The organism is Maritalea mediterranea (assembly GCF_021568695.1).
Lineage (GTDB): Bacteria > Pseudomonadota > Alphaproteobacteria > Rhizobiales > Devosiaceae > Maritalea > Maritalea mediterranea.
Genome location: NZ_JAKGTI010000005.1, coordinates 54322 through 110859 on the forward strand (window position 1 = coordinate 54322; position 56538 = coordinate 110859).

The following is a 56538-nucleotide window of genomic DNA, read 5'->3' on the forward strand; positions in this document are numbered from 1 at the left end:
ATCGATGCAAATTGCCCAAAATGATCAATGGCCCCGTTCTCGCCATATTGAAGCGCAACAAGCGGGCCAAACCACGCACCGCGCAGGTGCAGCAGGTTGGCGGGTGCCCAGCACCACGTCTGATCAGGATGAACAAGACAATTCTTCTAAAGGGCCTTGGGGATAGGTAAATATGTCAGCAAAAACCAACACCGCCGGATTGGCTGTTCGGCGGGCCGCGGCGCAGCGCCTGCAACTGGTGCTGACCGGCGCGCCCTTTATTCCGTTTGGCGCAGCAGATTTTGAAGACGGGCGCGAGCGGGCATTGGCCAATCGGCTGGTGACCACCGCACTGCGGCGGCACGGGCAGATCAATAAAGTGCTCGACAAGGTGTTGGAAAAAGGTACCCCCAAACGCGCAGGTCTGTTTGAGCCCGCCATTCGGCTCGGCATTGCACAGCTTTTGTTCTTGCCTGAACTGGGTGACCATGCGGCGTTGCATTTGGCGGTGGAAACCATCAAGCGCGACCGGCGCGCCTCGCGCTTTGCCAAGCTGGCCAACGCAGCCCTACGCAATGTGCAGCGGCAGGCGGAGAGCTGGCCGTTGCGGGCACAGGATCTGGTGCCGGACTGGATGTTTGCGCGCTGGACCAAGCGCTATGGCGAAACCCAGGCCTTGCGTATGGCAGAAATGGTGTTGGACCAGCCGCCCCTTGATCTGGTGTTCAAAAAAGGCGTGCTGCCTGAACAGGATGAGGCGGGATTTGCGCACATTGCGCCGCTATTGCCTCAAAGCTATCGTCTTGCAGAGCGCGAGGCGAGCGTGGCAGATTTGCCGGCCTATGAAGACGGGCAATGGTGGGTGCAAGATTTGAGTTCAACCTTGCCCGCGCGGCTGGCCGGACCATTGGAAGGCAAGAAGGTGCTTGACCTTTGCGCGGCGCCGGGCGGGAAAACCGCGCAGTTTTGCGATTTGGGCGGGCTTGTGACCGCAGTCGAAATTGAAAAAGATCGGCTGAAACGATTGCAGGAAAATCTGACGCGGCTGAATTTCCACGCCAAATTGTTGGAAGCCGATGTCACCCAGCTGGATGGCGCGGGTGAATTTGACGTTGTGTTGCTGGACGCGCCCTGCAGCGCCACAGGCACTTATCGGCGGCATCCTGAAGTGTTGTGGCACCGCAAAGAACGTGATTTTGCCCAGCGGGCCGGGCTGCAGGCGGAAATGCTTGACGCGGCGGCGAAAAGGGTGGCCAAAGACGGACAACTCATATATTGCACCTGTTCCTTGGAGCCCGAAGAGGGCGAGAATCAGATTGAACAGTTTTTGGATCGGCATCAAGAATTTGTACTGGCGCCCGTTCAGGCAGATGATTTGCATGGCTGGTCGGCACCGATTGATGTGAAGGGCTATGTGCGCGCTTTGCCTTGTCTTGAGTTGCCCAATGGGTGTACAGGCGGCACGGATGGCTTTTTCGCTGCCCGATTGCAACGTGTGGCATAATCAACTCGATCTATTCAAAAACTGTTTGAAACGCATTTTGGGGGTCCATAGCCAGGGTCGCAAATGCTATCCTGTTGGCTAGAAAGAGTTTGGGGTTTTGAATTTGGTCATTGCGGCGGGGCAAATTTGGAAACGTGCATATGCGGCGGTGATGGATTCCTTTGTCACCAGCCCCTTGTTCCGTTGGACATGGGCCAGCGGCCATATTGGCGTGGTGGCGTCCAAATTTGCCGAAGTTCGGGCGGCCGATCATTTCAGCATTAAAGACATGATGGCGGGGCGCTATGTGCTGGGCAACAAGCAGATCGATACCCAAGGCATCAGCCCGTTTGCGGTTGAACATGCGTCGCCAAAATGGCTTGAGGAATTGCACAGTTTTTCATGGCTCTACCATTTCACCGCGGCCCGGGACGAAGGGGAAAAACGCTTTGCGATGACCTTGGCGCTCGATTGGGTGGCCCGCTATGGACAATATGATCCAAAGGTTTGGGACAGGGCAACGACTGCGCAGCGCGTGATCAACTGGGTCAAGCATTTCGAGGTGCTCACCTATGGGGCCAACGAAAGTCAGCGCGAAGCCATTGTATCATCGCTGTTGCGGCAAATTCAGTCACTCGAGGTGCGGCGCAGCTTTGAAACCCAACCTCATATACAGGCGCTGATCGAGCTTGCTTTGTTGGGGGCCGCCATGTCCTTGGGGCGGGACACCAACGATATCATCCTGATGATTGATCATTTGAATGATACATTGGATGCGCAGCTGAGCGATTTCGGGTTGCATTTGTCGCGTTCGGGTGCGGTGCATTTCAATCTATTGTTGAATTTGGTCAGCGTGCGGCAAGAACTGGCCACGTTTTCGCCTGAAGGCGCAAAGCGGTTTTTGGCGATCACCCGAAAAATGTATGCCGCGCTGGGCGCGCTGACCCTGAGCAATGGCGATCTGGCCTATTTTAACACCACTGGCCAAATTGCCCATGAGGACAGTTTGGCCTTGGCCGCACGCAGCGCCACAAAATCCGTATTTGGCGAATCGCGCATGATGGGCGGTTTTGGCATCTTGCTCGGGGAAGAGGCGAAACTGATTGCAGACAGTGGCAAGCTGGCCTCCGCCGACATGGTGGGATTCATGATGGCCGGGGCAGGCAGTTTTGAATATTCCCACCGCAATGATTTGATTGTTGGCAATTGCGGTCCTGGCGATGCAGATATGGGGGATGACGCGCAATTGTTCAGCCTGCCCGCGGCCCATTCCGCATTGGAGTTGGATTATCACAACACCCCGCCATTTACCAACAAGAAGCTGATTTCTGACTTCATTGCCGCAAATGGCGATGGTCCTATGCAGCTGGATCGTGACGAAAACAGTTTGGTGTTCAAAAATGCCGGCTATGAAGCATTGACCGGGGTGACCCATAAGCGCGTGCTGACGGTGCTAGCACATCAGGGAGACGCGCTGGTGGGGCAGGATATGCTGACTTGCGACTTGGCTCACAAGAATGCGCCGGATCAGTTCTTGTTGCGCTTTCATCTGGGGCTGGGTGTTGTGGCCGAGTTTAACGATGCAGGCAATATGATTGAATTGACTTTACGGTCTGGTGCCAAATGGCTTTTTCTGTATGAGGGCGCGACGGCCATGATTGAAGGCAGTGCGCGGCAAAATCTGCGTACCGGCCTGGCTCCAATTCAGCAAATTGTGCTGCATGGCACCATCCAGCCGCACATTGATGTGGCCTGGTCCTTTGTGCCCGAGGGGCAATAAGCTGCCCGATTTGCCCGTATAGGGGCAAAAATGGCCAAAAGTGGTTTCAAAATTTGCTAGGGCGTGCTAGCGAGACGGCGAATTTTATGCGCTATGGCCCATTGTCATGGCGCAAATTCTGGCCAAGCGCACAAGATTGGGGGTCTAAACGTGACCATGAAACGCGCCTTACTCTCTGTATCCGATAAAACTGGTATTGCCGAATTCGCCCGGGGCCTTGTCGCCCAGGGGATCGAACTGGTCTCGACCGGTGGCACCCGCAAATTGCTGGAAGAAGAACAGATTTCGGTGATTGATATTGCCGAGCTGACCGGCTTTCCCGAAATGATGGATGGGCGGGTGAAAACCCTGCATCCGAAAGTGCATGGCGGGCTTCTGGGCGTGCGGGACAATGAAACGCACAAGAGCGCGATGCGCATTCACCAGATTTCGCCGATCGATCTTGTGGTGGTCAACCTTTACCCCTTTGCAGAAACCGTGAAAGCCGGTGCTGACTATGAGACGGTGATCGAAAATATCGATATTGGCGGTCCTGCCATGATCCGCTCTGCCGCCAAGAACCACAATGATGTGACCGTGGTGGTGGATCCAGCCGATTATGATGAGGTGCTGGCGCAGATTGCGTCGGAAGAGGGCATTAATCTGGCCACCCGCAAAAAGCTGGCGGCCAAGGCCTATGCGCGTACCGCAGCCTATGATTCTGCGATTTCCAACTGGTTTGCCAAAGTGCTCGAGCATGACGATATGCCTTATCGCAGTTTTGCCGGCAAGCTGGATCAGGTGATGCGCTATGGCGAAAACCCGCACCAATGGGCCGCCTTTTATAAAGATGGGTCTGACCGGTTTGGCGTGGCCAGCGCCGAGCAGGTGCAGGGCAAGGCACTCTCCTACAATAATATCAGCGATACAGATGCTGCGTTTGAGCTGGTCTCGGAGTTCGATCCCAAGGACCATGCGGCAGTGGCGATCATCAAGCACGCCAATCCATGTGGTGTGGGCCTGGGCGCAGACTTGTCCGAGGCCTATGATAAGGCACTGGCTTGTGATCCCGTTTCAGCCTTTGGGGGCATCGTGGCGCTGAACAAAGAGATTGACGAAGATGTGGCGCAAAAGATCATCGAGGTCTTTACCGAAGTGATCATTGCGCCCTCTGCAACGCCGCAGGCGCTGGCGATTTTTGAAAAGAAAAAGAATTTGCGACTTCTGCTCACCGGCGGCCTCGCCAATGTGAAAGAAGACGGGCTGATGGTGAAGTCGGTTTCTGGCGGCATGCTGGTGCAATCGCGCGACAATAAGAGCGTGCATGATTGTGAACTGAAAGTGGTAACCAAGCGCCAGCCAACCGAAGCGGAGATGGCCGACCTGAAAGTCGCGGCCATTGTGGCCAAGCATGTCAAATCCAATGCGATTATCTATGCAAAGGATGGGGCAACGGTTGGCATTGGCGCCGGGCAGATGAGCCGGGTCGATTCCGCCCGCATCGCCCACCGCAAGTCCAAAGACGCGGCGAAAGCCCAAAAGCTTAAAGGCGCACTGACCAAGGATTCAGTTGTGGCGTCAGACGCCTTCTTCCCCTTTGCTGATGGGTTGAAATCCGCTATTGAGGCCGGGGCCACTGCGGTGATCCAGCCGGGCGGTTCTATCCGCGATGATGAGGTGATTGCCGCGGCTGACGAAGCGGGCATCGCCATGGTCTTCACCGGCATGCGCCACTTCCGGCATTGATAATCTTGTGGCCGTCCCGGCCCTGAGCCGGGACCAACATTTTTGTGGTAAGGAAGTCGCGAGTAAGATCAGTGGGGCATTTTTTACTGCCCCGCTTTTTTAACGCTTGTGCGACGCAGGCTGGCTGGCGTCCATGGTGCCCCGGCTCCTATTTTTGCCGCCACCGGACATTGCGTGTCTGTCCCCGGCACCCCCGGCTTTATTGCGCGCCGCCACCGCTCGCTTCGCTCCCGTCCCCGGCAGCTCTTCCATTTAAGGCGCCGCCGTCGCTCACAGCGCTCGCTATCCCGGCACCCCCGCCATTTTTCACGCGCCGCCGTCGCTCACTGCGTTCGCTACCCCGGCACCCCCGCCAATGGGTGTCACGCTTTAATATTATGCAGGGTATCGCCACACCCCCTCACGTCATTACCGGACTTGATCCGGTAATCCATGTAGCGGTGCCGGTTAGGCGAATACACTTATGGTGAGTACCTTTGCCGATGCTGCTTGGACCCCTGATCAAGTCCGGGGTGACGGTGGTTCGTATAAATGCATCGAATAGCCGTGAGACAAATCAAACCATCAACCGCGCGCGAAACTATCCCCCATATTCAACCGGCTCGTTCGCGCAATCAAAGTCGAATGCCATTGCATCGGCAAGATCGCGGGCAATCTGGTTGGCGTTTTTGTATTTGCGGGCATCGACGCGGGCGATTTGGCAGGTATTGCCTTGATCAATCTTGGTCACCACAAGGGTTTGTCCTTCGGGGCCGCCCTCATTGTCGGTGTAGTAGCGCAGGATAGTGGCATAGGGCCGCCAATCGCCGGTGCGGTTGGTGAGACGCCACTCAATCTTTTGGCCAATCGTATTGAAGGGGCCAAGGGTTTGATAGGCGGCTTTTTCGTCCGCTGCATTGAGGCCGTAGCTCACGAAGAAACGCAAATCACCTTCGGCAATCATCACCGGCACACCGCGCCAGCCCGGGCAGGCAAAGGTGGCGCCAAAGTCATCGGCGTTGATGATGGTGCATTGGGTTAAGTCGGTGTCGGTATAGGCCACATCAATATCTGCTGCCAGCGCGGTTGTGCCCACCCCGATCATCAAAAGGCCCGACAAGGCCAGTCGTTTAAAAGCGTTTTGTGCCATTATCTCCTCCAAAATCAATCCAAAGCGCCGCTGAAAACTGATTATGGCTTGCAATCGCGGCGAGGGCTAGGCATTAGTGCTGGCAATTGTTCAATATGACCGATGGAGACCATAATGGATTTGAACGCAATTGGCGCCGGCAAAAACCCACCGGAAGAAATCAATGTGGTGATCGAAGTGCCGGTGGGCGGCGAGCCAATCAAATACGAATTTGACAAAGACAGCGGTGCGATCTTTGTGGACCGCTTTTTACACACCCCGATGCGTTATCCGGGCAATTATGGTTTTGTGCCCAACACGCTTTGCGGTGATGGCGACCCACTGGATGTGGTGGTGATGAATTCCCGCCCGATCATGCCCGGCGCGGTAATCAAATGCCGTCCGATTGGTGTGTTGATCATGGAAGATGATGGCGGCATGGACGAGAAATTGTTGGCCTTGCCGATTTCAAAGCTCACCAAATCTTATGAGAACATCAAAGATGTGACCGATCTGCCTGAGATTGAAGTGAGCAAGGTGGAGCACTTCTTCAAGCACTATAAGGATCTGGAACCCGGCAAATGGGCCAAGATCGAAGGCATCAAGGGCGTTGATGAAGCCCGCAAAGTGATCATGGATGCGGTAGCGCTGGCGCAAAAAGAAGGCTAACGCTTTTTCCTGGCGTTTAAGTTGTTGAGGCGGGCGTTGAGCCCGCCTTTTTTTGTGGCATTTTTTACGCGCCGCCGTCGCTCACTGCGCTCGCTACCCCGGCACCCCCGGCATTTATTGCGCGCCGCCATCGCTCACTACGTTCGCTACCCCGGCACCCCCGCCTCTTTTTTGCGCCGCCGTCGCTCACTACGTTCGCTACCCCGGCACCCCCGCCTATGGGTGCCCCGATTTGTTACTGTGCCAAGCTTCACCCCCCCCCTCACGTCATTACCGGACTTGATCCGGTAATCCATGTAGCGGTTATGTTGGACACGGCAGTTCGAATCTTGCGCCAACGCTGTTTGGACCTTGGATCAGGTCCGGGGTGATGTCGGTGGGTGGGGCGATGGCAGCGACAAGATCTGTAAGGAAAAAGAGTGGACGAGCGCAGCGAGGACCCCGGCCAACTTTTTGGCCGCGCCGTCGCAGGCCGATGCGCAGCATCGATTAGCCGCGAGACAAAACAAATTATTTCTTCGTCACAAACAACAATCCGACCGCCCCCAGCACAAACAGCGCGATGATTGGGGTGATGCCGATTTGTTGGGATTGGCTCCAGCTGGTGACCACGGCGATGCTTAAAGGGGCGATGAAGCTGGTGGCGCGGCCGGTGAGGGCGAACAGGCCGAAGGCTTCACCCACTTCGCTTTGGGGCACTTGCCGCACCAACAACGTGCGGGAGGCGGCTTGCAACGCCCCGCCCGCGCCGCCAATGATGGCGCCGGCAATATAAAAAATGATTAGCGGGATGTTGCTGTCTGGCTCAAGCTGAATGGTGAAAAGCGCATATTGCTGGGTGGTGGAGACGACGATCACACAGGCCAGAATCAGCAGATAGCAGCACGTTGAAACCACCGCTTTGGGGCCAAAATTCTTGTCGGCAAAGGCACCGATGGTGGCGCCAATGGCGCCGGACAGGGCGGCGATGATGCCGAACACGCCGATCTGAATAGTGCTTAGACCCAGCATGCCGACAGCGTAGATGCCGCCAAAAGCATAGAGACCATTGAGGCCATCGCGGTAAAACATGGAGGCGAGCAAATAGGCAAAATAGCTTTTGCGTTGCGGCAGGTTTTTGAGGGTGGTGCCCAGCTTGCGCAACCCCTTTTGGATCGCGTTTTTGGTGCGCTCGATTTTCGGCGCGTCGGGCGTGAACAGGAAAAGCGGGATAATGAAGATCAGATACCAGATGGCGGTGAGCAGGCCGGAGGCGCGGTCCCCTTCGTGCAGCATCGGATCAAGGCCGAAAATCGGGCTGAGGCCGACCAAGGTGGTGCCGGTTTCCGGCGAGGCGGCCATAAAAGCCAGAATGATGAGCAGCGTGAGGATGCCGCCGACATAGCCCAAAGCCCAGCCAAAGCCGGAGAGAAGGCCCAAGTCCTCATCCTTAATCAGGTTGGGCATCATGGCGTTGTTGAAAATGGTGGCAAATTCAAAGCCGATAATGGCGAGAAACACGCCGACCACGGCAAACAGGACGCCATTTTCCGTGCCCGGGGCGGCGAAAAACATCAAGCTGGCGCCGATGATGGCAAAGATTGAAAAGAACGCGATATAGGGTTTGCGCGGCCCGGTGGTGTCGGACATGGCGCCCAAAACGGGGGCCAGAATCGCGATCACGAAACCACCCAGGCCGATGGCATAGCCCCACATGGCCTGGCCATCCACGGCATTGGGGCTGAGATGGGCGGCAAAATAGGGCGCGAAGATAAAGGTGAGGATCAGCGTGTGAAAGGGCTGCGCCGCAAAGTCGAACAACATCCAGGAGAATTGCCCGACACGTGTGGGTGTCGGGCGGGGTTGCGACGCAAATTCGCTCATTTTTAGCCTTTCGCCAAATCAGACAGCAACCCTGCTGCCACCGAGAGCTTGGAGACACCCAGTGTGGTGTCGGTGATGTTTTCCACCATTTCGCGGGTACGGCTGATGTCGGCTGAGCGGGCATTGTTCCAGTCCGCAAAGGCTTTTTCGACATCATTGGCGTCAAAGGCCAGCACGTCCAATGTGATGTCGCGCTGGGCGCGGATCATATTGGCCATGGCCCGGTCAAGCGCCATGCGATCGTAATAATCATGCACTTCCACGGTGTTGACCTGCTCGGTGATGCGACCCAATTTGAAGTTCTCCAAAATGGTGAAATAGGCCTTTGCCGCATTTTCCACGCTGGTGTTGGCACGTTCTGCCACCAACACAATTTCGGTGGACAGGGTGAGCGCAGATAGTTGCGCCACCCGTTTGGCCAGCGATTGCGGTGCGCCGCCGTTCACGAAAGTCTCGGTCTGGCGTTCAACGCTTTGCTGAATGAATTCGGGCAGCAACTCGTCCAGCATGGCGCGGATTTTGTCGATGCCGGTGCTATATAGTTCCACCACTTTGGAAATGCCGTCATCCAGATTGACGTTGCGGATAAACCAGGCGCTTTGCTGCAACAGCAAGGTGCGCAATTCATCGTAAAGCGCCAATTGAGTCTGCCCCGACATTTTGTTGTCCAACTCGTCAATGGCCGCGTTCATGTCGGTGAGGCCAAAGCTGTCGCGCGCGGTGGCATAGGCGGCGGCCACTTGCGCCGGATCTGCCCCGGTCGCCGACGCAATGCGGTGCACAAAGTCTGGCCCGCCGCGGTTGATCATGGCGTTGGAAAGTACGGTAGCGATCACTTCACGCCGCAGGCGGTGATTGGTGATGGTATCCGGATAAGTGGCGGTGAGCTGCTCGGGGAAATAGCGGAACAGTTCCTTGCCCAGATAGGGATCATCGGGCACATCAGATTCCAGCAATTTGGCGTAGAGCGTATTTTTGGCATAGGCCAAAATCACGGCCAGTTCCGGGCGCGTCATGCCGCGATTGTGGGTTTCGCGTTCCATCAAATCGACATGTTTGGGCAGATATTCCACCTTGCGGTTCAACTCGCCTGCCGCTTCCAGCGATTTGATGAAATCGGCATGATAGGGCAAGTCAGCCACATTGCGCCGCTCGGCCAGCGAGATGGCGAGGGTTTGCAAATAGTTGTTGCGCAAGCACAGTTCGGCCACCTCGTCGGTCATCTCCGCAAGGAAGCTGTTGCGCTGGGGCATGTCTATCACGCCGTCACGCACCAGGCTGCCCAAGGCGATTTTGATGTTCACCTCCAAGTCAGACGAGTTCACGCCGGCGGAATTGTCGATGGCGTCGGTGTTGATGCGGCCGCCATGTTGGGCATATTCCACGCGGGCCAGCTGGGTGATGCCTAGATTGGCGCCTTCGCCGATCACTTTGGCGCCCACTTCACTGCCCGTGATGCGGATGGCGTCGTTGGCGCGGTCGCCCGCATCAGCATTGCTCTCGGTGCTGGCACGCACATAGGTGCCGATGCCGCCAAACCATAACAGGTCGGCTTTGGCTTTCAAAATGGCCTGCATCAGATCGTTGGGGCTGAGTTGATCCTCTTCAATGCCCAATGCGGCTTTTGCTTCGGCAGAGAGGGTGATGGATTTGGACGACCGCGGATAAATGCCGCCGCCGGTGGAGAGTTTGGACTGATCATAATCCTGCCAGGAGGAGCGGCCCATCTCAAACAGGCGTTTGCGCTCTGCAAAGGAAGTTGCCGGGTCCGGATCGGGATCGATAAAGATATCGCGGTGGTCAAAGGCAGCGATCAGCTTGGTCTGGTTCGACAAGAGCATGCCGTTGCCAAACACATCGCCGGACATGTCGCCCACGCCCACGGCCGTGAAGGGCACGGTTTGAATGTCATGGTCCATTTCACGGAAGTGGCGTTTCACTGCTTCCCAGCCGCCACGGGCGGTGATGCCCATCTTTTTGTGGTCATAGCCGACCGATCCGCCAGAAGCAAAGGCGTCACCCAGCCAGAAATTGCGCTCATCGGAAATGGCATTGGCGGTATCTGAGAAGGTCGCGGTGCCTTTATCGGCTGCGACCACCAGATAGGGATCGTCGCCATCCAGCCGGTTGACATTTTCGGGCGGGATCACCTCGTCCACGTCCAGATTGTCGGTTATGTCGAGCAGGGAGCCGATGAAGATTTTATAGCTGGCGATGCCCTCGGCCATAAATTCTTCCCGTGTGGGGTTGGTTGGCATCTGTTTGGGCACAAAGCCACCCTTGGCCCCCACCGGCACGATCACCGCATTTTTGACCATTTGGGCCTTCACCAGCCCAAGCACCTCGGTGCGGAAATCCTCCGGCCGGTCTGACCAGCGCAAGCCGCCGCGCGCGATCATGCCGCCGCGCAGATGCACGCCTTCCACCCGTGGGCTGTAGACAAAAATTTCCCGGAAAGGCCGCGGTTCGGGCAACCCAGCGACCTTTGAGGCATCAAATTTGATGGCAAGGGCCGGGCGTCGCTGCCCGTTGGGGCGTTGGTAGAAATTGGTGCGCAGGCTGGAATCTACCAAATTCACAAAACGGCGGAAGATGGTGTCGTCATCCAGACTGGTGATGTTGTCCAGCGTTTCGCGGATGGTCTCTCTCGCTTGCTGTTCCACCACTTGGGCGTCGCCATTGGAATTGGGATCGTGGCGGGCGTAGAACAGGTCGACAATCGCTTTCGCCGTCAGTGGATGTTTGGCCAGCGTGGTCCACATGTAACGTTGGGAATAGGTGATGTCGGCCTGTTTCAAATAGCGTGACAGGGCGCGGATGATGGCGATGTTGTCCCAGGGCATGGCCGCAAACAGCGCCAGCTGGTTATAGCCATCATTTTCGGCGGCCTGATACCAAACCGCTTTAATGGCCTCTTCGATCGTGTCGGCAATTTCGGTGAGATCGCCGTCAAAATCGGCCACCTTGAGGGTCATATCGTGCAGCACGCGCTCGGCCTCATCTTCGGGTGAGACGGTATAAGTGCGTTCATTGACAACGGTAAAACCGAAATTCTCCAGCAGCGGCACGCGGGCGCTGAGCGGGATGGCGGTGGAGCGATGGTAAAGTTTGAGCGAATAGGCGTTTTCACGGCGGGCATGTTTATCCAGCCTCACCTCGATGATTTCGTCATTATCCAGCCGCTCAAAATGCTCGATATCCACCAACGCTTCCGCATGGGGATATTTCTCCTGATAGGCATTGGTAAAGGCGTTCACATAGGGCGCGATGGTGCGCGGGTCATCCACCAGGGAGGCCAGCCAATCGCCGTAAGAACGGGTCAAATTGGTGATATGTTCTTCCAGCTCTTCCCGATCTGGCTCAGGGGTTTTGCCGCCATTGCGGCCCAGAATGAAATGCACGGATGCCAATTCGCCTTCAGGAAAGTTCGGATAAAAGGCAGACACGCGGGCATCATATTTTTCCGCCAGATATTCGCCCACCTGTTTGCGGATATGAGAGTTATATTTGTCCCGCGCCATGAACAGGAGGACCGAGACAAAATTGTCGAACGGATCGATGCGGGGCAAAACGCGCACGCGGGGCCGGTCGGCCAGTTCGGCTATGGTGGTGGCAAACTCATAGAGCAGCTTTTCATCGATCTGAAACAGCTCTTCGCGCGGGTAATTATCCAGCGCATTCATCAGCGCCTTGCCGGAGTGGGAGTTTGGGGAATGGCCAGAGCGTTGCATCACTTGCATCACCTTGCGGCGCAACAGGGGCACCGAGGTGTGCGGGGTGGCCAGCGACATGGAGGTGAACAGGCCCACAATGCGCAATTCGCCGCATAGATCGCCATTTTCGTCAAACAGCTTCACCCCGACATAATCCATATGGACGCGGCGGTGCACCACCGATTTGATGTTGGCTTTGGTCACCATCAGCGGGTCAGCCTTTTGCAAAAAGGCCACATGCTGATCGGTCATTTCCACATAATCGGGCCCGTGGCGCAGGAAAAACAGGTCCGGATCCTGCAAGATGCCCAATCCACTATCGCGCAAAGGTTCGAGATAGGGGGCGCCATCCTTATTTTTGAGCCGATATTCGCGCATGCCCAAAAAGGTAAAATTATGATCGGCCAACCACCCAAGAAAGCTCATGCTTTCGGCCAGTACAGCATCGTCAATTTTCGGCGGATTGTCGCGATAATGGCGCACGGTCTTGCCCAGTTTTTCCAGCATCGGACGCCAGCCATTGACGGCATGGCGCACCTGGGTCAGGGCATTGTCTAGCTCCTCCACCAGCACTTCCTGATTATTCGCGCTTAGGCCCGGACGATAATGAACATGCAAGAGGCTTTCTTTTTGCACGCCGTCCTCAAATTTGGCCAAAACCTCGACCCCATGCTCGGTCTTTTTGACCGGCAGGATGGGGTGGGCAAACAGGATGATGTCGGCCCCGGAGGCGCGGATGGCGGCCAACCCGCTATCCACGATAAAGGGCATGTCCTCGTTAAAGGCATCAACAATATGGTCCTTGTGCGCATCTTTGGGCGCCCAATTGGAGATATGGTGGCCGTTGGCATGGCGCTGGCCCAGATGGTCATAAGCGCGGATGCCGGCATCGAGCAGTTCCGACAGATCTTTGTTTTTGAGATCGCCATCGTCAATCGAGTTCACCAGATGGCTCAAAAAGTTCAAAAAGCTCTGGTCGGTGAGTTTTCGAGAGTGTGCAAGTTCGATGAGCTGAGACTTGTAAGCGCTCGTGGCCTGCGCCATTTGGGATCCCCTTTATGATTTTTAATTATGTCGAGTTTAAACAGGGTTAGACGACAATGTCAGTAGTCTTTTTGCGATCTCTTGTGCATAGTGATTACAAGTTGCACCGCCCGCTGGGCCGCTTCAGGTGGACGATTATCGCCTGATCGTGACTTGACCGCGCTTTGCGCTGGTTTTAGAACCGTTTTAATCAAGCAATCATTGAACGAAAGACCGTTTAAAATGGGCAATCCACGTACACTTTATGACAAGATTTGGGACGATCACCTGGTGGCCAATAATGAAGATGGCACTAGCCTTCTTTATATTGATCGTCACCTCGTGCATGAGGTGACGAGCCCGCAGGCTTTTGAAGGGCTACGCATGGCCGACCGCAAAGTGCGGGCGCCGCAGCGCACCTTGGCCGTGGTGGACCACAATGTGCCGACCACCGACCGGTCGCAGGGCATTGATGATCCGGACAGCAAAATCCAGGTGGATACGCTGGCGAAAAATGCGGCCGACTTCGGTGTTGAATATTTCAACGAGCTGGATAAGCGCCAGGGCGTTGTGCACATTGTGGGGCCAGAGCAGGGCTTCACCCTGCCGGGCATGACCATCGTTTGCGGCGACAGCCACACTTCCACCCATGGGGCCTTCGGCGCGCTGGCGCACGGTATTGGCACCTCGGAAGTGGAGCACGTGCTGGCCACCCAAACATTGATCCAATCCAAAGCCAAAAATATGCGCGTGACCGTCAATGGCAAATTGCCAAAAGGCGTCACCGCGAAAGATATCGTTTTGGCGATTATTGGTGAAATTGGCACCGCGGGTGGCACCGGACATGTGATTGAATATGCCGGTGAGGCGATTGAGGCACTTTCCATGGAAGGCCGGATGACCGTTTGTAACATGTCGATCGAAGCCGGCGCCCGTGCTGGCTTGATCGCGCCGGATGAAAAGACCTTCGAGTATATCGAAGGTCGTCCGCGCGCCCCGAAAGGCGAAGCCTTTGAAATGGCCAAAGCCTATTGGAAGACATTGCACACAGATGAAGGCGCCAAGTTCGACAAGGAAATCACCCTTGATGCGTCTGATTTGCCGCCGATCGTCACCTGGGGCTCAAGCCCTGAAGATGTGGTTTCCATCAATGGCGAAGTGCCGAACCCGGACGATATCGAAAATCAGAATAAGCGGGAGTCAAAATGGCGTGCGCTGGATTATATGGGCCTGAAGCCGGGCACTAAGATCACCGACATTACCATTGATCGCGTTTTTATCGGCTCGTGCACCAATGGCCGGATCGAAGATTTCCGCGCTGCTGCTGAAGTGCTGAAGGGCAAAAAAGTGGCCGAGGGCGTGAATGTGATGATCGTGCCGGGTTCTGGTTTGGTGAAAGCGCAGGCGGAAGAAGAGGGCCTCGACAAAATCTTTATCGAAGCGGGCTGCGAATGGCGCGAGCCGGGCTGCTCCATGTGTCTGGCAATGAATGCCGACAAGCTGAAGCCGGGCGAGCGCTGTGCCTCGACTTCGAACCGCAACTTTGAAGGACGTCAGGGCTTTAAGGGCCGCACGCACCTTGTGTCACCCGCCATGGCGGCCGCTGCGGCGGTGGCAGGTCGGTTCGTGGATGTGCGCGAGCTTTAAGCGCTGTCTCACCTTCATCCCTCCCCATTTGGGGGAGGGATCAGCTGCAAATTTGGTCCCCGCCATCTCACTCGTTTTGTCAAAATGACTGAACACCCTGCCGTGGCGCGGGGATGTTACTCGCTGATCAACGTCGCCAATTTATAGGCTTTGGCCTCTTCAGGCGTGAAGTAATATAGCCGTTGCGGCGGCGTTTCGAGGGCGTGCACCCATAGGGCACCATCCACGCCCATATCGGTCAGATGTTTGGTGATTTGTGCCGTGATGGATTGTGCGTCGGACATGGCTTGTGCTGTGTTGCGGGCGGCATTGGGGTCATTTGCGGGCAAATAAATCTGATGCACGCCGATATTGGCCTGTTGATGCAGATCGCGTTTTACGCCCGCTGCAAAAATGAGTGGACAGGAGGAGGCGCAATAACCTCCGGCCGGCACCCGCATATTTAACTCCAACGCGCGGATCAACTTCGCCAGCGCCAAGGCATCGTCGACCGATCCACCGGGCGAGTTGATTTCCACCCATTCCACATATTCGGCCATACGTTCGAGCTCTGGTTCGAGTCGGGCAAAGGCACCGACATCAATGGCCCCTTGCAGGGTAAGGATGTGACCTGCTTCCAAGGTCGCCTTGAGTGGTTGTTGCAAGGTTTCACGCGGCAGCTGTACCCGCTCTATGGGCGAAAATTTCGGGTCGTTGGGGTTGATCTCGGGTCGGTCCACCGCCGGTAAAACAGGCGTGTCGCCCTTTTGTGGGCTATAAGGCGCAGCGGATTGCTGATTATAGAGCTGGTCGAAATCGAGCCACAGGATCACCCCGCTGGCAAAAAGCAGCACAAAAAACACCGCCCGCATCAAGCGGCCATCGTCCAGCCAGAACCTTGTTTTGGTTTCCGTGCTCATCGCTTACTTTTTGTCTCTGAGGGGCGTGATATTGTCTTCGTGCGTCTCCTCACGCGCCTCCGGGCTGTTGGTGCGGTCCTCTTTTTCTTCGGCTTCGTCCTTTGGCTTTGCCGCTTGGTCATCCGGCAATTTTTCATTGGCGGCATGTTCGATGGCTTTTTGCACCTGCTCGGGCGGCAAATCGGCATTCATGTCGCGGAACAGGGCCACGGCGCGCATCATTTCGGCGGCGGTGATCTTGTCGGCTACATCCAGTGTGCGGGCTTCGCGCCGGGAGGCGGAATGCACCACCGAAAGGATCAGCACCAGCACCATGGGCAGCAAGTCGATGGAAATCGCCCCGGCCCAGGAGGGCAAGAAGTCGCGCGCATAGAGCAACACCGCTTCCGGGGTGGAGAGTGGCACAAAGCGTCGGGCGGGCACGCCGGGTTGGTTGAGAATATCCTGCGCCGCCGCCTGCAAGGCTTTGGATTGAGCGGCCACCGCGTCCATGATCGAGCGCATCACCCGGTCTTGTCGGTTGGCCAGATCCTGGGTGCCGCCGTCGGCAACGGGGGCAATAAAGCCCAAAGACAAATCTTCTGCTGCACGGCTTACCGAGGCGGCGATGGAGGTTTCCTGCAAGGAGGAAATTACGCCGGTCAGTGCCAGGGCTTCGGCAGCGAACTGGTCGGCGCGGGGCTGCACCTCGCCGTCACCAGAGACCAGTGCGCGCATTTTAGCCAAGTGCTGGGAGCCCTGCTCAAACTGGGTGGCCACCGTTTCACGGGAAGCCAGGATCGAGGCGCTCAATTCATCCAATTGTTGCGACATTTGGGTGAGCAATTGCACCACAGAGCCGGAGCCAGAGGTGCCGGTGAGGGCGCCGGACTGGCGTTCATCTTCGGCGAGGCGGGAAAAGCGCACCGAGGCGCGTTGCACATCGGGCAACAGGCTTTGGGCGGCCAAGGCCTTATCGTGAGCCTTGTCGAGATCGGCGACATAATCTTCAAGGGTGACCGCCAAATGTTGCTCCAGTGCGGCAGAGCCAGCGAGGGCCGCAGCGTTGAGCCAGGACGACATGGCAACAATCATCAGGCTGCCCAGCCCCATCACTGCGATTAAGGCGCCGCGCCGGGCGCTGTCGCGCATCAGGGGCAGAAAGCGCATCATATAGGTCCAAAAGGCATAAATGCCGACGGATACAGCAGCGGAATAAACAATCGCGGCGAAAAACACCAGATCGGCGGAACCATCAATCAGGCTGCGCACGCCCAGATAGGTATAAACGCCGCTGGCCAGCGCCAATGTGGCCAGCGCAAACCGCGTCATCAATTCAAGTGACTTCACGCCCTCTTTCAGGCGTGCCGCATTATTCTGATCAAGCATAGATGTGCCTTTGATTTCCCAGTTGACCCATTAAAACGGGAAAAACGCGGCCATAAAAGGGCAAAGCCCGTAAATGTTAAGACGCGGTTAATGGCGTGCAGCGTGCGCTTTGCGCGGCGTGATCAGGGTGATGATATAAAAAACCAGCCAGCCATAGACCAATGTTTCAAACAGGCGTTGGATCAATCCAACCCGCGGGTTGTCGGGCATCATATTGCCCAGCAGCACCAGCAAAATAACCGGCATGATTACACCCAGCGGGGTCAGCAGGCTTTTGCCCAGCCATTTGCGGGCGTGCAGCGACAGGATCGTCAAGCCGACAATGGCGGCGAGATAGGCGAGCAGGGCGCTGTTCATATGAATGATATGGCTTGTGGATGGGGTAGCCGGGCGGCACGCGGCGTCACAGGGGAAAAAGGAAGTGACCATCACCAGCAGCGGATAGAGCGCCAAAATCGCGAGCCCGATGGTGCCGGGCAGGCTCCGCGGTAGACTGGAAAAAATCAACGCCAATGCGCCAAGTAAGATTAGGGCGGCGAAAAAGAAAGATCCAAAATTGACAAGTGTAGGATGGGGCGCATCCACCGCGCCAAGTTCGCTCATAAATTGCGATATATGGCTATAGTCAGGATAATTTGCCCCGGCGATCGCCACAGTGACCATAATCCAGAGATAGCTCAAGATCGTCAGCACTAGCGCCAGCTTAGGCTTGTTCATTTTGTACTCCCGCCCAACATCTTATCCAAACAATGTAGGTCGGGAGGAGGAATTTGCAATGGCTAAGCGGAGGCCTAGAGCGTGGCCGCCAGGTCTAGCGACAGGGTGGCCATCTCTTCCAGCGAGCTCTGCCGAGCATCCGCATCAATCTCATCACCTGTGATCAGGCAATCGGTCATGGTGCAGATGGCGATGGCTTTGCGGTTGAATTTGGCGGCCAAGGTGTAAAGCGCCGCGGCTTCCATTTCCACGGCCAGAATATCGTGATCGAGCAACGGCTGGTAACCTTTGGCCCCCCCTTCAACATAAAACACATCTGAGGAGACAATGCCCCCGGCGTGAAATTTCATTTTACGCTCGTCGGCAAGGTCGGCGGCTTTGCGCAGCAGATCAAAATCGGCATGGGGGGCATAATGGTAGCGGCCAAAGGTGCCTGCATTCATGGCGCTGTCGGTGGAGGCGGCGACGCCCAACACCACATCGCGCACTTTGACCTTTTCGTTCAGCCCGCCGCAGGTGCCGATGCGGATAAAGTTTTTGGCGCCATAAAGATTGATCAGCTCATGCACATAGATGGCGAGGGAAGGTTGGCCCATGCCCGTGGCTTGCACCGAGACTTTTTGGCCTTTGTAGGTGCCGGTATAGCCTAGGCAATTGCGCACGGAATTGACCAGTTTCGCATCGTCCAGAAAGGTTTCAGCCACCCATTTGGCGCGCAAGGGATCGCCGGGCAGCAGCACGGTTTCGGCATAGGCATCTTTGGGGGCATGGTTATGTGGCGTCATGATTTTTCCTATTGGTCAAAATATCTGCGCGTATCTAGCCATTTTTTACGCCCAAATTCAACGATGGCGCGCGCGGGCGACTTGACGCGGTTTTGCCGCTGGTGCATTTGAAGGGTCTGGGCTTTAAAAGTGGTTCAAGCCCTGATGAAAGGATATTGCGACAGATGGATAAGTTCACAACATTGACCGGGGTTGCCGCCCCATTGCCGTTGATCAATATCGATACCGATATGATTATCCCGAAACAATATCTCAAAACCATCAAGCGCACTGGCTTGGGCGTGGCGGCCTTTGCCGAAATGCGCTACGAAGAAGATGGCAAAACCGAAAAGCCGGATTTTGTGCTGAACAAGCCCGCCTATCGCAATGCGTCCATTCTGGTCGCGGGCGACAATTTTGGCTGTGGCTCCAGCCGTGAGCATGCCCCATGGGCGCTGAAAGATTTCGGCATTCGCTGCATCATCTCCACCAGCTTTGCTGACATTTTCTACAATAACTGCTTTAAAAACGGCATTTTGCCGATTGTGGTGACTGAAGAGCAGTTGAAAGAACTGATGGATGACGCGTCACGCGGCTCCAACGCCACATTGACCGTGGACCTGGAAGCGCAAACCATTCAGGGCCCTGATGGCGGCACCGTTGAGTTCGACATTGACCCCTCGCGCAAAAATGCATTGCTGCAAGGTTTGGACGATGTGGGCCTGACCATGGAAAAAGGCGACGCCATTTCTTCGTTCGAAAATAAGGTTTCTGAAGAGCGGCCCTGGATCTAAATTATGGGCATCAAGCGCATCTCCACCGGCTCGCCTTTTGAGAAAAAGGCAGGCTATTCCCGCGCGATTGTGGATGGGGATATGGTCTATGTGGCCGGCACCACCGGCTATGATTATGACAATATGCAGATGCCGGATGATGTGAAAGCGCAGGCCAACAATTGCTTTTTGACCATCGAAAAGGCGTTGAAAGAGGCGGGCGCATCGCTCAAGGATGTGGTGCGCGCGCATTATTATATTACCGATGCCAATGATGCGGAAAAAGTATTCGAGATCACCGGCAAATATTTCGCTGAGGTCCGGCCCGCCGCCACCATGGTGGTGTGTGGATTGATCAAGCCTGAAATGAAGGTGGAAATTGAAGTCACCGCGCGCATTGGGGCAGGCGATCGCGCTTGACCTTTCTCCAAGTGGAAGCGGTTTGATGATCACGCCATAGTTTGGGGTGATCCTTTATGTTTTCCTTTTCAAAAGACGCGATCCTCTTCGGTGTCGCTGTCATGCTGGCCTTTCTGGTCGCATTGCACCTGATTTTTCCGCACTATCCGCTGCAAGTGGCGGCCGGGGCTTTGATGCTGATCGGGCTTGTCTATCCGATACTGCTGCTCAGCCATCAGCATAGTGCGCAGCAGCAGCGTGATGAAGTTCTGGCCGCGCTGGTGACCTATGGGTTGGCTGTGGTTGGGCTATTGGTCTGGCCCTGGGCGGTGCCCATCGGGTTGGGGGTGCATGCGGTTTGGGATTTTATCAAACATAATACAGGTCGCGGGGCGAAAGTGGTGAGCTGGTATCCGCCCATGTGCATTGTGGTGGATCTGTTGGCCGCCGCCTATGTGATTGCGCTGCTGCTCACCGGCTGGATTTAGCCTGCGGCAAAACAGGTACTGGTCACCTGCGTGTCGGTTGGGTACATTTCCATACGTTAGCGTATGGTGGAGAGAATTATGCTTTATATGTTGGCCGGGTTGGCCGATTTGAGTTTGGCCTTGTTGCATGTGCTGGTGATTGTGGTGGGCGGCGACGCCTATATCTTTTTGCGCGCTGGTAAAGTGATGGCCGCGGCGGATGTGGCCGGTGATATCTGGCCTGCGCTTTTGACCCTGGCAATTGCCATAGTATTTCTGATTTGGAGCCTGATTTGTTTTTGGGCGGCGTTCAAGGATCGGTTTGGCAAAATGGTGCGGGTGCTGGTGGGGCTGATCGGGGCGGTTTTTGTGCTGCGTGGATCGGCGCTGTTCTTTCAGTTTTTCGGGCTCACCTTGTTTTCCGACGGTGAAAGCCCGGTCTTTCGCGACTTTGCCTTTTCGTCTCTAGCGTTGGTGATTGGCGTCCTGCATCTTTATGCCGCCTATCGCAATCAGAGGCTGCGGCGTTGATCCATAAGCGCTGAGCAGAACGCATTCTGGCGGCAACGCCTTGCCATTTGCGCCGGAGAGCGCTAGCAAAGCGGCAGTTTCTAATTCAAATTCAGGATGTGACTATGGCACAAAATCATCTTTTGCTGTTGCCCGGCGATGGCATCGGCACGGAAATCATGGCTGAGGTGGAAAAGCTTATTGCGCACCTGAAGGAAAAAGGCCTTGCCGATTTTTCTTATGATACCGGCCTTGTGGGCGGCTCCGCCTATGATGCGCATGGGCAAGCGATTTCCGAAGAGGATATGGACAAGGCGCTCAAGGCCGATGCGGTGATTTTTGGTGCTGTGGGCGGCCCAAAATGGGATGATGTGCCTTATGAGGTGCGCCCTGAAGCTGGCCTTCTGCGTTTGCGCAAAGATTTGGGCTTGTTCGCCAATTTGCGCCCGGCCATTTGTTATAGTGCCCTGGCTGATGCCTCATCTTTGAAAAAAGAGTTGGTGGAAGGCCTCGATATTTTGATCGTGCGTGAGCTGACCGGCGGTGTGTATTTCGGTGAACCGAAAGAGATCATTGATCTGGGTGATGGGCAAAAGCGGGGCATCGACACTCAGGTTTACGACACCTATGAAATTGACCGCATTGCCCGCGTGGCCTTTGATCTGGCCCGCACCCGCGACAAGCGCGTGCATTCTTCTGAAAAACGCAATGTGATGAAATCCGGCGTGTTGTGGCACGAGGTGGTGACCGAGGTGCACAAGGATTATGCCGATGTGCAGCTTGATCATATTCTGGCGGACAATTGCGCCATGCAATTGGTGCGTAACCCCAAGCAATTTGATGTGATTGTCACCGACAATCTGTTCGGCGATATCCTGTCTGACGCGGCGGCGATGTTGACTGGTTCGCTGGGTATGTTGCCTTCAGCTTCTCTGGGCGCGCCAGACGCAAACACTGGCAAGCGCAAGGCGCTTTATGAGCCGGTGCACGGGTCCGCACCGGATATTGCGGGCCAGGGGCTGGCCAACCCGATTGCGATGCTGGCCAGCTTTGCGATGGCGCTGCGCTATTCTTTCGAAATGATCGAGTTGGCCGACAAGCTTGAAGGTGCGATTTCGTCTGTGCTGGAGGAAGGCTTGCGCACCGGCGACATTATGCAGGAAGGCTGCAAAAAGGTCTCGACTGCAGAAATGGGCGACGCAATTATCGCCAAAATATAGTTTCGGTTTCTTTTCGGAACAAATGGCCTCGCGCTGCGTTAATGGCGCGAGGTGAAGGGGCGAAATAATATTTCGGCAAGCTTTGTTGACTAATCTTCGCAATGCGATAAAACAACGGCGCTTGTTTAACTAACTCGGCTAACGCGACAATCATGATGCAGTTAATGCACACAACAATGATGACTGTGAAAACCATGTCTCTTTCAAGAGACGTGGCGCTTGGCGTTGGCAAGATGACCGAGACAAAAACCACCAAAACCCGCTAAGTTTCCCTGAGCGCCCCCGCCAGGGGGACGATCCGGCTAAACGTTACGTCAAGAGCGGGGGTGAGACAGGAAAAATCAAGATGGGTTATAAGGTTGCAGTTGTAGGCGCGACAGGGAATGTCGGCCAGGAAATGTTGGGCATTCTGGCGGAACGCGGTTTCCCCGCTGACGAGGTTTATGCCTTGGCGTCCTCACGCTCCATTGGTCGCGAAGTGTCCTTTGGTGACAAGACGCTGAAATGCAAAGATCTGGAAACATTCGACTTTAACGGCGTTGATTTTTGCCTGATGTCTGCCGGGTCAGACATTTCCAAGAAATGGGCCGAGAAAATCGGCGAGACCGGTTGTATCGTGATCGATAATTCCTCTTTCTGGCGTTATCACCAGGATGTGCCGCTGATCGTGCCGGAAGTGAACCCGCACCATCTTGAAGAATATATGGCGCAAAATGAGCGCATGAACATTATTGCCAACCCGAACTGCTCAACCGCGCAACTGGTGGTGGCCTTGAAGCCTTTGCATGATCACGCGAAAATCAAGCGGATCGTGGTCTCTACCTATCAGTCTGTGTCCGGCTCCGGCAAAGCGGCGATGGACGAGCTTTGGAATCAGACCAAGGGCATTTTTGTCACCGATATGCCAGAGCCTGAGGTCTACCCCAAGCAGATCGCTTTTAACGCCATTCCGCACATCGATGTGTTTATGGAAGATGGCTACACCAAGGAAGAGTGGAAAGTTCTGGCCGAGACCAAAAAGATGCTCGACCCGAAAATCAAAGTAACCTGCACAGCGGTGCGGGTGCCGGTGTTTATCAGCCACGCCGAAGCGGTGAATATCGAATTTGAAAATGAAATCACCCCGGATGAAGCGCGTGACATTTTGCGCGAAGCGCCTGGCATCATGGTGGTGGATAAGCGCGAAGATGGCGGCTATATCACCCAAGTGGAAGCGGCAGGGGAAGACGCCACCTTTATTTCCCGCATCCGCGAAGATGCCACCGTTGAAAACGGGCTGAATATGTGGGTCGTGGCAGATAATCTGCGCAAGGGCGCGGCTTTGAACACGGTGCAGATCGCTGAAGCAATTGTAAATCGCGGACTGTTGAAGAAATAAGCTTAAACCATCTGCAATATTTGTTATGATGTGCACCCGCTGGCCAATGGTCAGCGGGTGTTTGTTTGAGGCGTGGTGATGGTGCAGATTCGCAAAGCCAGTGAAAAAGATTTGCCCCGTCTGGTGGAGATTTTCCGCGTGTCACGGCAGGAGCTTTTGCCCTTTTTGCCCATTCTGCATACGCGTGAACAAGACTTTGCCCACCTTAAAGATTTATGGGGCCGGGGGGAAATATTTGTCGGCATTTTGGCCGACCAAATCGCCGGATTTCTCGTTCAGATCGATCACTGGATCGCGCATTTATACGTGCACCCCACCGCCATTGAGCGCGGCGTGGGCAAAGCGCTTCTGGACCATGCCAAGGGCCGCGCCGTCAAGCTCGAGCTCTGGTGTTTTGAAGACAATATGCGGGCCCGCGCCTTTTATGAGGCGCAGGGCTTTGAATGTGTGCGCAAAACTGATGGTGACAATGAAGAGGGTCTGCCCGACCGGCTCTATCGCTGGCACCGCGCGCGTTATTAGGCCTCGGCGCGGCTGAAATCGCCGGTTTCGCCGTTCATAACCCAAAGTTCAGCCGTAGAGATATCGAACCAGGCGCCATGCAAGTTCACGCTGCCGTCTTTTTCCATTTCGTTGATATATGGAAATTCGCGCAGATTTTGTACTGACCGGCGGATGGAAACCCGCTCCAAGGCATTTTGGCGCTCAGCCGGGGTCATCACCTTGTCGGTGGCTGCGACCTGCTCAGCCACGGGCTTGAGCATGCTCATCCATTTACCGATAAAATCGCCTTCGTCCAGTTTGGCCCCATCAGTGGACAAGGCTGCCTGAATGCCGCCGCAACGGCCATGGCCCATCACCACAATATCTTTGACCCCAAGGCCTTTCACCGCAAACTCAATGGCTGCCGAGGTGGAGTGATGCCCGCCATCGGGTGCATAGGGCGGCACCAGATTGGCCACATTGCGCACCACGAACAATTCGCCGGGACCGGCGGAAAAAATTGTTTCCGGCGCGGCGCGGCTGTCGCAACAGGCGATGATCAGCACGGAGGGCTTTTGGCCCTTTTCCGCCAGCTCTTTATATTTCTCGCGCTCCTTTGTCAGTGCAGAGGAGGTGAATTCCTTATAGCCGTCGATCAGACGTTTTGGAAAGTTTGCCATTATTCTCTTTCATCCCATTTCCCTAGACGCAATCTATTGATTGGGTTGGTCGGGGCAAGGTCAAATTTTTTCAAACAGTATGTTTTGTTCAGTGTAAATGTGATCAAGTGCAAAAATCCAACCGTAAATTAGTCGAAGGAACCAGTATGGATATTTATAGATTTCTGTCTGCGGACGATGATTCAAGTTTCTGCCACAAGGTGACCAAAGCGCTGAGCGAAGGCTGGCAACTTTATGGGGAGCCGAAATATTGCTTCGACCCTGCAGCAGGTAAAATGCGCTGCGGGCAGGCCGTGATCAAACAAGTGACGGACCAGGCTTATGATCCGGACAGGAAATTAACGGATTATGAGTAACTGATGCGGCAAAAGAACGCTTGATTTACGCTTTACCTATAGGTAAGCGTTGGTATCCGACTTAAGGTGGAGATGGTTTTCTTTGACGAAGTGACGGCCAAAGGGTAATCATTGACCACGTTTGAAAATGCCGATGACGCGGCAAGGGCAAATATAAAGGGGCATTAGACGCCATGGCTGAACCCAACCGACCCTTATCTCCACATATTCTCATCTATAAAGAAGAAATCACCATGGTGATGTCGATCATGCATCGGATCACTGGTGTCGGGCTTTATGCTGGCACCGCCCTTGTGGTGTGGTGGTTGGCCGCCGCTGCTATGGGCGATGGGGCTTTTGCCGTGGCTCAGGGCTTTTTCGGCCACTGGTTCGGCAAGCTGATCCTGATCGGTTACACATGGGCCTTATTCCACCACTTGCTGGGGGGCTTGCGCCACTTTGTATGGGACCTTGGCAAAGGCTACGGGCCTGAACGTTACACCATGGCGTGGGCAACCATTGGTGGTTCTGTTGTTCTCACGGGCATTGTCTGGTTGTTTTTGATTTAGCGCTTTGGGGGGCTAAAAATGAGTTTTCGTACACCTTTATCGCGGGTGACCGGGCTTGGGTCTGCCAAAAGCGGCACTGAGCATTTCTGGAATCAGCGCCTGACGGCCTTGGCCAACGTGCCGCTGATGCTGTTTTCGATTTGGCTGGTGATCACACTGGTTGGTGCGGATCGTGCTGAAATGGTGAGCACTTTCGCCAATCCTTTTATCACTGGCTTTGCCATTCTCACCATAATCTCGGCCTGCATCCATATGCGCTTGGGATTGCAGGTGGTGATTGAGGACTATGTGCATACAGAGAGCACCAAATGGTTGTTGTTGATGCTCAACAGCTTTTTCGCCTTTGGTGTGGCGATTGTCGCCATTGTGTCTCTATTGAAATTGAGTTTTGGAGGTTAGGCCCGCATGGCACTCAAAGGCGATTATAAAATTATCGACCACGAATTTGACGTGGTGGTTGTCGGCGCCGGTGGCGCGGGATTGCGCGCCACGCTGGGCATGGCCGAGCAGGGCTTGCGCACAGCGTGTGTAACCAAAGTATTCCCAACCCGCTCCCACACGGTGGCGGCGCAGGGCGGCATTGCGGCATCTTTGGGCAATATGGGCCCCGATAGCTGGCAGTGGCACATGTATGACACGGTAAAGGGCTCTGACTGGCTGGGCGACAATGATGCGATGGAATATCTCGCACGTGAAGCGCCAAAAGCGGTTTATGAGCTTGAGCATTATGGTGTGCCCTTCTCGCGGACTGAAGAAGGCAAGATCTATCAGCGCCCCTTTGGCGGCCATATGCAGAATTATGGTGAAGGCCCGCCAGTGCAGCGCACATGTGCGGCGGCGGACCGGACGGGTCACGCGATTTTGCACACGCTTTATGGCCAGTCTTTGCGCAACAATGCGCAGTTCTTCATTGAATATTTCGCTACCGATTTGCTGATGAGCGAAGATGGCGAGTGCCAGGGCGTGATTGCCTGGAAACTGGACGATGGCACCATTCACCGTTTCCGCGCCAAGCAAACCGTTTTGGCGACGGGCGGTTATGGCCGTGCTTATTTCTCTGCCACCTCTGCTCACACCTGCACAGGTGATGGCGGCGGCATGGTGGCCCGTGCGGGCTTGCCATTGCAGGACATGGAATTTGTGCAGTTCCACCCAACCGGCATTTATGGCGCAGGCGTGTTGATCACCGAAGGTGCGCGCGGTGAGGGCGGTTATCTGACCAACTCTGAAGGCGAGCGTTTTATGGAGCGTTATGCGCCGAACGCCAAGGATCTGGCGTCACGTGACGTGGTTTCACGTTGCATGACCATGGAAATTCGCGAAGGCCGCGGGGTTGGCCCGAACAAGGATCACATCTTCTTGCATCTTGATCACCTTGATCCTGATGTGTTGGCGGAGCGTTTGCCGGGCATTACCGAAAGCGCGAAAGTGTTTGCTGGTGTTGATTTGACCCGCGAGCCGATCCCTGTGATCCCAACCGTTCACTACAATATGGGCGGCGTGCCGACCAATTATTGGGGGGAAGTGTTGAACCCTACAGCCGATGATCCGGACGCGATTGTGCCGGGCCTGATGGCCGTGGGTGAAGCAGGTTGTGCCTCTGTGCACGGGGCGAACCGTTTGGGCTCCAACTCGCTGATTGACCTGGTGGTGTTTGGCCGGGCAGCGGCGATCCGCGCAGGCAAAGTGGTGGACAAGGAAGCCGCTGTGCCGGACGTGAATGAAGCCAGCTTTGAAAAATCCATGGAGCGTTTTGACCGGTTGCGCTATGCGGACGGGTCGATTTCCACCGCGCAATTGCGGGACAAGATGCAGCGCGCCATGCAAGAAGATGCGGCCGTATTCCGCACCGAAGAAACGCTGCAATCAGGCGTTAAACGCATGACCGAAATCTGGGGTGAAATGGCCGATGTGAAGGTGCATGACCGCTCCATGATCTGGAACACGGATCTGGTGGAAACGCTGGAGTTGGAAAACCTGATGGCCAATGCGATGACCACGGTTGTATCGGCTGAAGCGCGGAAAGAGAGCCGCGGGGCGCATGCGCGGGAAGATTATCCTGACCGTGATGATAAGAATTGGCGCCAACACTCCATTTCGCGTCTGTCTGAAGATGGCAGAGTGGAGCTTTCTTTGCGTGGCGTGCACGTGGACCCGATTTCTGAAGAGGTTGATTTGAAAAAAATCGCCCCGAAAGCCCGGGTCTATTAAGATGCAGCTTCGTTTTGGCCAACAAAAACCGGCTGATGCCGTTTCTGCGATCCGGGCGGGCAAAATGCGCGCCGATCGCAAAGATTATTAGGGAGCCTTGATATGGTTCAACTGACCCTGCCGAAAAACTCGCAACCCAAAAAGGGTAAAACCTGGCCAAAACCGTCAGGCGACAAAGTGCGGGAATTTCACATTTACCGCTATGATCCGGACAGCGGCGAGAATCCGCGTATCGATACTTATTTTGTCGATCTGGACGATTGTGGGCCGATGGTGCTGGATGCACTTTTGTACATCAAAGACAAGATTGACCCGACATTGACCTTGCGCCGCTCTTGCCGCGAGGGGATCTGTGGTTCCTGCGCCATGAATATTGGCGGGTTGAACACATTGGCCTGCACCAAGGGCATTGACGAGTTTAAGGGCGCGATCAATGTCTATCCGTTGCCGCATATGCCAGTGGTGAAAGATTTGGTGCCTGACCTGACCAATTTTTACGCTCAGCACCGCTCCATCAAGCCATGGTTGCAAACCAAAACACCTGAGCCGCGCACAGAATGGTTGCAGGCGCGGGAAGATCGGGAAAAGCTCGATGGGCTTTATGAATGCATTCTTTGCGCCTGTTGCTCCGCGTCTTGCCCGAGCTATTGGTGGAATGGCGACCGTTATTTGGGGCCAGCCGTGTTGCTGCAGGCCTATCGCTGGCTGATCGACAGCCGGGATGAGGCCACCGGCGAACGTCTGGACGATCTGGAAGATCCGTTCCGGCTCTATCGCTGCCACACCATTATGAACTGCGCCAATACCTGTCCGAAGGGGTTGAACCCGGCCAAGGCGATTGGCGAGATCAAGAAAATGATGGTTGAGCGGGCCGTTTAACTGTTAGACTGAAAGCCGCCTCCTTGAGGCGGTTTTCTTTTGAAAGGGCATGAGATGGGCCTGACCACCATTGCAAAAATTGATGATCTGGGCGAGGCGCGCTTGCTGATTTTGGCGCTTAAATCGCATGGATTTCATCCGATTGAGGGGGATGAGGTGGGTTTGGCCGGCTTTGCCGGGGCCATTGGCCCCTCTGGTGTGCCGATCATGGTGCCCGGCGGCGAGGCGGAAGATGCCAAATTGCTGCTGGACAGTCTGCGCGAAGACTTCAAAAAAGACAGCTCGGCCGATCCATCGGGCCAGTAGACGTAAACTCGCCACATTCCTGACTAGAACAAAGAATGGCCTATTGCGCCGAACAGCAGCGCGTTGATGGCGTTAGGGCTTGACAAATTTATGGTTGATAACGTTTTAACCTTTTTCAAGCAGGCTTAAGCACATTCGCACAAAGGAGACCCGTGCATGGCGAAAAATATTGTGAAACTTGTTCAACTGGGGTGCGTTGTCAGCATCATCGCGCTTGCCGGGTGTACAACCACACGCTCGCCATTTTCCTCGTCTTCTCGCAATGCCCCTCCACCGGAGCAATTGACGCCGGTGAATACGGGCACCGTCAATCAGTCTGAATTGCCGCCCGTCGATGGCAGCCAGCCGCAATCGCAAGATCCGCAATTGGCCGACAGCCAGGCGCAGAATGGTGAAGCGGAATCCTTGTTTGGCGAGCAGGACGGGTCGTTCGTGTCGCTGAATGATGTGAATGAAAACACCAATGTGGCCGGGCGCGATCTGACCGGGCCGCTGACCGTGTTGAAATTGTTGGGCGTCTGGACCGTGCAGGCGGGGGATGAGACCTGCCGCTTGAATCTGACCCAGTCGGCCAAAGGCTCAACCGGGCGCTATCGTGCCTCGGCGCCAAATTGTGCCGTGCCCTCTATTGCTGCCGTTAGCTCCTGGCAATTGGCGGGCAATCAGGTGCAACTGTTCAATGAGCAAGGCCAAATGATTGGCAATCTGTTGAAAAATGGCGAACGTTTTGTGGGCACCATGGCCGGTGGCCAAGGCGTTTCCATGGTCGGATAGTCCTTCCAGCCCAATAAAGGCTCTTTATGGCGCAGTCATTTTTCGCGCATTATCAAAAGCTGGTTGATGGTAAGGTGCTCAAGCCTGATCCGGCGCAGGCCGAAATTGTGCGTCAATTTGATGAATTGGCCCGGCAATTGCAGGCGCATCAGCAGGACAAGCCGAATTTCTTTCAGCGCCTGATGGGGCAAAGCCACGCGGATGACGCGCCAGATGGGCTTTATATCTGGGGCGATGTGGGCCGCGGCAAAACAATGCTGATGGATTTGTTTTTCAACCATATTGAAGTTGAAAAGAAACGCCGGGTGCATTTTCACGAATTTATGGCCGAGGTGCATGAGGCGATCGCCGAATTTCGCAAAAGCGAAAAAGGCAAGGATAATGGTCGCCGTGATCCCATTCCCCATGTGACCGCACCCATTATCGATGAAGTTAAACTTCTCTGCTTTGACGAGTTTCACGTCAATGACATTACCGATGCTATGTTGCTGTCGCGGTTGTTTGATCAATTGTTTGCGGCTGGGCTGGTGGTGGTCGCCACCTCCAATGTGCCCCCCGATCGGCTCTATAAGAACGGATTGAACCGTCAACTCTTTGTGCCTTTTATTGATTTGCTCAAGCAAAAAACCAAAGTGTTGCAGCTGGATGTGGATCATGATTATCGCCGCGAAAAGCTGGAAGAACAGCCGATCTATTTCTTTGGCCATGATGAGGCATCGCGCAAGGGGCTGGACCGGGTTTGGAACAATCTCACCGGCAGGCAGGCCGGTGAGCCGGAAGTGATCAATCTGCAAGGGCGCAGCTTTGAAGTGCCGCAGCAGGCGCTTGGGGTGATGCGAATCGGCTTTAAGCAATTATGCGAGGCGCCGCTTGGCTCGCGGGACTATTTGCGGCTGTCGCACCACTATCACACCTTCATTATTGACGAGATTCCCTATCTTGACCGGGCGCGCAGCGATGCGGCCAAGCGATTTATCCTTCTGGTGGATACCTTATATGATCGCGGCTGCAAGCTGGCGGCGTCTTTTGCCGCGCCTCTGGAAGAGTTAAGTGGCGATGATCAAACGGCTTTTGAATTTCAGCGGACCCTCTCCAGATTGATGGAAATGCGCTCGCTTGAATATTTGGGTGCGCCGCTCAATGATGTCGAAGACGCGGAGGAGCGTTCAGCATAGACGGAATAGCGCTGGAAACGCTGGATTTGTGAAGCAACTAATACGAAGGGTTCACTTGCACAACTAGTCACTTAGCGTTATTGAGGAACTGGAAACAACTTACTTTACCTATAGGGAAACTTGGGAAATGGCTCGTAAAAAAATCGCTCTGATTGGCGCCGGACAGATCGGTGGCACCTTGGCTCACCTGGCTGCAGCGAAAGAACTTGGTGATGTGACCTTGTTCGATATTGTTGACGGTGTGCCACAAGGCAAGGCACTGGACCTGGCACAATCTGGCCCGGTTGACGGTTTTGACAGCCGGATGAAAGGCACCTCTGAATATAAAGATATTGCTGGCGCGGATGTAGTGATCGTGACCGCCGGCGTGCCCCGCAAGCCCGGCATGAGCCGCGATGACTTGCTGGAAATCAATTTGAAGGTGATGGAGCAGGTTGGCGCAGGTATCGCGAAATATGCACCGGATGCTTTTGTGATCTGCATCACCAACCCGCTTGACGCCATGGTCTGGGCGCTGCAGCGCTTTTCCGGTTTGCCTGCCAATAAAGTTGTGGGCATGGCTGGCGTTTTGGATAGCTCGCGCTTCCGTCACTTTATCGCGGATGAATTTGACGTGTCTGTACAAGACGTAACCGCGTTCGTATTGGGCGGCCACGGCGACACGATGGTGCCATTGACACGCTATTCTACTGTTGCCGGCATTCCATTGACTGATTTGGTCAAAATGGGCTGGATCACCAAAGAGCGTTTGGAAGAAATCGTTCAGCGCACCCGCGATGGCGGTGCAGAGATTGTTGGTCTGTTGAAAACAGGGTCAGCTTTCTACGCCCCAGCAACATCTGCCATTGCGATGGCTGAAAGCTATTTGAAAGACAAGAAGCGCGTGCTGCCTTGTGCGGCCTACCTTAAAGGTGAGTTTGGCGTGAAAGGCATGTATGTGGGCGTGCCCACAGTGATCGGCGCAGACGGCGTTGAAAAGATTGTCGAGATTTCTCTGAGCAAATCCGAACAAACCATGTTCGATAAGTCTGTCGCATCCGTCGATGGTCTTGTTGAGGCGTGCAAGAAAATTGCACCGAAATTGGCGTAACGCGCGCTTTAAACTCAATCGCGAAACCAACGGAGTGATGCGATGAACATTCATGAATATCAGGCCAAGAAGCTCTTGGCCTCCTATGGCGCGCCAGTGGCCAAAGGTATTCCTATTTTTTCAAAAGAAGAGGCGCGCAAGGCGGCTGACGAATTGGGCGGCCCGCTTTGGGTGGTGAAAAGCCAAATTCATGCTGGTGGCCGCGGCAAGGGCAAATTCAAAGAATTGCCTGAAGATGCCAAAGGCGGCGTGCGTCTGGCGTTCACCAAGGACGAAGTTGATGCCCATGTGGAAGAAATGCTGGGCAACACATTGGTGACCAAGCAGACCGGTCCGGACGGCAAGCAGGTTAACCAGCTATATCTGGAAGATGGCGCGGATATTGACCGCGAACTTTATCTTTCATTGTTGGTGGATCGCGCTTCTGGCAAAGTGGCTTTTGTGGCCTCCACCGAAGGGGGCATGGACATTGAAGCAGTGGCGGAAGAAACCCCTGAGAAAATCCACAATCTGCCGATTGATCCGGACACAGGCGTCACCGAAGCTGATGCGTCAGCGCTGTGCGACGCGTTGAAGCTGGAGGGGGATGCCCGCGCGGACGGGATGAAATTGTTCCCGATCCTTTATAAGGCCTTCACCGAAAAAGATATGAGCCTTTTGGAAATCAACCCGCTGATCGTGATGGAAGACGGTCATTTGCGCGTGTTGGATGCCAAAGTGTCATTTGACGGCAATGCCCTGTTCCGTCACCCGGATGTGGTGGAACTGCGCGATTTGACCGAAGAAGACGAAAAAGAGATCGAAGCCAGCAAATATGATCTGGCCTATATCGCTTTGGACGGCACCATCGGCTGTATGGTGAACGGCGCTGGTCTGGCCATGTCGACCATGGACATCATCAAGCTTTATGGCGAAGAGCCGGCCAACTTCCTTGACGTGGGTGGCGGCGCGAATGCTGAAAAAGTAACGGCAGCCTTTAAAATCATCACGGCGGACCCGAATGTTAAAGGCATTTTGGTCAACATCTTTGGTGGCATTATGCGCTGCGACGTGATCGCGGAAGGCGTTTTGACCGCGGTGAAAGATGTGGGGCTCAATGTGCCTTTGGTGGTGCGGCTTGAAGGCACCAAGGTTGCGGAAGGCAAAAAGCTGATCGAAGAGAGTGGCTTGAACGTGATCCCAGCAGATGATCTTGACGATGCCGCGCAGAAAATTGTTGCTGCAGTGAAAGGGGCGTAACCAATGTCTATTTTGATCAATAAAGATACAAAAGTGTTGGTTCAGGGCCTGACCGGTAAAACAGGTACGTTCCACACTGAGCAAGCACTTGCTTATCACGGCACCAAAATGGTCGGCGGCATTCACCCGAAAAAGGGTGGCTCGACCTGGACAGGTAATGTGGGCGATGGCACACAGGATCTGCCCGTGTTTGCCAGCGTTGCAGAAGGCAAAAAAGAAACCGGCGCCAATGCGTCAGTTGTTTATGTGCCGCCTGCAGGTGCAGCCGCTGCGATCATGGAAGCAATTGAAGCTGAGATTGAGTTGATCGTTTGTATCACCGAAGGCGTGCCTGTGATGGACATGGTGAAGGTGAAAGCAGCGCTTGAGAAATCAAAGTCGCGTTTGATCGGGCCAAACTGCCCCGGCGTTTTGACACCGAACGAATGTAAGATCGGCATTATGCCCGGTAACATCTTCTCCAAAGGTTCTGTGGGCATTGTGTCTCGTTCCGGCACCTTGACCTATGAGGCTGTGTTCCAGACCACCAATGCAGGCCTTGGCCAATCCACAGCTGTGGGCATTGGCGGTGACCCGGTGAAGGGTACAGAGTTTATCGACATGCTCGATATGTTCCTGGACGATGATGAAACCGAAAGCATCATCATGATTGGTGAAATTGGCGGGACCGCGGAAGAAGAGGCTGCCGAATTCATCAAACAAGAAGCCAAAAAAGGCCGCTCCAAGCCAATGGCTGGCTTTATCGCTGGTCTAACAGCCCCTCCAGGCCGTACCATGGGTCATGCGGGTGCTGTGATTTCCGGCGGCAAAGGCGGCGCGGAAGACAAGATTGCCGCGATGGAAGATGCGGGCATTAAAGTGTCTCGCTCGCCCGCCAAAATCGGCGACACGCTCCTTGAGGTTCTCAAGGGCTAAAACATAAATTATTGCGCGGGGTTAGCGTTAATTGAAATCTAACACCCCCCGCGCAATACTCAAATGGCACGCAGCTCGTGACAGCTGCAAATCTTGAATAGGGGACGACGAGGCCACTCCTCGCCAGGCAAGTCAATGACACGACAAGAACAGAACTCAGCGTTTCTGCTCACTTCTTTTCTCTATGGCGGCAATGCCGATTATATTGAAGAGCTTTACGCCCAATACCAGGATAATCCCGCCAGTGTTGACGAGACATGGCGGTCTTTTTTTGCCGAATTGAAGGACAATGCGGACGATGTGAAGAAAAGCGCGTCCGGGCCTTCATGGGAACGTAGCGACTGGCCACGCGCCGAAGGCGGCGAACTGGTGGCGGCGCTGGATGGCGATTGGGGCCGGTTTGAAGCCAAAGCCGCCAAAGTGGCCAAGGATAATGCCAAGGCCAACGGCGTGGCGATTGATCCGAGCCAAGTGCAGCAAGCAACGCGAGATTCCATCCATGCGATCATGATGATCCGTGCTTATCGGATGCGTGGCCATTTGCATGCGGATCTTGACCCGCTGAATTTGACCGACCGGGCCCATGCGCCGGAGCTTGATCCGGCCAATTATGGCTTTAGCGAAAAAGATTATGACCGCAAAATCTTCATCGATTATTATCTGGGGCTGGAATATGCCACCATCCCGGAAATGCTGGAGATTTTGAAGCGGACCTATTGTTCGACCTTCGGCATTGAATTTATGCACATTTCCGATCCGGAAGCCAAAGGCTGGCTGCAGGAGCGGATCGAAGGGCCGGACAAAGAGATCGCCTTCACCAAGGAAGGCAAGATCGCGATTTTGAAAAAACTGGTCGAAGCGGAAGGTTTCGAGAAGTTTTTGGACGTGAAATATACCGGCACCAAGCGCTTTGGTTTGGATGGCGGCGAAAGCCTGATCCCGGCCCTGGAGCAGATCATCAAGCGCGGTGGTGCGCTGGGTGTTAAAGACATTGTGTTGGGCATGGCACACCGCGGGCGCCTCAATGTGTTGACCCAGGTTATGGGTAAAACCCACCGGGCTCTGTTCCACGAGTTTAAGGGCGGTGCGCCGCATCCGGACGATGTGGAAGGGTCAGGCGATGTTAAATATCACCTTGGCGCCTCATCTGACCGCGAGTTTGACGGCAATAATGTGCACTTGTCGCTCACGGCCAACCCGTCTCACCTGGAGATCGTGAACCCTGTGGTGTTGGGCAAAGCCCGCGCCAAGCAGGATCAGCACAATGCCGAAGATGGCATTTTTGTACCGCCAAAATCCACAGATCGATCATCCGTTCTGCCGCTGTTGCTGCATGGTGATGCGGCATTTGCCGGTCAGGGCGTTGTGGCCGAATGTTTCGGCCTGTCCGGCCTCAAAGGCCACCGTACAGGCGGCTCGATCCATTTTGTGATCAACAACCAGATCGGCTTTACCACCGCGCCGATGTATTCGCGCTCCTCGCCATATCCAACCGATGTGGCGAAAATGATTGAAGCGCCGGTGTTCCATGTGAATGGGGACGATCCGGAGGCGGTGACATTTGCGGCGAAGATCGCCATCGAATATCGCCAAAAGTTCAAAAAGCCGGTGGTGATCGATATGATCTGCTACCGTCGTTTCGGCCACAATGAGGGCGACGAGCCGTCCTTCACCCAGCCGCAAATGTATAAGGCGATCCGCTCACATCGCACCACCTTGCAGACTTATGCCGACAAATTGGTTAAAGAGGGCGTGGTCAGCGAGAAGGAAGTAGACAAGTTCATTTCAGACTGGCGCAGCCATCTTGAAGAAGAGTTTTCCGCTGGCGACGAATATAAGCCCAACAAGGCTGACTGGCTGGATGGGGCCTGGAAAAACATCAAACATGCGGAAGATGGTGCGCGGCGTGGCAATTCCGGTGTTGAAGTGGATCAGTTGCGCGAGATTGGCGAACGGATCACGGACATTCCAGAAAATTTTGAAGCGCATAAAACCATTAAGCGCTTTATGAAAAACCGCAAAAAGGTGATCGAAGCGGGTGAAGGCATTGACTGGGCGTTGAGTGAGGCCCTTGCCTTTGGCACGCTGGTGACCGAGGGGCATCCGGTGCGCTTGTCCGGTCAGGATTGTGAGCGGGGCACCTTCTCGCAACGCCACACCGTGTTGCACCATCAAGAAGATGGCAGCCTTTATACGCCGTTGAACAATATCAAAGAGGGCCAGGCCCGCTATGAAGTGATCAACTCCATGTTGTCCGAAGAGGCGGTGTTGGGCTTTGAATATGGCTATTCACTGGCCGAACCCAATGCGTTGACGATCTGGGAAGCTCAGTTTGGTGACTTTGTGAACGGCGCACAGGTGGTGATTGACCAGTTCATCTCCTCGGGCGAGCGCAAATGGCTGCGCATGTCCGGTTTGGTGATGATGCTGCCGCATGGCTATGAAGGCCAGGGGCCGGAACACTCTTCCGCCCGTCTGGAGCGTTTCTTGCAGCTTTGTGCTGAAGACAATATGCAGGTGGCGAACTGCACCACCCCGGCCAACTATTTCCACATTCTGCGCCGTCAGTTGAAGCGTGATTTCCGTAAGCCGCTGATTTTGATGACGCCAAAGAGCCTGCTGCGCCACAAGCGCTGCGTCTCTTCACTGGAGGAAATGGGGCCAAACTCCACTTTCCACCGTTTGTTGTGGGATGATGCGGAAACACCTGGCGGCAAGACCGACATCAAGCTGCAATCGGACGATAAAATCCGGCGCGTGGTGCTGTGTTCCGGCAAGGTTTATTACGACCTGTTGGAAGATCGTGAAAAGCGCGGCATTGACGATGTGTATCTGATGCGGTTGGAGCAGCTTTATCCGTTCCCGGCCAAAGCGCTGCATGATGAGTTGTCACGCTTCAAAAATGCTGAAATTGTGTGGTGTCAGGAAGAGCCGAAAAATATGGGCGCCTGGGCGTTTATTCAGCCTTATGTTGAATGGGTGCTTGAGCAAATGGATCGCGCGGGTGAGCGGCCACGCTATGTGGGTCGTGCGGCCTCTGCCTCTACGGCAACCGGCCTGATGCGCAACCATTTGGCCCAGTTGCAGGCCTTTTTGGATGAAGCTTTTGCCGACTAAAGCAGATTGGATTGGGAGAATATATGTCTAAAGACATTAAGGTGCCCACATTGGGCGAAAGCGTAACCGAGGCCACCATTGGCCAATGGTTCAAAAAAGTCGGCGATCCGGTAAAAGCGGATGAACCGATTGTGGAACTGGAAACAGACAAAGTGACCATCGAAGTGCCAGCGCCCAGCGATGGCACTTTGGAAGCGATCAGTGCGGAAGTGGGCGAAACCGTTGAGGTTGGTGCCCTGATCGGGGCGATCGGCGCGGGCGATGGGGCCGCGGCTGAAACGCAAAGCACTGATGACCAAGATAATGATGATAATGCCGAGACAAGCGAGGCTTCGATGGCTGACGAAAACAAATCTGGCGATGACGCCGAAATAATCGAACTTTTGGTGCCCAGCTCAGGCGAATCGGTGGTGGAAGCCGATGTGGGCGAGTGGTTCAAAAAGGTTGGCGACAGCGTAGAAGCTGACGAAGCCGTGGTGGAGCTGGAAACCGACAAGGCGGCCATGGACGTGCCCGCTCCGCAAGCCGGTAAAATCGTTGAGATCGTGGCGGAAACCGGCGAAACCGTTGAGGTGGGTGCTGTGTTGGCCCGCATCGCTGTTGGCGAAGGCGCAGCGTCTGCCCCGGCGCAAAGCAGCGCGCCGAAAGAAGAGAGCAAGAGCGAAGCCCCAAGCGACAGCGGTGATATGCCACCGGCTCCATCCGCTCAAAAGATGATGAAGGAAAAAGGCGTCGATGCCGGCGATGTTGAGGGCTCTGGTAAACGCGGGCAGATCCTGAAAGAGGATGTGATGTCGGCCGTGTCCAATATGGGCAGCGAGAAAAAAGACAGCGCACCGAAAAAATCTTCTGCGCCACGCGAAGCGGGTGAAGGTGAAGAGCGGGTGAAAATGACCCGGTTGCGCCAAACCATTGCGCGCCGCCTGAAGGATGCGCAAAACACCGCCGCCATGCTGACCACCTTTAATGAGGTGGATATGAAGCCGGTGATGGATCTGCGCAAATCCTACAAAGAGCTGTTCGAGAAAAAGCACGGCGTTAAGCTCGGCTTTATGGGCTTTTTCACCAAGGCGGTCTGCCATGCGTTGAAAGAAATCCCGGCGGTGAATGCCGAGATTGATGGCACCGACATCATCTACAAGAACTTTGCGCATATTGGCGTGGCCGTGGGCACCGACAAAGGTTTGGTTGTGCCGGTGGTGCGCGATGCGGATCAGATGAGCATTGCTGAAATTGAGCAGGAAATTGGCCGGTTGGGCGTTGCCGCCCGTGATGGCGAATTGTCCATGGCTGATATGCAGGGCGGCACCTTCACCATCTCCAATGGTGGTGTTTATGGCTCCTTGATGTCGACCCCAATTCTCAATGCGCCACAGTCCGGCATTTTGGGCATGCACAAAATTCAGGAACGTCCTGTGGTGGAAAATGGCGAAATCGTCATCAAGCCGATGATGTATCTAGCGCTGTCTTATGACCATCGGATTGTGGATGGCAAAGAAGCCGTGACCTTCCTGGTGCGCATCAAGGAAAGCCTTGAGGATCCGCAGCGTTTGGTGCTGGATCTTTAATGAATTAAAGAGGCGCGATCAGGTGATGGCGCCTCTTGATTAATAAGCGTTGGCAAAACGCAGTTTTTAGGGACGCGTCTTATGGATGCCTATTGGGTTGAATTTTTGGGGCTGATGGCTGTGTTTGGCTTGGCGGCCATAATGCCGGGCATTGATTTCACCATGGTGCTGCGCCAGTCGATCGCCAATGGGCGAAAGGCGGGCATTTTCACCAGTCTGGGCATCGCCTCGGCGGTGTTTGTGCACGCCACCTACACCATTTTGGGTGTGGGGCTGATCATTTCCCAATCTATTCTGGCGTTCAATATTATCCGCTTTTTGGGCGCGGCCTATTTGCTTTATCTGGGCATTCAGTCTTTGCGCGCCCCGGCACCGGAACCGGCCAAGCTGGATGTGGGCGCGGTGAACGCGACCCAGAGCATTTTCAAAAGCTTCGGCATCGGGTTTTTGACCAATTTGCTGAACCCCAAAGCGACGATTTTTTTCGTGTCGGTCTTCACCACTTTGGTTAGCCTCAGCACACCGATTGCGGTGCAGTTTGGCTATGTCAGTGTGATGGCGTTGGTGCTGTTCAGCTGGTTTGCGCTGGTGGCGATCTTTTTCACCACCCCGAAAGTGCGGGCCGGGTTTTACGCGATGGGCAAATGGTTTAACCGCGCCACCGGCGCTGTGCTGATCGGCATGGCGGCGAAAGTGGCGCTGACGCAGAGATAAGTTTTAAGAGGGCGAGTGCATCGCCTCAATCAGGGTTTAGACAAGAGAGGCATTTATGTCAGAACAATTTGATCTCACCATTATCGGCACCGGCCCGGGCGGCTATGTGTGTGCCATTCGCGCGGCGCAATTGGGCATGAAGGTTGCGGTTGTTGAAAAACGCGCCACCCATGGCGGCACCTGTTTGAACATTGGCTGTATCCCGTCCAAAGCCCTGTTGCACGCCTCCGAGCTTTATGAAGAAGCCGGGCATAATTTTGCCAAGCTGGGCATTGCGGTGGACGGGCTGAATGTGGATTTGCCCGGCATGCTCAAGCACAAAGACGACACGGTGAAAAGCAACACCAGTGGCATTGAGTTTTTGTTTAAGAAAAACAAGATCACCGCGTTCCACGGCTGGGGCAGCATTGAGGCGCCGGGCAAAGTGAAGGTGACCCCGGATGAGGGCGACGCCCAGGTGATTGAAAGCAAGCATATTGTGATTGCGACCGGCTCAGATTCTGCGAATTTGCCCGGCATCGAAATTGATGAAAAACGCGTGGTAACTTCCACTGGCGCCATCGATCTGCAAGAAGTACCAGAAAAAATGATTGTGGTCGGCGCAGGCGTGATCGGGCTGGAGCTGGGCTCTGTCTGGGCGCGTTTGGGGGCTGAAGTCACCGTGGTCGAATTTTTGGATCGCATCCTGCCGGGCATGGATGGCGAAGTGGCGAAAAACTTCCAGCGCACACTCAAAAAGCAGGGCTTTAAGTTCAAGCTGTCCACCAAAGTGACCAATGTCGACAAGTCTGGCGACAAGCTGAATGTGACGGTTGAGCCTGCCGACGGCGGCGAAGCCGAAGCGTTGGACGCAGATGTGGTGCTGGTCGCCATTGGCCGCACACCTTACACCGAAGGGCTGGGTCTTGAAGAGGCTGGCGTCGAATTGGATGAACGCCGCCGCGTGAAAACTGACGATCATTACAAGACCAATGTGGATGGCATTTACGCCATTGGCGATGTGGTCGCTGGCCCGATGCTGGCGCACAAGGCCGAAGATGAAGGTGTGGCGCTGGCCGAAATTTTGGCCGGTCAGGCAGGGCATGTGAATTATGATGTGATCCCCGGCGTGGTCTATACCAACCCGGAAGTGGCGTCTGTCGGCAAGACCGAAGAGGAGGTCAAGGATGCCGGCATCGAGTACAAAGTGGGCAAATTCCAGTTCACCGCCAATGGCCGCGCCAAAGCCATGCTGGCGACCGACGGGTTTGTGAAAATCATCGCCGATAAAAACACCGACCGTGTGTTGGGTGCCCATATTGTGGGCAAAGGCGCTGGCGAAATGATCCACGAACTGGCTGTGCTGATGGAATTTGGCGGCTCAGCCGAAGATCTGGCCCGCACCTGCCACGCCCATCCCACCATGTCCGAAGCCGTGCGCGAAGCCGCGATGGGCTGTGGCGATGGCACCATTCATATGTAGATTTTTGTCTATTTGCGAATTTATAGATGCCGGGTTTCGACCCGGCATTTTTGTTTGTTATTTCTGTGCCAGCAATAATGTCATGTCGTAGCAGTCCGGGTCTTCTGATACAAAGTCGACGACCGACATCCCACACGCAGCGAGCCGGTCTCGATATTCATCGGGCGACAGGCTGGCATGATAGATTGGGTCGTCGCCCACTTGGCCCACCACTTCGCCCTCGTCTGGTCCTACGGTCAGCAACAACGCCCCCTTTGGTTTCAGGTGCGCGGCCAGTTGTGGCAACAGGGCGCGCTGCTCGGTTTTGGTGAGGTGGAAAAAACTGTTCCAGCCAATGATGCCGTCAAATTTTTCGGGTATATCCATCGCCCGCATATCGGCCACATGCCACACGCCCTGGATCAGGTTTTGTTGCGCCATGGCAATCATCGAGGGACTGACATCAAGCCCGGTCACTTGCGCGCCTTGCGCCAGCAGATAGGCACCGATAGGCTGACCCGCACCGCAGCCCAGATCGAGAATTGCGGGGTTAGGCGGCAACAGCTTCAAAAAGCGATCCAGCCAAGGGGCCTCCACCAGCGCCTTTGGGCGCTGGGAGACAAATTTGGCGGCGTTGCGCTCATAGATTTCAGCCGTCTGCGCCGCCAATTCTGCCAAGTTGGCCTTGTCTGTCGTCATTTTTGAGCCAGCCTAGCGGTTCAGCGGCACGCGCGTGACGGCAAAGCCATCATTGCGCAGGCCTTCAATCAGACCGGTATCGCCGATCAGATGCAATGCGCCGACGGCAACAAAGGTGGATTGCTCATCCATCAGCCGGGCGGCATTTTCCACCATCAGCTCATTGCGCGCATCCAGCAGCGCTTCCTGGAATTCGGCCCAGTCATCCTCCATCCCGTCATATTGACTTGTGAAGTGCAATTGCACCGGGATAATCATGCCGATTTGCTCTTTGAGGTAAAGCTCATTCATGGTTTGCAGCACCGCATCATAGAGCCCTTCTTCATAAAGCCGGGCCACATTTTCGATGGAACGGATAAACATTTCCTCATTGATGGAGGAAATGGATTCGAGCTGGCTTTCCACTGTTTCAAGGCTGACCACCGGCACGTCCGCGCTCTTGGCCAGTTCCACCAATTTCATGTCCAGCACCTGCGCCATCGGCCCGCCCCATTGCATGTCGCATTGGGTAAAGGAGAGGGTTGTGGCCCCGATCCAGGGCTGGAGCGGATTGATAGTATCAAAATCCATGCCCAGATCGTTGAGATAGGCGTCAATAGATTGCACTGTACTTTCCGCCAAATCGTCGGCCAGCGTTTCGCCCTGTGGTTGCAAAATCAAGTGCGGATTTTTGCCGATAATCGCGCCCACGGCGCTGGGGTCATCTGCGTTTTCAATTTCCACGGCCACCACTTCGGCACTTTCCAATGCGGCTTGCACATTTGCGGGCAGGTCCAGAATGCGCGGATCAGCCTTGTGCAGCGTGCCAAACACATAAGATGTGTGCGGTAGTGATTCATGGCTCACCTCCCAGAACACGCCTTCGGGGTTGGCATAGTGTGCGGCTTCGCGTTGCAGTGTCTCAAAAGCGGCCGGATCATTCTGCTGCAACTCGGCCACCAGATCGCGGGTTTCGCAGGCGGCAAAGGCGAAGCTGCTGGTGAGGGTGAACACAAGGCTGGTGAAAAGTAGTTTTTTCATAAAAATATCTTTGCTGGTTGGCTCAAAGGATCAAAGCATATCTGCGCTTTATGGCTGTTTTTTGAGTTGGGCCGCGCCCGCGGGCAATTTGCGGGCACGGTGGTCCAGATGAGTGAACAGCAGGACGCCGCACAACACAAGCGCCGCGCCCACCCCGTGATAGATGGAAAAGGGCTCGCCCAAAATGGTGATGGCGAGAATGATCGTGACGATGGTGGACACGTTCCCCAGAACGGCTGTCGGTTCCGGCCCGACCATACCAATGGAGATGGAGATTAGATAGGCAGGCGCGACAGTGGAAATGGTGCCGATGGCCAGCATCAGCCACATGGCCCGTTCTGAAAGGATCAGATCGTTAAATTCGTGGGTGGCCAGAAAGTGTAGGATCACCATGCCGCCTGCTGCACTCATGGCGATTGAGGTGAACAGGCGTGCCCCGATCTGATCGATCAATGGTTTGGCCAGCAATTGATAAATGGCAAAGGCCAGCGCCGCGCCCAGCACCAGCAGCGCGCCGATCACTGTATCTTCCCCCTCCAGCTGCAAATCATGGGCAAAAATGATTGCTAGGCCGCCATAGGAAAGGCCGAGGGCAATCATGGCCGCCATGCTGATTTTACGTCGATGCCATAGCGCGCCCAGCACCACGACAAAAATCGGGTAGGTCAATAGGATCAGTCGATCGAACTGAGCCGAAATATAATTGAGGCCGGCAAAATCGAGATAGGAAGCAACATAATAGCCCATCACCCCGACGGCGCAGGCTTTGGCCAGCATGCTGCCACTCAGGACGGGCTGGCCGCCATTGTTTGCCTTTTGCTTGCGGTAGCCGAAATAACCGATCACAGCAAAAAAGGGCACCGCTATAATCATGCGCCAGGTCAGCGTGGTGACCGCATCCACATTTTCCAGAAGAGCCAATTTGATCACAATGCCCTTGGTGGAAAAGAAGCTGGCGCCCAATGCACCAATGAAATAGCCCAACAAACGATTGGGGGCGGCAGATGACGTCATAGGGAAGACCTTGGCTGGATATGCGGGACTGATCAGATCAGCAATCTGATGCCAAGTAAACGCCTCAAGCTGCTTAGGCGCAAGCCCCGATTAACTGAAAAGTGCCTATGTGGCGCAAAGGCTGACCACCAGCAACGCCCCACCGGCCAGGGAAAATGAGGACCCTTGTGTTGCGCCATTTCCAGCAACCGCAAGCCAAGGGTTGGCGCCAGCCCGTCCGGCGGGAGGGCAGAAAAACGGGAGTGCAGCGCGCGATGGCGGCGCCAAAATTTGCTGTGGGGATGGTAGGGCCGTAACCAAATCCCTGTCATTGCAAGACTTGATCTTGCAATCCATTTGCGACCGGCCACACCGCACCTCGTCGAGGCAAAACCACAACCTTTGATTGTTTCCAGTCCAATCCAGAAATTTTCTGATTCAAAAATCCAATCTGGTTAAAGCATTGAATGTGCCCCACAATTCTCCCCATTGTGCCCAATGGTTGTCTCATTTTATCCTAAAACTCACCGACAACCTTATCCCCGTCCCGAAAAGCCGTGGTAAAATCGTGCCATCTTCTGCCCCAGGCGGTTGTCGACGGACAACGGGGTATATCTGTTTCCCTATCTCACAATCGACAGGGATAAAAAACAGATGAAAGAAGAAGCGGTTGGTGGGACGGACGCGGCACACCGCGCTTTCAGCAAGATTTCACCCGACACCGAGGGTGGGCCGTGCATGAATATGCAGCGGTCGGGACTATCGGGTCAGCACCCCGCGCAATCAGGCTGAAACGTGAAAAACGCTGCTGGCGCGAGATGGGTCAAAGCTCATTTTTCTGCGCAAAATTGCGAGTTTTGCACCATCTCGTGCCCCGCAAATTCTATCCCCTGAATGCGTCTGGCATGTCAGGCGTTTGGGTGTGCTTATTTGGATATGAAGGGTTCAGTTTCATCCATGGTTGAGTGGCGGCATTTCTCCTCCCGTTGGGGCTGGGCACCCAACCTGCGCGGACGTGGCCAAAAAGTTGGCCGGCGTTCTCTCGCCGTGCTCGTCCGTGCATTTTCGCTGCAGACTATTGCCGAAGTGCCATTCCCATTCACCGACGTCACCCCGGACTTGATCCGGGGGCCAAGCAGTATTGGTGAAGGTGCACGACATGCGTACTTTTATTCTACCGCCACAGCTACATGGATTACCGGATCAAGTCCGGTAATGACGTGAGAGGGCGAGGCGATGCCCCGCACATTATAAAAGCGGGCACCAAACGGCGGGGGTGCCGGGGACGGGAGCGAAGCGAGCGGTGGCGGCGCGAAAAAAGGGCCGGGGGTGCCGGGGACGGGAGCGAAGCGAGCGGTGGCGGCGCATAAAGAAGCCGGGGGTGCCGGGCCAGCCAGTCCGGCGCGAGGCAGAAAATGTGAGCAAAGCGAGCGGTGGCGGCGGGAAAAAGAGCCCTGCCAGCCGCCCGGCGCGAGGACCGAAAAAGCGAGCGCTGCGAGCGACGGCGCAACAAATGCCCGTCAAAATATCTAAGACCGTGGATGTGCTTTCAGATAGGCATCCATCAGATGGGCGCTGTCGATTTTGGTGTAAATCTGGGTGGTGGAGAGCGAGGCGTGGCCCAGCAATTCCTGAATGGCGCGAAGGTCGCCGCCGGCGCCCAGCAAATGCGTGGCAAAGGAATGGCGCAGGGCGTGGGGGGTGGCGCTGGCGGGCATGCCGAACGCGGCGCGCAGCTTTTGCATTTTCAATTGCACCAGACGGGCGCGCAACGGGCCGCCCCGCGCGCCGCGAAACAGCGCGTCGTTCGGCCCGGGCTGATAGGGGCATTTGCGGCGATAATCGGCTATGGCCTCGTAGATGGGCTGGATCACCGGCACCATGCGCACCTTGCCGCCCTTGCCAGTGATGCGCAGGGCCTCGTTGCCGTCAATATCTGATGGGGTGAGCGACAGGGCTTCGGCGATCCGTAAGCCACCGCCATAGCACAGGGCCATCACCGCAATGTCGCGGGCGGCGATCCAGGGTTCCTCGTCCAAAACATCGCCATCCTCAATCATGCGCTTGGCATCGATGGCGGTAAGCGCTTTGGGCAGCGATTGGTCCTTCTTCGGCGCGCGGATGGCGTTGAGGCTGTCGGGTGTGGCCCAACCTTCCTTGGCGAGGAACTTGTAAAAACTTTTGAGGGCGGAGAGGCTGCGGGCGATGGAGCGGTTCTTGGCGCCATTGCTGCGTTTATGCGCCAGAAAGGCACGCCAGTCGGTCGGGGTTAGGTCCTGCAAATGCTTGGTTTGCACTGGTTCGCCCAAATGCCCGACCAGAAAATGCAGCAACTGATCGAGATCGCGTTCATAGGCGATCAATGTCTGCTCTGACAGGCGGCGCAGCGAGCTGAGTTCATCAAGCCACATATCGCGCCATTGGCCGACCTGTTTGGAATAAAGCATATCATTTGCCATGGGTGCGCCCGTTCGTTGGATTGCGTGGATTATACAATCAAGGGCTTACCAAAGCGCAAATGGAAAAGCGTTTGCCTTGAATTGACTGAAGGCCGGGTGTGACCAAAGGTGGGATAAATTACGACCTATACAGGTTCAAATCCACCCGTCAGAATGATTGGCATTTGAACCCCGATATTTATGTTTCTAATTGAGGATATTATTTTGAGAAATAACAGATCCATTGGTGATGTCAGCCAAATTGCAAAAGACTTCTCCCTTTCTACCGCGCCACCGCCTGCCAATTCATTGTTTTGGGAAATGTGGAACCAAAACATTGTCCAGGAAAATGCGCAATCCACGTTAAACCTGCCTTATCTTCAGGGCATCAATAGTGGGCTTTTGGACCCCAATGATTATGGTGGGTACAATGTGGCGGATGCCTATTATTGTTTTAATGGCGCAGACGATTATCAGGCCGCGGCGGCCAAAGCCCCGTCAGGGTCGGCGCTTCAGGCATTTTTGAACAAGAAGCTCGCGGGCTACCAGAGATACAATGCGACCTTCCCCAGCACCTGGCATGTGGCCAGCGCTGCCGATGTGACGCCGCCGGAAATCACCAAGGCCTATTCCGACTTTGAGCGGAAGGTGGTGGCTCAATATGACCCAGTTTATGCGATCATTGTGATGTTGCCCTGTGAATATTTGTGGGCCTGGTTGGCCTCGCAAATGAATTCGCCAAGTTCGCAAAATGTGTATGGCGGCTGGATTACCGGCAATAATGATCCAAGCGGGGCCTATGCGATGGGCAATTTTCTGGTGCAGTATCAGGCCGCAAATCCAGGTGTGATTGATCAGACATTGGCCAACAACATCTATGCCTGGGCGAATTTTTATGAGTATGCCAATTTCAGCGCGGCCACCAATACGCAGATTGCTGATCCAGACATTCTGGGCTTAACGCCACTACCTGATCTCGTGTCGGCATAAGCCTGAACGGTCGCAAGTCATTACACGCGCTGCAAATATGGCTGACATTTTGGCCAAATCTCCTTAGCCTTGGCCAAAACGAATCTCTTGGAGCGCGTGTGAGCCAAATAGCATCTGACATTGTGGCGGTGATGGTGAATGTGGCCGTGGATGGCTCCTATTCCTACCGGGTGCCGCATCATATGCAGGTGGAACGCGGGTCCATTGTGCAGGTGCCGCTGGGGCCGCGCAAAGTGATGGGCGTGGTGTGGGGCGAGCCCAAGGACAAGGTTGCCCATAATCGGCTGCGCGATATTGAGCATATATATGACACGCCGCCGCTGACCGACGAATTGATGAAGCTGGTGGATTGGGTGGCCAAATACACCTTGGCGCAGCCGGGCATGGTGTTGCGCGGGGTGTTGCGCTCGCCCGAAGCGTTCGAGCCCGAAAAGCCGGTGACCGTTTATCAATTGACCGAGATGCGCCCGGAGCGGATGACCGCGGCACGGCAGCGGGTGATTGAGACCATGGAAGATGGATTCTCCTGGGGCAAGACGGCGCTGGTGGGCGCCAGCGGGGTATCGCCCTCGGTGATTGACGGGCTGGTGAAGCAGGGCGTGCTCGAGCAGCATTTTGTGCCGCCGCCGCCCATCGTAACCCAGCCGGATGCGGACCATAAGCCGCTGGACCTGAATGAAGAGCAGCGCGCTGCTGTGGATCAGATCACGGGCAACGGGTTTTATCAGTTCGGGGTGTCGCTGCTGGATGGGGTGACCGGCTCGGGCAAAACCGAAGTGTTCTTTGAGGCGGTGGCCGCGTGCTTAAAGGCGGGACGGCAAGCCGTGATCCTGCTGCCGGAAATCGCGCTGACCCACACCTTCCTCGAGCGGTTTGAGCAGCGCTTCGGCGCGCGGCCCGGCGAATGGCACTCAGATATGACGCCGGTGCAGCGGGCGCGCATGTGGCGGGCCGTGGCGCGCGGCAAGGTGCAAGCGCTGGTGGGGGCCCGCTCGGCCCTGTTTCTGCCGTTCCCTGATTTGGGGCTGATCGTGATCGATGAAGAACATGATGGCGCGTTCAAACAGTCGGACCGGGTGAACTACCACGCAAGAGATATGGCGGTGGTGCGCGCCAACCTGACCAAGGGGCATGTGATTCTGTCCTCCGCGACCCCTTCGGTGGAAAGCCGCAACAATGCGGATCAGGGCCGTTACACCCATGTGAAAATGCTGGGCCGGTTTGCCGAGGCGACGCTGCCGGATATTACCGCCATCGATATGCGGGAGGAGGGACCGGAAAAGGGCGAGTGGATCGCGCCGAAATTATCGCGGGAGATATTTTCTGTGCTGGACCGGGGCGAGCAGGCATTGCTGTTTCTCAACCGCCGGGGCTATGCGCCGCTTACGCTATGTCGATCTTGCGGCCATCAATATCAATGTCCCGATTGTTCGGCGTGGCTGGTGGAGCATCGCTTCCGTGGCGTTTTGACGTGTCACCATTGCGGCCATGAAATCGGCGTGCCGAAAGAGTGTCATAAATGCGGGGCGGACGATTCGCTGGTGCCGATCGGGCCGGGGATTGAGCGTATTGCCGAGGAGGCGGCGAAACGCTTTCCCGAGGCGCGTCGGGTGATCTTGTCGTCGGATATGGGCACCATGGCGCAAACCAAGGCGCGATTCGAAGAAATTGCGCGTGGTGATTATGATTTGATCATCGGTACCCAATTGGTGGCCAAAGGACACCATTTCCCCAAATTGAATCTTGTGGGGGTGCTGGATGCGGATTTAGGGTTGGCTCATGGCGACCCGCGCGCGGCCGAAAAAACCTTTCAATTGCTGACCCAGGTCACCGGGCGCGCGGGGCGCACGGGCAAGTCGGGTCGGGCTTTCCTGCAGACCTATGTGCCCGAACATGCGGTGATGCAGGCGCTGGTGCGTGGGGACCGGGAAGCGTTTTATGCCCATGAGATCAAGGGCCGCCAACTGGCGGGCCTGCCGCCATTCGGTCGTTTGGCGGCGCTGATCATTTCCGCCAATGAGCATGATGTGGCCTTTAATTATGCCCGGGCCTTGGCGACCCTGGCACCAAAAACGCCGGATGACGCGAAGCTGAGATTGTTTGGCCCGGCGGATGCGCCGGTGGCGATGGTGCGGGGGCGCCATCGGGTGCGGCTGCTGGTGCAGAGTGAAAAGCAGTTTGACCTGTCCGGCTATGTGCGATTCTGGCTGGATGAAGGGCCGAAACCGACCGGTAATTTGAGGGTTCAGGTGGATATCGACCCGATGAGCTTTTACTAGAATTGTCGGGCAAAAATGACCCTGAAGTGCGACAATTTGTCAAGCTTTCATGATTCAAGGCGTGAATCTGAAGAATCCGCCCAAAGTTGGGCATGAAAATGGCCCCGGCATATTGCGCACCCGAAAGCCATGTGATAGACGGTGCGCGATATTTGAGGGGGATCGACAGGTCCAACTGTAAACACCACTGAATTTTGTGCCGCGTTTGCAAAGTTGTTCTAACTTTACGAACCGGGTTTGAGCAAAGTTCAGTAAGATTGGGGAATAGAGGCGTTGAGCGCACAAAACTCAGTTCTAACTCAGATCGCACGGCCATATGCGTCAGCACTTTTTGACCTTGCGCGTGACGCGAAAGACGTCGCCGGTGTTGAAAAGGGGCTCGATGGCCTTTCCAAACTCATCAAAGAAAGTGCAGAATTTGCTGACTTCTTGAAAAGCCCTGTAATCAGCGGCGAAGAGAAAGAGCAAGTGATTGCTGCGCTTTTGGCTAAGGCCAAGGCCAAAGGTCTTGTGGCCAATTTTGTTTCATTGGTGGCCAAGAACGGACGCTTGTTCGCGCTGCCCGCCATGATCAACCAATTCAAAGCGCTTGCAGCAGCGGACCGCGGTGAAATCAACGCCGAGGTGACATCTGCTCAACCGCTTTCGAAAGCACACCAGGACAGCCTTGCTGCTGCTCTGAAAAAGAAAATCGGCAAGGATGTCACGCTTGAGCAACATGTGGATGCCGATCTGATTGGGGGCTTGATCGTTAAGGTCGGTTCGCAAATGATCGATTCCTCGCTTAAGACGAAATTGACTGCCATGAAGATCGCCATGAAAGAGGTCGGCTAATGGACATTAAAGCTGCGGAAATTTCCGCCATCCTAAAAGACCAGATCAAGGACTTTGGGAAAGAGGCGCAAGTCTCAGAAGTTGGGCAAGTATTGTCAGTTGGTGACGGTATTGCTCGTGTATATGGGCTTGATAATGTGCAAGCTGGTGAACTTGTTGAGTTCCCAGGTGGCATTAAGGGTATGGCTCTTAACCTTGAAGCCGACAATGTCGGTGTTGTTATCTTTGGCTCTGACCGGGGCATTAAAGAAGGTGACACGGTTAAGCGGACCGGCGCGATTGTTGACGTGCCTGTCGGTAAAGAGTTGTTGGGTCGCGTTGTTGACGGCTTGGGCAACCCAATCGATGGTAAAGGCCCAATCAAAGCCTCTGCCCGTGCGTTGGCTGACGTGAAGGCGCCCGGCATTTTGCCGCGTAAGTCTGTGCACGAGCCCATGTCGACTGGTCTGAAATCAGTTGATGCGATGATCCCGATTGGCCGTGGTCAGCGCGAATTGATCATTGGTGACCGTCAAACTGGTAAAACAGCGATTATTCTCGATACCTTCCTCAACCAAAAGCCTGCGCACGATGCGGGCAATGAGGATGACAAGCTTTACTGTATCTATGTTGCGATTGGCCAAAAGCGGTCAACTGTGGCGCAGTTTGTGAAGACATTGGAAGATGCCGGTGCGATGGAATATTCTATCGTTGTTGCCGCGACAGCGTCTGACCCAGCACCGATGCAGTTCCTGGCACCATTTACCGCTTGTGCCATGGGCGAGTATTTCCGCGATAACGGCATGCACGCCGTGATCGGGTATGACGATTTGTCGAAACAAGCTGTGGCTTATCGTCAGATGTCATTGTTGCTGCGTCGTCCACCTGGGCGTGAAGCTTATCCTGGTGACGTGTTCTATCTTCACTCTCGCTTGCTCGAGCGTGCTGCGAAATTGAACGAAGATCACGGTTCAGGCTCTTTGACAGCGTTGCCAGTTATTGAAACACAGGCAAACGACGTGTCAGCCTATATTCCAACCAACGTGATTTCGATTACAGACGGTCAGATCTTCTTGGAAACTGACTTGTTCTTCCAGGGCATCCGTCCTGCGGTGAACGTGGGTCTGTCTGTGTCACGTGTGGGGTCATCCGCGCAGATTAAAGCGATGAAGCAGGTTGCTGGTTCGATTAAGGGTGAATTGGCGCAGTACCGCGAAATGGCGGCCTTTGCGCAGTTCGGTTCTGACCTTGACGCCGCAACACAGCAATTGCTGAACCGTGGTGCACGCCTTGTTGAGCTGCTCAAGCAGCCTCAGTTCTCGCCGTTGAAAACGGAAGAGCAGGTTGCGGTGATCTATGCCGGTGTGAACGGTTATATCGACAAGATCGCTGTACGTGAGGTGCAGAAATTTGAAGCTGGCTTGCTTTCAGCGCTGCGCTCAAAGCACAAGGATCTGCTGGACACCATTGCCAAGGAAAAGGCATTGTCCGATGATCTGAAAGCCAAACTCGACGCTGCGATTGCTGATTACGCAAAGACATTCGCTGCATAACTGAGTGGTTTAACTAAGGAGCTGAGGTGCTATGCCCTCATTGAAGGACCTTAAAAACCGGATCTCTTCGGTCAAGTCGACCCAGAAGATCACCAAAGCCATGCAGATGGTGGCAGCGGCAAAGTTGCGTCGTGCGCAAGAGAACGCAGAAAATGCCCGGCCTTATGCCGAGCGGATGAACAATGTGCTCTCTTCGCTGGCCACCGCCTATAAGGGGCGCGATGACGCCCCTAAACTGCTGGGCGGCAATGGCAAAGACCAGACGCACCTGCTCGTTGTAGCAACTGCAGAGCGTGGCCTTTGTGGTGGCTTCAACTCCAATATTGCGAAGTTGGCACGTGATCATGCCAACAAGCTTTTGGCTGAAGGTAAGACGGTTAAAATTTTGTGCGTGGGTAAAAAGGGCCATGACGTGTTGAAGCGTCTGTTCCCCGATCAGATCCTTGATTTGATCACCCTGCGTGAAGTCAAGCAAGTTGGATATGCCAATGCCCAAGATATCGGGCAGCGCGTATTGGACATGTTTGAAAAAGACGAATTTGACGTTGCAACCTTGTTCTATTCGAAATTTCAGTCAGTGATCGCCCAGGTGCCAACCGCGCATCAACTGATCCCTGCTGTGTTTGATGAGACAGAGGACGACGCTGGTGCAGATTCAGCCAATTATGAATATGAGCCAAGCGAAGAAGCAATTCTTGAAGACTTGCTTCCGCGCAATATCTCTGTGCAGATTTTCCATGCCTTGCTGGAAAATGGCGCCGGTGAAATGGGTGCGAAAATGACCGCGATGGACAACGCGACCCGCAATGCTGGTGATATGATCAAGAAGTTGAACATCAGCTACAACCGTCAGCGCCAGGCGCAGATTACAAAAGAACTGATTGAAATTATCTCAGGCGCGGAAGCGCTCTAAGGCAAACGAGGACAGACCATGGCAGCAAAAGCGAAACAGGTCGGACGCATTGCGCAGGTGATTGGCGCGGTGGTGGACGTTGAGTTTGACGGCGACCTCCCGGCAATTTTGGACGCGCTTGAAACAGACAATAATGGCAACCGGTTGGTACTGGAAGTCGCCCAGCACTTGGGTGAGAGCACTGTACGGACCATTGCGATGGACACGACTGAAGGTCTTGTTCGCGGGCAAGAAGTTGTGCACACCGGCTCCGCAATTGAGGTGCCGGTTGGCGAAGCCACACTTGGCCGCATTATGAACGTGATTGGCCAGCCGATTGACGAAGCTGGTGAAATCAAAACCAAAGAAAGACGCCCAATTCACGCTTCAGCGCCTGAATTTGTTGATCTGTCGCCAGAAGCTGAAATTCTGGTGACCGGCATTAAGGTTGTGGATTTGTTGGCGCCATATGCGAAGGGCGGTAAAATCGGCCTGTTCGGTGGTGCTGGCGTGGGTAAAACCGTTCTTATTCAGGAATTGATCAACAACGTTGCCAACAATCACGGTGGTTACTCTGTGTTTGCCGGCGTTGGTGAGCGGACTCGTGAAGGTAACGACCTTTATTGGGAAATGATTGAATCCGGCGTGAACAAGGAAAAGGGCGGCGAAGGCTCTAAATGTTCCTTGGTGTTCGGTCAGATGAACGAGCCTCCAGGGGCCCGTGCCCGTGTGGCCTTGACCGGTTTGACCATTGCGGAACAGTTCCGTGATGAAGGTCAGGACGTGTTGTTCTTCGTGGATAACATCTTCCGCTTTACACAAGCTGGTTCTGAGGTGTCTGCGCTGTTGGGTCGTATTCCTTCTGCGGTGGGCTATCAGCCTACTTTGGCCACCGACATGGGTGACATGCAGGAGCGGATTACAACCACATCAAAAGGTTCGATTACCTCTGTGCAAGCGGTTTACGTGCCAGCTGATGACTTGACTGACCCGGCGCCAGCGACAACCTTTGCGCACTTGGATGCGCAAACTGTTTTGAACCGTGCGATTTCTGAAAAGGGTATTTACCCTGCGGTTGACCCGCTCGACTCCAACTCACGTTTGTTGGACCCGCAAGTGGTTGGCGAAGAGCACTATCAGGTTGCTCGTGACGTGCAGGAAATCTTGCAGCGTTATAAGGCCCTGCAAGACATTATCGCGATTTTGGGCATGGACGAATTGTCTGAAGAAGACAAGATGACTGTGGCCCGTGCGCGTAAGATTGAGCGCTTCATGTCCCAGCCCTTCCACGTGGCGGAAGTATTTACCGGTACATCTGGTATCTTCGTGCCGTTGGAAGAAACTGTTAAAGCCTTTAAAGGCTTGGTTGCTGGTGATTATGACCATTTGCCAGAAGCAGCGTTCTACATGGTTGGTACCATTGATGACGCCGTGAAAAAGGCACAGAAACTGGCTGCAGAAGCCGCGTAAGCTTTAAGGGGTAAGTATGGCCGAAGGCATTAAAATCGAAGTGGTTTCACCAGAGAACTTGGTGCTGAGCGACGATGTGGCTTCGGTCACCGTGCCTGGCACAGATGGCTACTTCACCGTGATGGGCGACCATGCGGCGATGATGACCACATTGAAAGCGGGCTTTGTGACCGTGAAGGCCGAAAATGGCGATGTACGCTCTTTCTATGTACGCGGCGGCTTTGCCGATGTCTCCAATTCCGGCCTGACCATTCTGGCTGAAGAAGCGAAGACCGGTGAAGATTTTGACCGGTCAGAGGTGGATGCTGCCATTGTTTCTGCGCAAAAAGCTTTGGAAAAGGCGGAAGACGATCACGCCAAGCAAGAGGCTCAGAACAATCTTGATGGTTGGAAGAACCTGCTGCTCGAAGTTGATGCAGGTGGCATGGTCCACTAAGCGGGCGCGCGCCAAGCTGAAAAAAATTTGAAGGGTCCGCATGCTGTGCGGGCCCTTTTTTCATGCAAAATCATCCTTATTAAAATCGTAACCTGACTTTAATCAGATGCGCGCAAAATGGTCGGCATTATAAATTCGACCTGTCTTTTAAGTGATATTCATCCCGGCATTTCCGGCGCTTGAATGTCACTTTTTTTTGGCCGGTCGCCATGGATGGAGAGTGTGATGAAGCTGCTCGAGCGTATGAAGATTGTTCAAAAGATCCCTGCTTTGGCGATCGCCAGTGCGTTGGTGGTCGGGGTGGCAGTTGGCACGGTCAGCATCTGGGTCGGTGCAAATGTCATTACCGCGACGGAAACAGAAAAGCTTGATGCCGCCGCGGAAGGGCGAAAGCATGAACTTGCAGAATATTTGCACGAGATTCAGGCCGATCTGGGGCTGACGGCAAAACACCCCTTTACCGTGGAAGCAGTCAAGTCCTTTAGCGCAGCTTATGAAGAGCTGGGGCCCGACGTCACCAAAACACTGCAAGATGCCTATATTGAGAACAACCCCAATCCCTTGGGTGAAAAGCATTTGCTGGATGCGGCCAAAGGCGACAATAGCTACAATGTGGCCCACGCGACCTATCACCCGCTGTTTCGGGATCAGCTCAATGCCCGTGGCTATTACGACATCTTCTTGTTTAACACCAATGGTGACCTGGTCTATACGGTGTTCAAAGAGTTGGACTATGCGACGAACTTTCAATCTGACGGTGACCAATGGGCGGATACGGACTTGGGCAATGCCTTCCGCGCGGCCAGTGGGTTAAACGCCGGGCAGAGCCAGTTCTTTGATTTTAAACCCTATGCACCCAGCTATGATGCACCGGCGGCCTTTATCTCCCAACCCATATTTGACGGCAAAGAACGCGTTGGCGTTTTGGCCTTTCAAATGCCCATTGATCGCATTAATGCGGTAATGGATGGTAAAGCCGGTCTGGGGACAACAGGTGAAACGCTGCTGATCGGTGCAGATCGCTTGTTACGCAACGATTCCAGCCACACGGAAGATAATGATATCCTCAAAGCAAGCTATGACAGCGCCGCGTTAGCCAAAGTGTTTGATGGCGAGGTTGCCCATGGCGAGGAGGCCAGCTATCGGGGAATGAACTCCCTGTTTGCGGCCATGCCGCTATCCTTCGGTGGCGCTGACTTTGCTGTGGTTGCCCTGCAAGGCAAGGATGAAGCGTTGAGCGCCATTGGCTTTATGACCTGGGTGATGACCGCCGTAGGTACGCTGGTGGCACTGGTGGTGGCTTTGGGTGCCTGGGCGTTCTCGCGCACCATTACCGGCCCGATGGCGAAGATCTCTGAAACCATGGGTCGTATCTCTCAAAATGAACTCGAGCTTGAGGTGGAAAACACCGAGCGGACCGATGAGGTGGGCGATATGGCGCGGGCGGTCAAGATTTTCCGCGATAATGCGCAAAAGATTGCGGCGCTTGATGCCGAAGAACGCGAGCGGGCCGCACGCCTGGCGGCGCGAAACGAAGCAATGCAGGCGCTTCAGGATTCTATGGGTCAGGTTGTGGGCGCTGCCGCAGGTGGTGATTTCAGCCAGCGTATTGAACTGGATCTTCAAGATGACGGGCTGCGCAAGATTGCCAACAATGTCAATGGGCTGGTTGAAAATGTGGATCGCGGGTTGAAGGAGACCGGCGAAGTTATGGCGGCGCTGGCCAACACCAATTTGACCAAACGTATGGAGGGAGATTACCAAGGGGCCTTCCTGCAGCTCAAAAATGACACAAACCGCGTGGGTGATCGTCTGACGGAAGTGGTCAAGCAATTGCGCACCACGTCACGGGCCTTGAAAACAGCGACCAGTGAAATCCTCTCGGGTGCCAATGATTTGTCTGAACGCACAACCCGGCAAGCAGCAACCATTGAAGAGACTTCTGCGGCGATGGAGCAGCTGGCCAATACGGTG

At 54.9% G+C, this 56538-nt stretch carries 48 protein-coding genes (1 of these 48 only partly in view); 36 read left to right on the plus strand and 12 right to left on the minus strand.

Going from position 1 to position 56538, the window contains the following annotated elements; translation table 11 throughout:
• The 4 genes from htpX to purH all read left to right on the plus strand — a co-directional run.
• A protein-coding gene (htpX, locus tag L1I42_RS15905; RefSeq protein ID WP_236115730.1) for a zinc metalloprotease HtpX crosses the window boundary here: on the plus strand, positions 1-166 show its 3' portion. It extends 836 nt beyond the left edge of the window; only the last 166 of its 1002 coding nucleotides appear in the window; its start codon lies beyond the left edge, outside the window; its stop codon occupies positions 164-166.
• Between the two features lie 6 nt (positions 167-172).
• Entirely contained in the window at positions 173-1483 is a 1311-nt protein-coding gene (locus L1I42_RS15910; protein WP_236115731.1) for an RsmB/NOP family class I SAM-dependent RNA methyltransferase, read from the plus strand.
• Positions 1484-1580: 97 nt separating this feature from the next.
• On the plus strand, positions 1581-3242 hold the full coding sequence (locus L1I42_RS15915) for a heparinase II/III family protein (protein ID WP_236115732.1): 1662 nt from the start codon (positions 1581-1583) through the stop codon (positions 3240-3242).
• Positions 3243-3398: 156 nt separating this feature from the next.
• Entirely contained in the window at positions 3399-4967 is a 1569-nt protein-coding gene (gene purH, locus L1I42_RS15920; protein WP_236115778.1) for a bifunctional phosphoribosylaminoimidazolecarboxamide formyltransferase/IMP cyclohydrolase, read from the plus strand.
• 580 nt (positions 4968-5547) lie between these two features.
• On the opposite strand, the gene L1I42_RS15925 is transcribed toward purH, so the two are convergent.
• Positions 5548-6096: a hypothetical protein gene (locus L1I42_RS15925; protein ID WP_236115733.1), complete on the minus strand. Its 549-nt coding sequence runs from the start codon at positions 6094-6096 to the stop codon at positions 5548-5550.
• A 114-nt stretch (positions 6097-6210) separates the two neighbouring features.
• Here L1I42_RS15925 and ppa point away from each other — a divergent pair, with 114 nt between their 5' ends.
• The gene (ppa, locus tag L1I42_RS15930; RefSeq protein ID WP_236115734.1) at positions 6211-6744 is read left to right on the plus strand and encodes an inorganic diphosphatase; all 534 of its coding nucleotides are present in this window, start codon (positions 6211-6213) and stop codon (positions 6742-6744) included.
• A gap of 510 nt (positions 6745-7254) precedes the next feature.
• Here ppa and L1I42_RS15935 read toward each other — a convergent pair.
• Together L1I42_RS15935 and L1I42_RS15940 are read right to left on the minus strand one after the other, a co-directional pair.
• Positions 7255-8607, minus strand: coding sequence for an MFS transporter (locus L1I42_RS15935; RefSeq protein ID WP_236115735.1), 1353 nt, complete (start codon positions 8605-8607; stop codon positions 7255-7257).
• 2 nt (positions 8608-8609) lie between these two features.
• Entirely contained in the window at positions 8610-13364 is a 4755-nt protein-coding gene (locus L1I42_RS15940; RefSeq protein WP_236115736.1) for an NAD-glutamate dehydrogenase, read from the minus strand.
• Between the two features lie 222 nt (positions 13365-13586).
• Here L1I42_RS15940 and leuC point away from each other — a divergent pair, with 222 nt between their 5' ends.
• Entirely contained in the window at positions 13587-14990 is a 1404-nt protein-coding gene (gene leuC, locus L1I42_RS15945) for a 3-isopropylmalate dehydratase large subunit (RefSeq protein WP_236115737.1), read from the plus strand.
• A gap of 116 nt (positions 14991-15106) precedes the next feature.
• Here the strand turns inward: leuC and L1I42_RS15950 are convergent, their stop codons facing one another.
• From L1I42_RS15950 to deoD, 4 genes are all read right to left on the minus strand, one after another.
• The gene (locus L1I42_RS15950) at positions 15107-15889 is read right to left on the minus strand and encodes a COG3904 family protein (protein WP_236115738.1); all 783 of its coding nucleotides are present in this window, start codon (positions 15887-15889) and stop codon (positions 15107-15109) included.
• A 3-nt stretch (positions 15890-15892) separates the two neighbouring features.
• The gene (locus tag L1I42_RS15955; protein WP_236115739.1) at positions 15893-17257 is read right to left on the minus strand and encodes a hypothetical protein; all 1365 of its coding nucleotides are present in this window, start codon (positions 17255-17257) and stop codon (positions 15893-15895) included.
• Between the two features lie 87 nt (positions 17258-17344).
• On the minus strand, positions 17345-17974 hold the full coding sequence (locus tag L1I42_RS15960) for a DUF998 domain-containing protein (RefSeq protein WP_236115740.1): 630 nt from the start codon (positions 17972-17974) through the stop codon (positions 17345-17347).
• A gap of 74 nt (positions 17975-18048) precedes the next feature.
• A complete protein-coding gene (deoD, locus tag L1I42_RS15965; protein WP_236115741.1) occupies positions 18049-18759 on the minus strand; it encodes a purine-nucleoside phosphorylase in 711 nt (236 codons plus the stop codon).
• 164 nt (positions 18760-18923) lie between these two features.
• Between deoD and leuD the strand changes: the two genes are divergently transcribed.
• The 7 genes from leuD to L1I42_RS16000 all read left to right on the plus strand — a co-directional run bounded on the left by leuD (position 18924) and on the right by L1I42_RS16000 (position 24007).
• On the plus strand, positions 18924-19532 hold the full coding sequence (gene leuD / locus L1I42_RS15970; protein WP_236115742.1) for a 3-isopropylmalate dehydratase small subunit: 609 nt from the start codon (positions 18924-18926) through the stop codon (positions 19530-19532).
• A 3-nt stretch (positions 19533-19535) separates the two neighbouring features.
• Positions 19536-19931, plus strand: coding sequence for a RidA family protein (locus L1I42_RS15975; RefSeq protein ID WP_236115743.1), 396 nt, complete (start codon positions 19536-19538; stop codon positions 19929-19931).
• A gap of 56 nt (positions 19932-19987) precedes the next feature.
• Positions 19988-20398: a hypothetical protein gene (locus tag L1I42_RS15980; RefSeq protein WP_236115744.1), complete on the plus strand. Its 411-nt coding sequence runs from the start codon at positions 19988-19990 to the stop codon at positions 20396-20398.
• Between the two features lie 78 nt (positions 20399-20476).
• The gene (locus tag L1I42_RS15985) at positions 20477-20908 is read left to right on the plus strand and encodes a hypothetical protein (RefSeq protein ID WP_236115745.1); all 432 of its coding nucleotides are present in this window, start codon (positions 20477-20479) and stop codon (positions 20906-20908) included.
• A gap of 104 nt (positions 20909-21012) precedes the next feature.
• Positions 21013-22107 carry a 3-isopropylmalate dehydrogenase gene (gene leuB / locus L1I42_RS15990; protein ID WP_236115746.1) on the plus strand — a complete coding sequence of 365 codons (1095 nt, stop codon included), beginning with the start codon at positions 21013-21015 and terminating at the stop codon, positions 22105-22107.
• Positions 22108-22453: 346 nt separating this feature from the next.
• On the plus strand, positions 22454-23485 hold the full coding sequence (locus L1I42_RS15995) for an aspartate-semialdehyde dehydrogenase (RefSeq protein WP_236115747.1): 1032 nt from the start codon (positions 22454-22456) through the stop codon (positions 23483-23485).
• A gap of 78 nt (positions 23486-23563) precedes the next feature.
• Positions 23564-24007: a GNAT family N-acetyltransferase gene (locus tag L1I42_RS16000; RefSeq protein ID WP_236115748.1), complete on the plus strand. Its 444-nt coding sequence runs from the start codon at positions 23564-23566 to the stop codon at positions 24005-24007.
• On the opposite strand, the gene L1I42_RS16005 is transcribed toward L1I42_RS16000, so the two are convergent.
• On the minus strand, positions 24004-24648 hold the full coding sequence (locus L1I42_RS16005) for a carbonic anhydrase (RefSeq protein WP_236115749.1): 645 nt from the start codon (positions 24646-24648) through the stop codon (positions 24004-24006). The genes L1I42_RS16000 and L1I42_RS16005 overlap by 4 nt on opposite strands.
• A 146-nt stretch (positions 24649-24794) precedes the next feature.
• On the opposite strand from L1I42_RS16005, the gene L1I42_RS16010 reads away from it, so the two are divergent.
• The 15 genes from L1I42_RS16010 (at position 24795) to lpdA (ending at position 41002) form a co-directional block, all read left to right on the plus strand.
• Complete coding sequence (locus L1I42_RS16010) at positions 24795-25004, plus strand: DUF1737 domain-containing protein (protein ID WP_236115750.1); 210 nt, start codon at positions 24795-24797, stop codon at positions 25002-25004.
• 173 nt (positions 25005-25177) lie between these two features.
• Complete coding sequence (sdhC, locus tag L1I42_RS16015; RefSeq protein WP_236115751.1) at positions 25178-25552, plus strand: succinate dehydrogenase, cytochrome b556 subunit; 375 nt, start codon at positions 25178-25180, stop codon at positions 25550-25552.
• 18 nt (positions 25553-25570) lie between these two features.
• A complete protein-coding gene (gene sdhD / locus L1I42_RS16020) occupies positions 25571-25951 on the plus strand; it encodes a succinate dehydrogenase, hydrophobic membrane anchor protein (RefSeq protein ID WP_236115752.1) in 381 nt (126 codons plus the stop codon).
• Between the two features lie 6 nt (positions 25952-25957).
• On the plus strand, positions 25958-27763 hold the full coding sequence (gene sdhA / locus L1I42_RS16025; RefSeq protein ID WP_236115753.1) for a succinate dehydrogenase flavoprotein subunit: 1806 nt from the start codon (positions 25958-25960) through the stop codon (positions 27761-27763).
• A 102-nt stretch (positions 27764-27865) separates the two neighbouring features.
• Positions 27866-28642 carry a succinate dehydrogenase iron-sulfur subunit gene (locus tag L1I42_RS16030; RefSeq protein WP_236115754.1) on the plus strand — a complete coding sequence of 259 codons (777 nt, stop codon included), beginning with the start codon at positions 27866-27868 and terminating at the stop codon, positions 28640-28642.
• Between the two features lie 39 nt (positions 28643-28681).
• Complete coding sequence (locus tag L1I42_RS16035; protein WP_236115755.1) at positions 28682-28948, plus strand: hypothetical protein; 267 nt, start codon at positions 28682-28684, stop codon at positions 28946-28948.
• Positions 28949-29104: 156 nt separating this feature from the next.
• On the plus strand, positions 29105-29722 hold the full coding sequence (locus L1I42_RS16040; protein ID WP_236115756.1) for an AprI/Inh family metalloprotease inhibitor: 618 nt from the start codon (positions 29105-29107) through the stop codon (positions 29720-29722).
• A 26-nt stretch (positions 29723-29748) separates the two neighbouring features.
• Positions 29749-30897, plus strand: coding sequence for a cell division protein ZapE (gene zapE / locus L1I42_RS16045; RefSeq protein WP_236115757.1), 1149 nt, complete (start codon positions 29749-29751; stop codon positions 30895-30897).
• A gap of 127 nt (positions 30898-31024) precedes the next feature.
• Entirely contained in the window at positions 31025-31987 is a 963-nt protein-coding gene (gene mdh, locus L1I42_RS16050; RefSeq protein ID WP_236115758.1) for a malate dehydrogenase, read from the plus strand.
• A gap of 42 nt (positions 31988-32029) precedes the next feature.
• The gene (gene sucC, locus L1I42_RS16055; RefSeq protein WP_236115759.1) at positions 32030-33226 is read left to right on the plus strand and encodes an ADP-forming succinate--CoA ligase subunit beta; all 1197 of its coding nucleotides are present in this window, start codon (positions 32030-32032) and stop codon (positions 33224-33226) included.
• Between the two features lie 3 nt (positions 33227-33229).
• Entirely contained in the window at positions 33230-34141 is a 912-nt protein-coding gene (gene sucD / locus L1I42_RS16060; RefSeq protein ID WP_236115760.1) for a succinate--CoA ligase subunit alpha, read from the plus strand.
• 135 nt (positions 34142-34276) lie between these two features.
• The gene (locus L1I42_RS16065) at positions 34277-37258 is read left to right on the plus strand and encodes a 2-oxoglutarate dehydrogenase E1 component (protein ID WP_236115761.1); all 2982 of its coding nucleotides are present in this window, start codon (positions 34277-34279) and stop codon (positions 37256-37258) included.
• A 23-nt stretch (positions 37259-37281) separates the two neighbouring features.
• On the plus strand, positions 37282-38826 hold the full coding sequence (gene odhB, locus L1I42_RS16070) for a 2-oxoglutarate dehydrogenase complex dihydrolipoyllysine-residue succinyltransferase (protein ID WP_236115762.1): 1545 nt from the start codon (positions 37282-37284) through the stop codon (positions 38824-38826).
• A gap of 81 nt (positions 38827-38907) precedes the next feature.
• Complete coding sequence (locus L1I42_RS16075; protein WP_236115763.1) at positions 38908-39540, plus strand: LysE family translocator; 633 nt, start codon at positions 38908-38910, stop codon at positions 39538-39540.
• Between the two features lie 55 nt (positions 39541-39595).
• Positions 39596-41002 carry a dihydrolipoyl dehydrogenase gene (gene lpdA / locus L1I42_RS16080; RefSeq protein WP_236115764.1) on the plus strand — a complete coding sequence of 469 codons (1407 nt, stop codon included), beginning with the start codon at positions 39596-39598 and terminating at the stop codon, positions 41000-41002.
• Positions 41003-41059: 57 nt separating this feature from the next.
• Here lpdA and L1I42_RS16085 read toward each other — a convergent pair whose 3' ends face one another.
• From L1I42_RS16085 to L1I42_RS16100, 4 genes are all read right to left on the minus strand, one after another.
• Positions 41060-41680 carry a class I SAM-dependent methyltransferase gene (locus L1I42_RS16085; protein ID WP_236115765.1) on the minus strand — a complete coding sequence of 207 codons (621 nt, stop codon included), beginning with the start codon at positions 41678-41680 and terminating at the stop codon, positions 41060-41062.
• Positions 41681-41692: 12 nt separating this feature from the next.
• Positions 41693-42700, minus strand: coding sequence for a TraB/GumN family protein (locus L1I42_RS16090; protein WP_236115766.1), 1008 nt, complete (start codon positions 42698-42700; stop codon positions 41693-41695).
• Positions 42701-42748: 48 nt separating this feature from the next.
• Positions 42749-43714, minus strand: a complete 966-nt coding sequence (locus L1I42_RS16095) for a DMT family transporter (RefSeq protein ID WP_236115767.1) — start codon at positions 43712-43714, stop codon at positions 42749-42751.
• Between the two features lie 1508 nt (positions 43715-45222).
• Positions 45223-46152, minus strand: coding sequence for a tyrosine recombinase XerC (locus L1I42_RS16100; protein ID WP_236115768.1), 930 nt, complete (start codon positions 46150-46152; stop codon positions 45223-45225).
• A gap of 204 nt (positions 46153-46356) precedes the next feature.
• Between L1I42_RS16100 and L1I42_RS16105 the strand changes: the two genes are divergently transcribed.
• The 8 genes from L1I42_RS16105 to L1I42_RS16140 form a co-directional block, all read left to right on the plus strand.
• Positions 46357-47121, plus strand: coding sequence for a TenA family protein (locus tag L1I42_RS16105; RefSeq protein ID WP_236115769.1), 765 nt, complete (start codon positions 46357-46359; stop codon positions 47119-47121).
• A gap of 98 nt (positions 47122-47219) precedes the next feature.
• On the plus strand, positions 47220-49400 hold the full coding sequence (locus tag L1I42_RS16110) for a primosomal protein N' (RefSeq protein ID WP_369413111.1): 2181 nt from the start codon (positions 47220-47222) through the stop codon (positions 49398-49400).
• Positions 49401-49673: 273 nt separating this feature from the next.
• A complete protein-coding gene (locus L1I42_RS16115; protein ID WP_236115770.1) occupies positions 49674-50234 on the plus strand; it encodes a F0F1 ATP synthase subunit delta in 561 nt (186 codons plus the stop codon).
• Positions 50234-51766: a F0F1 ATP synthase subunit alpha gene (gene atpA / locus L1I42_RS16120; RefSeq protein ID WP_236115771.1), complete on the plus strand. Its 1533-nt coding sequence runs from the start codon at positions 50234-50236 to the stop codon at positions 51764-51766. Before L1I42_RS16115 ends, atpA begins: the two co-directional genes overlap by 1 nt.
• A gap of 31 nt (positions 51767-51797) precedes the next feature.
• Entirely contained in the window at positions 51798-52679 is an 882-nt protein-coding gene (locus L1I42_RS16125; RefSeq protein ID WP_236115772.1) for a F0F1 ATP synthase subunit gamma, read from the plus strand.
• A gap of 18 nt (positions 52680-52697) precedes the next feature.
• Positions 52698-54128 carry a F0F1 ATP synthase subunit beta gene (gene atpD, locus L1I42_RS16130; protein WP_236115773.1) on the plus strand — a complete coding sequence of 477 codons (1431 nt, stop codon included), beginning with the start codon at positions 52698-52700 and terminating at the stop codon, positions 54126-54128.
• Between the two features lie 16 nt (positions 54129-54144).
• A complete protein-coding gene (locus tag L1I42_RS16135) occupies positions 54145-54564 on the plus strand; it encodes a F0F1 ATP synthase subunit epsilon (protein ID WP_236115774.1) in 420 nt (139 codons plus the stop codon).
• 225 nt (positions 54565-54789) lie between these two features.
• Positions 54790-56538 (plus strand): PDC sensor domain-containing protein (locus L1I42_RS16140; protein WP_236115775.1); only part of this gene is annotated, 1749 nt, incomplete at its 3' end.

Excerpts from the sequence above, each read along its gene's own strand:
- odhB (WP_236115762.1), top strand. The coding sequence starts at position 37,282 with ATGTCTAAAGACATTAAGGTGCCCACATTGGGCGAAAGCGTAACCGAG.
- L1I42_RS16085 (WP_236115765.1), bottom strand. The coding sequence starts at position 41,680 with ATGACGACAGACAAGGCCAACTTGGCAGAATTGGCGGCGCAGACGGCT.
- L1I42_RS16075 (WP_236115763.1), top strand. The coding sequence starts at position 38,908 with ATGGATGCCTATTGGGTTGAATTTTTGGGGCTGATGGCTGTGTTTGGC.
- L1I42_RS16135 (WP_236115774.1), top strand. The coding sequence starts at position 54,145 with ATGGCCGAAGGCATTAAAATCGAAGTGGTTTCACCAGAGAACTTGGTG.
- mdh (WP_236115758.1), top strand. The coding sequence starts at position 31,025 with ATGGCTCGTAAAAAAATCGCTCTGATTGGCGCCGGACAGATCGGTGGC.
- L1I42_RS15980 (WP_236115744.1), top strand. The coding sequence starts at position 19,988 with ATGTTTTCCTTTTCAAAAGACGCGATCCTCTTCGGTGTCGCTGTCATG.
- L1I42_RS16005 (WP_236115749.1), bottom strand. The coding sequence starts at position 24,648 with ATGGCAAACTTTCCAAAACGTCTGATCGACGGCTATAAGGAATTCACC.
- L1I42_RS15910 (WP_236115731.1), top strand. The coding sequence starts at position 173 with ATGTCAGCAAAAACCAACACCGCCGGATTGGCTGTTCGGCGGGCCGCG.
- leuC (WP_236115737.1), top strand. The coding sequence starts at position 13,587 with ATGGGCAATCCACGTACACTTTATGACAAGATTTGGGACGATCACCTG.
- L1I42_RS15955 (WP_236115739.1), bottom strand. The coding sequence starts at position 17,257 with ATGCTTGATCAGAATAATGCGGCACGCCTGAAAGAGGGCGTGAAGTCA.
- L1I42_RS15950 (WP_236115738.1), bottom strand. The coding sequence starts at position 15,889 with ATGAGCACGGAAACCAAAACAAGGTTCTGGCTGGACGATGGCCGCTTG.
- L1I42_RS16100 (WP_236115768.1), bottom strand. The coding sequence starts at position 46,152 with ATGGCAAATGATATGCTTTATTCCAAACAGGTCGGCCAATGGCGCGAT.
- L1I42_RS16000 (WP_236115748.1), top strand. The coding sequence starts at position 23,564 with ATGGTGCAGATTCGCAAAGCCAGTGAAAAAGATTTGCCCCGTCTGGTG.
- ppa (WP_236115734.1), top strand. The coding sequence starts at position 6,211 with ATGGATTTGAACGCAATTGGCGCCGGCAAAAACCCACCGGAAGAAATC.
- L1I42_RS16040 (WP_236115756.1), top strand. The coding sequence starts at position 29,105 with ATGGCGAAAAATATTGTGAAACTTGTTCAACTGGGGTGCGTTGTCAGC.
- L1I42_RS15975 (WP_236115743.1), top strand. The coding sequence starts at position 19,536 with ATGGGCATCAAGCGCATCTCCACCGGCTCGCCTTTTGAGAAAAAGGCA.
- L1I42_RS15995 (WP_236115747.1), top strand. The coding sequence starts at position 22,454 with ATGGGTTATAAGGTTGCAGTTGTAGGCGCGACAGGGAATGTCGGCCAG.
- L1I42_RS15935 (WP_236115735.1), bottom strand. The coding sequence starts at position 8,607 with ATGAGCGAATTTGCGTCGCAACCCCGCCCGACACCCACACGTGTCGGG.
- sucD (WP_236115760.1), top strand. The coding sequence starts at position 33,230 with ATGTCTATTTTGATCAATAAAGATACAAAAGTGTTGGTTCAGGGCCTG.
- L1I42_RS15985 (WP_236115745.1), top strand. The coding sequence starts at position 20,477 with ATGCTTTATATGTTGGCCGGGTTGGCCGATTTGAGTTTGGCCTTGTTG.
- leuD (WP_236115742.1), top strand. The coding sequence starts at position 18,924 with ATGGATAAGTTCACAACATTGACCGGGGTTGCCGCCCCATTGCCGTTG.
- leuB (WP_236115746.1), top strand. The coding sequence starts at position 21,013 with ATGGCACAAAATCATCTTTTGCTGTTGCCCGGCGATGGCATCGGCACG.
- atpD (WP_236115773.1), top strand. The coding sequence starts at position 52,698 with ATGGCAGCAAAAGCGAAACAGGTCGGACGCATTGCGCAGGTGATTGGC.
- L1I42_RS15960 (WP_236115740.1), bottom strand. The coding sequence starts at position 17,974 with ATGAACAAGCCTAAGCTGGCGCTAGTGCTGACGATCTTGAGCTATCTC.
- L1I42_RS16125 (WP_236115772.1), top strand. The coding sequence starts at position 51,798 with ATGCCCTCATTGAAGGACCTTAAAAACCGGATCTCTTCGGTCAAGTCG.
- L1I42_RS15925 (WP_236115733.1), bottom strand. The coding sequence starts at position 6,096 with ATGGCACAAAACGCTTTTAAACGACTGGCCTTGTCGGGCCTTTTGATG.
- atpA (WP_236115771.1), top strand. The coding sequence starts at position 50,234 with ATGGACATTAAAGCTGCGGAAATTTCCGCCATCCTAAAAGACCAGATC.
- L1I42_RS15940 (WP_236115736.1), bottom strand. The coding sequence starts at position 13,364 with ATGGCGCAGGCCACGAGCGCTTACAAGTCTCAGCTCATCGAACTTGCA.
- sdhA (WP_236115753.1), top strand. The coding sequence starts at position 25,958 with ATGGCACTCAAAGGCGATTATAAAATTATCGACCACGAATTTGACGTG.
- L1I42_RS16095 (WP_236115767.1), bottom strand. The coding sequence starts at position 43,714 with ATGACGTCATCTGCCGCCCCCAATCGTTTGTTGGGCTATTTCATTGGT.
- L1I42_RS16030 (WP_236115754.1), top strand. The coding sequence starts at position 27,866 with ATGGTTCAACTGACCCTGCCGAAAAACTCGCAACCCAAAAAGGGTAAA.
- deoD (WP_236115741.1), bottom strand. The coding sequence starts at position 18,759 with ATGACGCCACATAACCATGCCCCCAAAGATGCCTATGCCGAAACCGTG.
- lpdA (WP_236115764.1), top strand. The coding sequence starts at position 39,596 with ATGTCAGAACAATTTGATCTCACCATTATCGGCACCGGCCCGGGCGGC.
- L1I42_RS16090 (WP_236115766.1), bottom strand. The coding sequence starts at position 42,700 with ATGAAAAAACTACTTTTCACCAGCCTTGTGTTCACCCTCACCAGCAGC.
- L1I42_RS16010 (WP_236115750.1), top strand. The coding sequence starts at position 24,795 with ATGGATATTTATAGATTTCTGTCTGCGGACGATGATTCAAGTTTCTGC.
- sdhC (WP_236115751.1), top strand. The coding sequence starts at position 25,178 with ATGGCTGAACCCAACCGACCCTTATCTCCACATATTCTCATCTATAAA.
- sucC (WP_236115759.1), top strand. The coding sequence starts at position 32,030 with ATGAACATTCATGAATATCAGGCCAAGAAGCTCTTGGCCTCCTATGGC.
- purH (WP_236115778.1), top strand. The coding sequence starts at position 3,399 with ATGAAACGCGCCTTACTCTCTGTATCCGATAAAACTGGTATTGCCGAA.
- L1I42_RS16065 (WP_236115761.1), top strand. The coding sequence starts at position 34,277 with ATGACACGACAAGAACAGAACTCAGCGTTTCTGCTCACTTCTTTTCTC.
- zapE (WP_236115757.1), top strand. The coding sequence starts at position 29,749 with ATGGCGCAGTCATTTTTCGCGCATTATCAAAAGCTGGTTGATGGTAAG.
- sdhD (WP_236115752.1), top strand. The coding sequence starts at position 25,571 with ATGAGTTTTCGTACACCTTTATCGCGGGTGACCGGGCTTGGGTCTGCC.